Source organism: Pseudonocardia alaniniphila (genome assembly GCF_022524485.1).
GTDB lineage: Bacteria > Actinomycetota > Actinomycetes > Mycobacteriales > Pseudonocardiaceae > Pseudonocardia > Pseudonocardia alaniniphila.
On sequence record NZ_JAKXMK010000003.1, the window covers coordinates 284,995 to 342,665 of the forward strand.

Below are 57,671 nucleotides of genomic sequence, written 5' to 3' on the forward strand. Positions count from 1 at the left end.
CCATGGTCCCCAGCAGCCCGGGGCGGCCGATCCGTCCACGCATGATCTCTCCTGAGATGTAGTCGCCGTCAGGGCTGGTCCGGGACCGTTGCGAGAACCTCGTCGACGACGGCGCCCGGGATCCGGAGGCTCGCGGCGAGCACACCCCCCGACGCGACCACGGCCTGGCGCAGCGGCAGGGCCCAGGTGTGCTCGAACACCAGGATCGCGGCGGAGTCCCCAGGGGGCAGGGATTCGGTCAGCTCCGCGATGTCCTCGTCGGAGACCAGGCCCTCGGCGTGGTCCAGGATCTCCAGCAGCGGTGCGGCGTCGTGTGCTTCACCGAGCTCGGAGAACTCGGCGAAGGAGGCCTTGCCCTTGTCGTCCTTGCGCACCAGCAGGCCGTCGATGACCGTGATGGTGCGTGACTCCACGAGTCTGCGCAGCTCGGGCATCATCCCGCCGGTGAACTTGCTTCCGGGGAACTCGATCACGAGCAGTTCGATGGGGCCCATGCCCGCGAGCCTGCTGCCGACCCGGCCCCGCCACATCCCTCGCCGCGGGTGACTGCGCCTCGTCAGCGGGGGCCGCGTGGCGAGGCAGCACCGCACTCGGGTGATCAGCTCGATGGGTCCGGATGGGGCGATCAAGGCGACCGGAGGTCGGCAGGGATCACGAAGCGGAACAGCCGTGTCGAGCCGCCGTACTGCCGTTCCGGGCGCAACAAGAGGCTCAGCTCGGGCGACGCGGTGCCGCTCAGCACCTTGGTGGCCTGCCAGCGGACCCCCGCCAGCTGCGGGGAGTCGGTGTGCCGGCCCCAGGTGACGTTGCGGACCGCCAGGTAGACGAGCTCGGGGTCCGTGGGCCAGACCCCGGCCCGCTCGGTGAGGACCCGCAGAGAACGCAGATCGACCTCGATCTCCCACCGGTGCGGACCGCCTGCTTCGCGTTCGGCCTTCCGAAGGGCCTGGGACAGCGAGCGACGCTGTCTCCAGGTCAGGCTCTTGTCCCCGGCGACCAGCTGCCGCAGCCCGGCCAGCGCACCGTCGTACTCCGAGCGCAGGTCGACCTCGGAAAGCGTGGGAACCCGCGCTTCCTCGATGGCGGCCGCGTGGAACTCCGCGGCGTAGCGCAGTGCCAGCTCGCGCCACTCCGGCAGCTGCGCGAACCGACTGCTGATCTCGGCGCGGACCTGCTCGTAGGTCCACACCAGCAACACCCGCGCCGGCGGGTTGCGCACCGCCAGCTCGCTCAACTCGGCCTCGGCGCGGGCGGTCAGCCAGCCGGGCCGGGCCCTCCACCGCTCGCCCCGACGATCCGGACCGTCCACGAGCCGCTCGGCCAGCACCGCGAGCACGTGCGCCTGTGCCGGCCGGAAGCCGGCGGCCGGGGCGAGCGCGGCCTTGACGACCTCGTGCAGCAGCCCGACCTCGTCACGCGCGAAGACCTCACGCACCCCGTCACGCTCGGCGTGCCCGGCGTCGGCGGCCGAGCCGAGAATCGTGTCGACCAGCCTGCCGGAAGGCATGTCGGCCAACGAGTACAGCCGCGTCGGTGCGACCTCGCGCCAGCGCTCACCCATCGGCTCTCGGCGCAACAAGCGCAGGGTCGCCTGCACCATCTCGCGCAGCAGTCCGGCCTGCTCCGCAGCCGACGCCGGTGGCCTGGTCCGGTTCAGCCGCTGTTCCAACCGATCGGCCAGCTCCCGGCGGGCGACCATGGTCATCTCGTCGCCGGTCAACAGCGAACCGGTGAACCACGCGTCGATCTCGCTACCGTGTGGCTTGCGCAACCCTGCCGACGGACGCCGAGCCGTGACCGGCCGGACGAACCATTCGCCGGCGATCGGGGCGGCGTCCGCGTCGTGCCGCGGCCCGGTGTGTTCGGGGTGCTCACCGAGGTGGAACTCGACCTCGTGGGTAAGCAGCCGATCCCACCACCGCTGCACACCGTCCGGGTCCACCGCGTACCGCGCCGCGATCTGCGTGGCCGTCGACCGGGTGATCACCACGGCACCGCGCTCGGCCCAGCCGAACGCGACCACATCCGGTGCCGGGAACTCGCCGTCCCGGACCAGAACCGACACTCCTGGCGGAGCCCGAGGCATGGCCGGGGTCAGCTCCTCCAGGGGCGTCATCCGTTCGTCGGACGCCCGCAACGCCTCGACCACCTGCTCGCGCTGGGAGTCGGTCAGTGGGTGACGCGCCACCGCCCCGCCGCCCTGGCCGGCATCAGGAACGCCGGCTGCCCGGAGGAACGCCTCGATCACGACGGCGCCCACCGCGGCCTGGATCGGTGTCCGGATCCGCTTGTGGCGGATTCGAGCGTGGTAGAGGCCGGCCACCCGTTCGACGAGTGCACCCTCGTCGTCCCGTGTGCGGGTGATCAGGGGGCCACCCGAGTTGCCGGGGCCCGCCCACGGCCCGACGAAGAACAGATCGAACTTGCGGGCGGGTCCCATCGGCACGGCAGGCGGCCTGGCCGTCAGACCTGCACCGATCACCAGGTGCTGAGCCTCGGTGCGGAGGTTGTCGACACCACCCGCGGACGAGCGGGCGGGAAGCTGCCGCCTCGGGAAGCCGATCAACGTCACCCGGGGGTCCCTGCCGTCACGGTCGAGATCCGGTGCCGCGAGCCGGCGGGACCCGGCAATGTGGACGATCGCCAGGTCCAGCACGTCGGCCGCCTGCACCAACTCCGCGTCGGTCAGGGCGCCTGCCGCACCGCTGGCCCGCAGCTCGGCGGCGATCGCGTCGGCTGCCGGCCGACGGCCCACGCTGCCGGGTACGGACCGCACTCCGGCGGGTGTGGAGAGCTCGACCCGCAGCTGCTCCGCGTCGGCGACGACATGCCGGTTGGTGAGCACGACTCCGGTGCGGCCGTCGGAGGACCAGAGCACCCCCGAGCCGACGTGCTCGTACCCGTCCGAGGCGTGGATCACGATCCGGACGACCCGCGACAGGATGCCCGGCGCCACCCCGAGTTCCGGCGCCAGCCACGCCGGCCGCCCGTACGCGTCGACTACCGGCCGGAAGGCCGGCACCGGGAAGCCGGCGGGGTCGCGGTACAGGTCGCTCAAGGGCGTCAGGTCCGGCAGCGGCGCGGCGTCCTGGATCACCGACTCCGCCAGGCCGGGCTCCGAAAGGTGCAGCAGCTCGTGGTCGAACAGGGCGCGCCGGGCGTCGAGGTCGAGCACGTCGGCCCGCAGGGCGGCCAGTACCCGGGCGTCGGTGTAGAGCCAGCCGTCACGGGAGGCCCAGACCACCAGACCGCCACGGATACCCACGGCCTGGGTGGCCTCGATCAGCCCGTCCAGCGCGCGCAGGCCGTTCGCGGGGTTCCGCAGGAAGATCTGGCCGGTGAACCCGCTGATCCGCACGAGATCCGGATCTCCTGCCGCGAGCTCCTCGACCACCGGCAGACCGTCGATGCGGTGTTCGATCGTCACGTGGTCGTCGGCGCCGAGGCTGCCGTGCGAGATCAGTGAGGGCCCGCCGGTCATCGTGCGGATCGGGCGGCGCGCTGCGTCGTACTCGGCGGCGAGCGCGGCGGCGTGGGTGTCGTGGCGCTGCCCGGTGTGTTCATCGCCGTCGATGTGGAAGTCCAGCTCGTGGCGCAGCAGCCGAGCCCACCAGTCGCCGAACGCCGGATCGGCCGCGATCAACCGCTCCGCGACGCGCGCAACCCGCGCCGGGACGGCGATCACGCCGTCAGGGGCGTGCTCGGCGTCGCGCCGGCCGAACGCGATCAGCGACCCGCCGTCGCCCAGGTCGTCCTCGACGATCCGCACCAGCGCCACGCCCTCTGGCGGGCCCCGCGCCAGATGCGGGAACTCCTCACCGGACAGCGGACGCCCACCCCGCAGCGCGACCGGCAACCGCGCGATCACCTCACCGCGGGCCCGGCTGTCCATCCCACCGGCCGCCACCGGGCCGCCGCCGCTCTGACGGCCGGGAGCGGCACCGATGCCGTAGAGCGCGAAGGCGTGGTGCAGCGCCTCGACGATCCCCTCGTTCTGGGCGTCGGTGTTGCCGGCGTTGTAGTGACCGCTGTGGGCCGTGACCCGCTCGACGACGACTCGGCCCTGATCCAGTGCCAGCCACGCGGTGAAGGCCAGCTGCACATCGTGCCCGGCAGCCGCCACGGCATGGCTGAACTCCGGGTCCTGCCCGCCGGGGTCGGGCAGGGTGGCCGGGACGATCCATATCCTGCCGCCGAGGTCGACCACGCCCTTGACCTCCGGTTGAACCCGGACGATGGCAGCGGCACCGACGCTGTCGAGCCGCGTGCGGACGACGTCGTACTCACCGGCCAGCCGTACCTCGACCGGATAGTTCTCCGGCCGCAGGTTCGGCCGGGGGGTAGTGATCCCGATCAGTCGACCGGCTGTGTGTCCCGTAGCGGGGCCGCTCAGCGGCACCGCGCCCGCTCGGGCAGCGGCGGCGACAGCGGGGTCGTCCGCCCACGCCGCGGCCAGCACGCGCCACTCCGAATGGTCGGCGAACAGGTCGTTCAGCCGTCGCCGGGTCGCCTCGTCAACCGGCAGCGTCATCCGATCGCCGGACACCGCGCGCCGGGCCAGTGCCGCGATCACACGTGCCTGGGCGGGGCTGAAGCCCCACCAAGGAGCGAAGACCTCCTCGACCAGCGCCGGGAGCACCTGCACCGGGTCCGAGGCGACGATGTGCAGCGCGTCGCCCACCCACTGGTGACCGCCGGGCGCGCCCCGGTGGACGGCCACCGGGGGAGGACGCGGCCAGGCCGGGTCCCAGTCGCCGCGAAGGATCCTCGCCGCGTCGATCAGCCAGACGTCCATCAGCAGCGCCTGGCGGTCGAACCCGTCCGGCAGCTCGGCCAGCACCGCCTCCAGCCGGTCGGCCCACTGTGTCCGTTCGTGCTGCGACAGCTCCGCCGGGGGCGTCGAGGCCTGCACACCGGCCGGCACACCGAGCGACGCGGACGGCGGAGTGGACGTCGTGCCGACCGCAGGCGGCACGTTCGGCATCGCGGCGACGGTGAGGTCGTCGAGGCCGCCGGCGAGGCGGGCGGCGTCGGAGAGGTATGTCACGGCCTCGGTGGCGTCCGTGTACGCGTTGGTGTCGAGCTTGGCGGCAAGGTCACCCGGCGTGGGCAGGTAGCGCCAGAGGCCGTCGGTGGCCAGCACGAGCAGGCCCGCGACGCTGGGCCGGAATGTGGTGACGGTCGGCCCCGGCCGGCGGTCGCCGGCCACCCAGCCGGTCATGGTCCCGCCGCTCGTGACAGGTCCGGGCCGGCTGTCGTCGCTGGTCAGCTGTGCACCGGACAGCGCGGTGGCCTCCGGGAGGTAGTACGCCCGGGAGGTGCCGACGTGGATGATCGTGATCGTGCCGTCCGTGCCGTGGTAGGCGGCCACGTACGCCACGGCTCCGTGTCCCGTCTCGGGTGTGAACGCCTCGACCAGTGCCGCTGCGCCGGCGTCGTGGGCGGCACGCAGCGTCTCCTCAGGGCTGCGGCCTGCACGGTCGGGCCGAACGATCTCGTCGTGGAACGCGATCGCGAACCGGTTGGCGGCGGTCGTCGAGTCGGGGTAGCTGAAGACGCCGTCGACCACCGCTGCGACGCGGTCGCCGTTCGGCAGGGTCACGATCGTGGCCGCGTCCTGGTTGGTGCGGTTGCCCCGGCCGCGGAGGGTGGCCGCGGCCACGCCGATGCCGCCGCGGATCTCGTCCCCGTAGGGGTGCTCGGCGAAGTCGCGATCCGGGATCACCGGCGAGTGGCCCACCGCCGGCGCGGGCTTCTCCCGGAAGAGGTCCGGGTGCTCGGTGCGCAGGCGCTTGGCCGCCTTCCGGGCGCTGTCCATCACCGACCAGCCGCCGGCCGTCCGGAAGAGCCTGGTCTCCCAGGCGTAGTCCTCGTCGATCTCGTAGCGCGCCAGCGACAGCCGTGCCTCGTCCAGCACCCTCTCGCGCGCCGGGCCGGAGTGGAGGCCGTTCAGCCTCTTGCGGAACGCGTCGAGCTCCTTGGTGATCTCGCGCAACCAGTGCTCGGCGGCGGGCGGGAGCGGGTCGGCGCCAGGAGCGAGCGCCCGGTGTGCCTCGGCGGCACGCAGCGTCCGGTCGATCTGGTGCGGGTAGGACCCCACGGCGTCGAGCCGGGCGGCGGCGTCCTTGCGGGCCTCGGCGAGCGCGGTGTGGGTCACGACCTGGGTGCCACGGGCGGCGTGCAGCAACATGATCGCCTCGTTCGGTAGCGATCCGTCCCGCTGGTCGGCGAGCAGCCAGCTCGCACGCAGTACGCGGAAGTACAGGCGGTCGGTGGGGTCCGTCGCCCGCAACAACGCCTGCAGCCGGTGGCGTTGCCTGCCGGGAACCACCGCATGACGCCAGCGCGCCTCGAGCACGTCGCCGATGCGGGTGACGAACCGGACGGGGGCGGCGGGGTGGTCGGCCGGGAGCGGCCAGTCGCGCCGGCCCGCGGAGTGCCGGAGCAGGTAGATCATCCCGGTCAGGCGACGCCGCCAGATGCCGACGTCGTCGATCCATCCGTCGCGCGAGCGGCGGAACGCCAGGTCACCGTTGTGCAGGATCTCGCGCAGTGCGCTGTAGGCGTCCTTCTCGGCCTGTGTGAGCCCAGCCGGCCCGAGCAGTTCCCCGGTGAGCGGGGCGAGCTCGGCGCCCCCCGGCAGTACCAGCGGGTTGGCACGCACCGCGTGGCGCAGCCGGGGGCCGGCGTCCTTCCACAGCGTGGCCAGCGCCGGATCGGCGCGGTATCCACGCGCCGGATCACCCTGCAGCGCGTTCAGCTCGGTCAGCGCGGCCAGAGCTTCGTCCCAGCCGGTACCGCCGTACTGCGCGACGAGCCGGGCAGCGGTGACCGGACCACGGCGGCCGGCGATCATCAGGAGTCGCTCCAGCAGGGTCGCGGGCGCCGCGTTCGGGGCGGTGCTGGCCGTGGCGGTGGCCATCGCGTCCCTCCAGCGCCGCTTGTTCCACTTCCGGTGCGTGGTGCTCAGCTCGACCTCGACACCCACCAAGGCCGCCGAGCGCAGCAGCCGCATGGCGGCGGCCAGCTCGCGCTGTTCGCGCAGCCGCTGCACGGTCGCGCCGGCCTCCCGAGCGGCAAGCGCCCGCTGCTCGGTGTCGGCGGTCTCGGCGGCGCTACGGCTGCGCTGGTCAGCCAGCTGGGCGACTGCTTCCAGCGGCTCCCTTCGGGGCGTGGACAAGCCCTGCAGCTCGAACCTCAGCGCGCGCAGGGCCGCCCGCGCGCGCCGGAGGTTGCGATGCTTCGGCTGCCCGTCGTTCAGGTAGTACTGCTTGATCACCTCCAGCAACGCCCGACGTGGCCCGGCGAGGTACTCCGCCCGCAGCCGGCTCCGCTCCGTGACCGCCTCGGCCAGAAGCTCGGTCCAGATTCGGCTCGCTGCAGGCGGTGTGGCCATGCCTGCCTCCGCCAGGAGCGCCTGGCTGAACATGCGCTGGAACGTGACGATCCGGGCGTCATCGGTACGGCCGTCCCGGCGCAGCTGATCGGCGACCCGGTCGAGCGCGGCGGGATCGGCAGCCAGCACCGGTGCCACCAGCTTGATCGTCTCGACGTGGTGCTCACGCCGCCGTGCGGCCGCACCCCGTTCCACGCCGAGGGCCCGGCGGATCTTCGTGGTCTCGGGCAGCGGCTCCCACTCGTCGAGCGGCAGGTGGATCTCCGCCGAGATCCGCTCCCACACCCGCTCCGCCAGTCGTTCTGCCAGGTCACGGTCCAGTGCCCCGTTCAGACCGAACCGCTCGAGCAGCGCGTCGAGATCCTTGCGGTAGTCGGCGGCCCGCTTGTGGAGCCGGTTGCGCCACGGCCACCACATCGGGCGGCTCGGGGAACGCAGCTCGCGCGAGCCGCGGTAGCCGTAATATCCGGCGCGGTACTCGTCGGGGTCCCGGATGAGCTTCCCGATCGCCCAGACGGTCACCGCCGCCACGGCGAAGCGGGTGAGCAGCGCAGCGAGCGAGTCGTGGGTGTCCACCCACGTCTTGCTCACCCAGGACAGGTTGATCGCGATCGCGGCCAGCCCCGCGAGCACCGGATCCATGGCCTTGCGGAACAGCAACCGGGTGTCCACCGGGGAGAAGTTCTTGTAGTCGAGCCAGCGGTAGAACAAGCGGCGCTGCCGGTCCCCGCTGCCCGTCGACTCGGCGGAGTTCTTCTGCTCCTGCTTCGCCTTGCGCTTCGCCTTCGGCGCCCTGAAGCGCCCGACCCAGTCGTTGACGTACTCCGCGATCACGGTGGGCGCCGCGTAGACGAGGATCGCCACCGCAACCGCGTTGACCAGGTCGGCCAGCGCCCCCGGCGCCACACCGCCCGCCAACCTGCTGACCACGAACGCCACGGCGGCCGACAGGGCACCGGTGACGACCGACTTGATCACCCTGGTACGGCCCAAGTCCTTCTGCTGCGCGATCGCGCCCGCGATCCCCGCCCCGATGGCCATCGCGACCGGGACCAGCCACCACGGCAGGGTGGTCGACGCGAACGCCTTCGTGAGGCCGAGCCCGGCGCTGGCCACGTACGCGAGCACCGCCGAGACGGAGGCCGCGCGCCGCGGGCGTGTCTGCATGCCCGAGCCCTGGTTGGCGTACTGCCGCCGCAGCACGTACCGGTAGACCAGGCCGGCCGAGACCAGCGGCACCAGCAGTGCCTTGATCCCGCTCAGTCCGGGCTGCTGCGAGAACACCGGCCACAGCACCGACCAGGCGTGCTCGACCAGGCCCCACACCGTGGGCCCGGCCATCCCTGCGGCCAACCCGCCGGCCAGCCACACCCCGATGCGCACGCCGTGGGTGCGCATCCCGCGGGTGAACGCCCGCCACGGCGGTCCTCGGGTCTGCCGCGGCGTCCATACCGCTCGGACGGCCGCGATGAGCCCTGCCGCGGCCACGACCAGCCCGATCGGGCCGGTCACGGCGCCGGCCCCGACGACCCCGAGCTGCACGTCGCCCCAGAGGCCCACGCCCGCTCCGATGCCGAGTCCGGCCACTCCGGCCAGTCGCGGCCGGTGCCGCTCGGCCACCGGAACGTCGAGGCCGAGCCCGGTCCGGAGCCGGTTCCGGTATCCGGCCCAGCCCCGGCCCCGCGCGGCACGGTCGAGCCGGCGATCGGCGCGCGCCCGCGTCACCCCGGCGTCGGCCACGATCCACCCGGCTCTGTCCCGAGCGCCGCTCAGCGCTCGCCCCGCCGCCTGGTGGGCGGCCCGGGCGCCCGCGAGGCCCGGGAAGGCCTCGGCGAAGGCAGCCCCGACCGCCGCAACGGCCTGCTCGAAGTGGACGCCCGAGGCAGGCTTCCCCGGCGGCGGGCCGACCTGGGTGGCGTCCAACCCGCGGGCTCGCGCCACCAGCCGCCGCGCGGTCTTCTCCGGCAGGCCGAGCGCCTTTCCGAGGCGCTGGACCAGCTGTGCGTCGGGCTGCCCGGCCGGGTTGACGTCCACCAGCCACCCGATCCAGCCGAGCTGCTCGGTGGTCAGCTTCCGCTCCGCCGCCCGCTGTTCGCGATGCAGCAACCGTGCGGTGCTGCCGGCCACGGCACGCAGCTGCGCCACCGCACGGACCTGCGAGCGCAGCACGCGCGCAGCGCGCCACCGGTCCACCCCTCGCTGCCCGACCCTGCGCGTAGCGCCGAGAACGGCGTCCCCGGCGACACCCATGGCGTGACGGGCGGCTCGCCAACCGGCGACGATCCGGGCGCGGACCGCTCTCGCCGCGTCCCGCAGCGTCGGCGGGTGGGCCTGCAGCTCCGTGACCTGTACGCGATTCAGGCCGGTCGCCCGGCGTACCGGACCGGCCCGGACTCCGGCGTTGCGGGCGGCGACGGCCGCGGCCCTGGTCTGCTCGTCGTACCGGATACGAGCGGTGGCCACCTGCCGGGCCGCCCCGTCCAGCGGAGCGAGCGCCTCGCTCAGCGCGCTGGAGCGCCGCGTCACCGCGTTCCGTGCCGCGTCGAACAGCTGCTCGGGCGACAGGCCCGTGTCGGCCACCGCCTGCTCCAGCGCAGGAGGCAGGGAGACCTGTTCGGCGAGTGCCGGGTCCGCCAGCCTCGCGCGCACCCGCACGGCGCCGGCGCCCAGGGCGTCGGCCAGGCCTTCGACGATCTCGTCGTCGGTGCGGCCCAGGCCACGCAGCCGCTCCGCGAGAACCGGCACCCAGCCCAGCCGCTCGCCGAGCTCCTGCTCGTGCCGGCGGACCACCTCCTGCAGGAGGGCCTCGGCCTGTTCGGCGCGCACCAGCGGTACACGCGCGTCGGCCACCTTCTCGCGCAGCTGCTTGGTGGCCTTGCGCTGACCCGGCCACCAGACCATCCCCGCCGCCAGCACGCCCGGCTCGACGACGCCGTAGCGGACGGCGGCCAGGGAGGCCACCAGCCCCCCGGTCAGGAGCACGACCGTCCACATGCGCCGACCCGGGAAGAACCCGTTCCGCCAGGGCGGGCCCCGCGAGCGCGGCTGCGGTCCGGCCTTGCGCGGCCCGGACGCCCGCGACTCGGCGACACCGTTCGAACCGGCAGGTGGGGCCGACCGCCGCTCAGGTCCACCGGCCAACGGGTTCGGGCCGCCGGTACCGGACCCCGGCCCGCCGCCGGAGGCCGACGGACCCGAACCGGGCCCTCGGTCGTCGCCCACGATCTCGCGGACGCGCTGAGCGCTCAGGCCGCTGATCGCAGCGATGCGGTCGGGGCGCAGCCCGTCTCCGGCCGCTGCGCGAACCGCCGCCTCCAGCGTCGCCAGCCGCTCGGCCTCCCGCTCGACCAGCGCGCGGCCGGCCTGATCGACCCGCCCGGCCGCGTCACGCAGCCGCGCCTCCGCCGTCGCCAGCTCGGCGGCCAGTCGCTCCTGACGCTCCTGGAACGTCCCAGCCGGCTCGCCCAGCCCGGTCGCACCGGACGGCGCGGTGGCGTCCACGGCGAACAGCCGCACCTCCGCCGGGTCGATCCCCGACATCCGGGCGACAGCCTCGTCCCGCGCCGCGGCCGACCACCGATCGGCGAGTGCCGATCCAGGACCGTCGTAGAGCCATCGCACTCCGCTCCGCTGCAGCCGTGCCAGGTCGGTGTCGGCCGAGGCCACTCCCGCCCGCGCCACGCCCAGCCCGGATCGGGCGTCCGCGACCGGGTCGTCCAGCCCCGACATGACCGAGCGCAAGGTGCGAGCGGCCGCCCACCGCCTGCGCGTCGCGGCGATCGTCTCCCGCCGCTCACGCACGACGTCCGTGACCCGACCACGCGCATCGCGCAGCCCACCCGGCACCTGGGCAGCCCATGCCCTGACCCGGCTCGACTCCCACAGGGCCGTCAGCGCGGCGTGCCACCCGCGGACCGCGGCGCCAACCGCCTGCCACCGCTCACGCGCGAAGCCCGTGATCCGGCCAGGCGCGTCACGCAGCCCGGCCGGCACCCGCGCAACCCACGCCCCGACCCGGCTGGAGTGCCAGCGACCCGTCAACGCCGCAGGCCGGCCGCGGATGGTGCTCCAGTGTCTCTGCACCGCCCGCACACCGAAGAACGCGGCGACCGCGCTGAGCACGATCAGCCCACCGATGCGCACCGTCGTCCACGGCAGGCCCGGGCCCGGCGGCGCCCGCGGCGTCCCGACCGTGGTCGGGGTCGCGCTGGGCGTCGGGCTCGTGCTCGGTGTCGGGGTCGCGCTGGGCGCGGGCGTGGGGGTACCGCTCGGCCTGCCGATGTCACCGGGCTTGCTCGCAGCCGATGAGCCGGGGGCGACGAACCGCTCGCCGACGTCGATGTGATCGCGGCCGGCGACAGTGGCGAATCGCGTGCCCTGCGCGTCCGCCAGCGCGTCCGGCCCGATACCCCACCGCGCGGCGATCACCGTGAGGTTCTCGCCCCGCTGCACCGTCCACGTCCCGTTCCAGACTGCGGGAATCCGCAGCCGCTCACCGGGCTCGATGTCGTCGCGGCTGGCAGCGGTCGGGAAGCGTCCGCTGTTCGCCGCGGCCAGCGTGTCCTCGGACACGCCGAGGCCGGCCGCCAGCCGGGACAGCACGTCGCGTCGCTGAACCGTCAGTGCCTGGGGCACGGTCAGCGACGCGACAGGGGTACCGACCGCGGTGGCCGTGTCGGCCGACGCGGCCGCGGCGACACCCGCGACCAGCGGGGCGGCGATGGCCACCACGACCGCTGCGTGCACCGCGACACGGACCAGACGACTCGTCAGGCCGGTGGTGCGCTCAACGGAGACCGAAGCCGTGATGCCTCGGGCCGCGAACAGCACCGCACCCGCCGTCGCACCGGCCATGACAGCCGGCGTCGTGGCACCGGCTCCGGCCAGGGCCGGGACGCCGGTGAGCAGCGCGGCCGACAGCCCCGCTGCCGCCGCGACCATCCGGGCCACCGCAGGCGGGCCCCGGATCCTCAGCGCCTGCGGGACGAGGTGCAGCACCGCCGCGCTGACCGCCGCCGCCCCGAGCCCGGCGGTCATCACCGCCGCCGCGCCGGACGTGCCGAGGATCGCGACGCCTCCGCCGAGCAGGCTGAGCACGGTCGCTCCCGCGCCCCACGCGAACACGGCGCGGTTGCGGTTCGCGGTGTCCTCCCAAGCCGCGTTGCGCGGCGGCTGCGTGGCCCGCCAGGCGGCCTTCATCGTCGTGGGCAACCCGGCCAGCAGCTCGGCTCGCGTGGCGCTGCCCCACGGCAGGCCGTGGCGGGCGGCGAAGCGGGCGAGGACCTTGTCGCCCAGCTCGCCGGCCAGCCCCGCTGTCATCATCGTCATGAGGGCAGCGCGGTCGCCCGCGGCGACGAACCGCTGCAGATCCCCGGCCACCGCGGCGGGCGCCCGGTGCAGGAGCCGGCGGCCCAACCGCTGCGCCCACACCGCATCTCGCACCTGCACGGACGTGTAGCCACGCTCCCGGTAGCGCTCCACCTGCGCGAGCTGCCTGCGCCCACCGCGGCTGCTCTCGGCGATCGTCCGGTGCATGTCACCGTAGCCACGAGCCACGGCCGCGAAGTCCTGCAGGCCAGGCGGCGCGCCGAACGTGGTCAGCCACGACGTCGTGTCACGTTCGGCGACCAGCTCGGCGCGCTGCCGCTCGAGATCCCCCCGCCGCGCCTGCACGGCTGCCCGCTCCTCGCGCATCTGCGCGAGCTCGGCCACCGCCTGCTCGGCCTGGTGCTGCCAACTCACCTCGGGCCGCCTGCCGCGATCGGCCGCGGTCCCCCGACCGGTGGGCAGGCCCGCCTTGGCCCGGATCACGGCGGTCTCGCGCTCGAACGTCCGGATCCTCCGGTCCAGGGACTGCTGCAGCCCGCCGAGATCGGCGATCGCACCGGAGAGCTCGCCGAGCTGCTGCTGATGACGCGCGGCGTCGGCCGCCGCGTACCACGCCTCTGCGCGCTGGGCGGGCGTGTACGTCGCCCACTCGGCCGCGCTGATCTCGCCAGGCCGGCGAGTCTCGGCGACCGAGAGGTTCTGCCCGAACAACCGGATGTGGGCCCTGCCGTCGACATCCTGCAGTCGCCGGTCCCACACCGGGACCGGTCCCGTGCTGACGGTCGGGGCGACGGGCGCGGACGGCAGTGGGACGGCCGGTGACGGCTGCGCGGATCCCGGGTCTCCTGGCGCCGCCGGCCGGTCCGGAGACGACTGCCGGTCGGCCGCCGGGCGCGCACCTACACCGTCGGGTCCGAGCTCCGTCGCGGCTCGGGCACCGGCCGCCACGGGATCCGCGCGCGGCACGTCGAGCACCGTGTCGGCGACCGGCCGGACGCCGGTCGTGCCGTCCGCGGCGGTCGTGGGGCGCGAAGCCCGGTCGAGCACGCCGGCAGTCGGGTTGCCGGTCTCCGTCGTACGCGGCGCCGGGGCTTCGGTCCGAGCGCGTGCCGGTCCGAGAGGCCCGTCGGACGCGGATCTGGCAGCGGTTGCGGCGTCGACCGCGACGTGCGGCGATCTCACCTGCGGCACGTGGGCCGCTGCTCCCTGCGTGTGCGGGATCAGCGAGTAGCCGACCACGGCACTCGTCATGACGACCTTGACGAAGAGCTCCTTCGCCACGGCCTTCACGTTGTGCCAGCGCACCTGTCGCACGCCCGCGGTCGGTGCTTCGGGCAGGCTTTCGCCCATCTCCGCCGGCGCCTTGCGCACCGGCGGGTCCACCCCAGCGCGGCCCGCGGCACCGAGCGGCAGGTCCAGGTCGATCAGCCCCGGCGTGTCGAGCGCGGCGCGCTCCCCCGCCAGCTGGTGTCGTAGCCCGTCCAGCTGTGTCTCGAGCGCCTCGATGCGTGCTCCGGCTGCGGCCGTCGCACTGCGGTCGCCCAACGCGGCCTGGATCTCCGACAGCCGGGCCTCGACCGCCGCCATGCGCTGCGCACGGCTCGCCTCTCGCTGGGGCGAGACCTCGACACGCCGCACGGTGACGCCGGGGGCGACCTCGACCGGCGGTCCGACCTCACGGTGGTGCAGGCCGGGAACGTCGGTCGCGCCCAACCCGCGGGCGTCCGTCGGTTGCCGCAGCCGGTCGAGCTCGGCCTGGAGCCGGACTCGCTCGGCGTTCAGCTGCCGGTTCGTCGCGACGTCCTGTCGGACGGCCTCCCCCTGCTCCGTGCGCGCATCCCGCAGCTGGGACTCCACGTCGGTGACGCGTCGCTGGAGCGCCTCGACGCGCGCGCTGCTCCGCTCGGGGCGCGCCACGATCTCGATCGTGACCCGCGAGCCACCCGGCGTCTCGAGGGTGTACCTGGTCCCCGGAGGGGGCAGGTTCAGCTCGCCCGCGGTGGGGTCGGGCATGGTCTGATGCCCGTCCCGGGTCGGAACGGGTGACGTCTCCTGCGGCTGCAGGCGCGGGCCGCCGCTCGTGCCCGGTTGCGCTGGGAGCGGATCCGGGCCGCCGCCGGAGCCTTGTGGTCGAGCTCCGCCGGCCCGCTCGCCGGTGGGTACCGCCGGCGACACCGGCTGGCTCTGGTTGGTCCCGGGCCCGCGCGGGGGCGGCTCCTGACCAGGCCGCTGGCTCTGGCTCCGCGAGGCTCCTGTGAGGTCGGCGGACCGGTCGGCACCGCCTCGGGAAACAGTGCCGTCGCGGGTCGGCGCAGCGCGGGGCCCGTGGGCGGCGCTCATCTCGCCGGTCTGCGCCGTCCGGGCACCGGCCCGGTAGGTGCCCGCCGGCAGCGTCCCGCTGGCACCCCGGTACGAGGCGGCGACGTCATCGGCCAGCGGGGAGAGGTCGGGCAGCGAGTACAGGTCCTCGTTCGCGCGTCCACGGGAGCTGAGCCCGTCGGTCTGGTGGCGAACCAGCTCGGCCAGCGCGTCAGGCGCCAGTCGCCCGTCCCGCAACGCACCCATGACCTGGGCGTCGACGTAGATGCGGCCGCCGCGGCCGAACATCACACCGTCCGGCGCCCCACCGTTCGCGGTGACGTCGCGGTTGAGGCCCTCGACCACGCACACGCCGCGGCAACCCGCCCGGCTGATCTCCCGGGCCGATACCCCGCTCAGCTCGGCGAGCTGCGCAGGCGTCAGCTCCGCGATCGGCGTGCTGCGTGCGAGGACCTGGTCGGTGGCGGCCCGTTGTGCGAGCGAGACGTCCGCCCCGGACAGGAGGGCCGGCCTGCCGCGACCCATCCCGCCGCGCAGGACCTGCTCCTTGAGGACGACGTCGTGCGCCTTGGCAATCCGGTTCTGCCGGATCCTGTCGGCCATCCCGCGGCCCACGACACGGTCGAGCGAGGTCGGGCGCCCGGCCGCGGTCGGCAGATCGATGCCACGCGCAGCGAGCGACGCGTTCTGACGGGCCACCTCCACGTCCCTCGGGCTTGCGACGCGACCGAACGGCAGGCCGAGGGTGCTGTGGGCACGCATGGTGCTCAGCAAGCCCGGGATGCGCACGGGATGGGCCGCGGTGACGCGCTCCCTGACGGAGCCGATGTGGACAGTGCGACCGAAGATCCCGCCCTGCTGGATCACACTGCCGGCGCGGGCCGAGGTCGAAAGCGCGCTCCCGACGCGTCCGAGCGTGCTCGCCCCGGCCATGTGGTAGATCCCGGCGGCGGGCCGCCCGTTCTCGACGGCCGCCACGCCGCGGGCCCGCAGGGCGGCGGAACCGGCGGCCGCAGCCCGTGCAGCCGGTGCGATCGCGCCCTTCGAGACCCCGCCGACAAGAGCCCGTCCGGCCGCGAAGTTCAGCTTGTAGGGGGCGAATGCGATGTTGCCCGTCGCGTTGGCAACCCGGAACGCCCTACTGGCGGCAAGGTCGAGGGTGGGCGCGGCACGTGCGGCCATGCCGCGCGCGGAGGTCACCGCACCACGCAGCCCGGTGGTCGCGGCCGTGGTGGCGGCGACCGCGCCGCCGGCCTTGGCCCCCATCGAGACGGCCTTGACGACCACACCGGCCCCGAGGGCGGCCAGCGACACGGTGCCGACGTCCTCCAGCGTCGTCGACACCGGGGCGAAGTAGTAGTCGTCCCCGAGCCTGTCCCAGTCACCGCCGTCGTCCAGCCAGCGGTCGTAGAAGTTGACCGCACCCTGGGCGATCCCGCCGGTGAACGGCCGGTGCTCCGCATACCCGCCGAGACCGTCACCCCATTCCTCCACGGTGACCCAGCTCTTCACCTCGGTCCCGACCGAGGTGACCAGCCCGGGCACCGCGTGCACGACGACCGAGCCGCCGTCACGGCCCAGGTTCTTGAAGAACCCTCCGACGGACTTCTTCGCATCCACATCCAGGACGCCGTACTTGCCGCCCAGCTCCTCGACCCACGCCTCGCCGCACGGCGATGCGTTCGAGCACTGCGTGCTCTCCTCCCGGCCCGGCGCCTTGGAGTGCAGGTTGAGGGTGCCGCCGTCCTCGACCTCGCCCCCGGACCGGGCCGTCTTCGGGGAAGCGAACCCGAAGCACAACCCGCTGTCGGAGGAGTGGCAGTCCGAGAGGGTGTCGCGGTTGGAGTCGACGTGCGTGCGGAACTCCCCGGAGCAGGTGCCGTTCGAGTCGGTGCAGAACCCGGACGCCACCGCCTGACCCTGCCGCTCCTGATCGCCACCCGCGGCGAACGCGCTCACGCTCAACGAGCAGGTACCGGCTTTCGTCGTCCCGCAGCTCTTGTCCGACGCGGCGTTGTTCTTGCCGGACTCGTGATCCGCCGATGCCTTCCCCGAGTACGAGCAGCTGACTCCCTCGGCGCCCTCACACGAAGAGATCACGTCGACCTTGTGCTGCTCGGCGTCCACCGTCACGCTCGCCACCGTCGAGCACTCACCGGAGCCGGCCGCACCGTCGGAGCAGGTGGCGCGGACCGTGCCGCTCAGCCCGCCGTCGTCACCCGGGGCCTCTCGCGTCCCGCCTGCCGAGGAGCTGTAGCTGCACGCCGCAGCGCCACCGTCCGCACCGCTGGCCTCGCACCCTGCGCCGGACGCCACCTGCTCCGGGACGGTCGTCGGGCGCGGCTGGAAACATCCACTCGGGCTGGTGCACTTCGGGGGGTACTTCGTGTACTCGGCCTGGTACTTGGCCACCGACACCGCGGAGCAGCTCCCGCCCCCGCCCGGCTGCACGCAGTCGGACTTGCCGGTCCCGGTCACCTTGCCGTCCGGCGACTGCGCCCACGCCTCGGTGTGGGTCTCCGAACGCGAGCACACCCCGCCGTCCGCAACAGAGCAGTCGGTGAACGCCTCGACCCGCCCGGTCTCGGCGTTGTAGGCCACCGACCCGGTCAGCGAGCACGTCCCACCGGCGCCGGCGCAGTCGGCGACGGCGCGGCCGGTGTGCTTCGCGTCCTCGCCCTGCTGCGTCACCTCGCCCGAGACGTGCGCCTCCTGGGTGCACCCCGCACCCTTCGGGTAGCAGCTGGTCTCCACGTTCACCCGCGCCGAGACGAGAACCTGCTTGCCGTCCTTGCCCTGCTCATACTTCGCAGGGACGTACTTGAACACGCCGGAGACCGAGCACACACCCGAGGTCTTCGCACAGTCGGCGCGGCCGTTGCCCGACACCTCGCCGGCCGTCGGACCGTTGGGCGTGGCCTGCCCCGGTCCGGACACCTGACCCGTGAAGTGCGACTCGGACTTCGTGCACGTGCTCGCGCCGCCCCCCGCGCAGTCGGCGTAGGCGTCGATCCGCCCTGTCTCCTGGTTGAACGCACCGCCGACGACCGTGGAGCACCAGCCGGTCGTGCCGGCGCACTGCGACGTCGCGGTGCCGGTGATCTTCCCGTCGGGAGAGGCGATCTTCGCGTCCGCTCGCGAGGTCTGCGTACACGACCCGCCGCCCTCGGTCTCGCAGCCCGTGCCGATCACCAGCGTCGGCGGGACCGGGTTGCCCTTCGCGTCCCTGCTCGCCGGCTCGTACTTCGCCACTCCCGCGATGCCACAGGAGCCGACCCCGCCCGAGCAGCGCACCTGGCCCTTCCCGGTCAGCTCCCCGTTCGGCGACGCCGCATCGATGTCGATGTTCGCGTAGCGGCTGCAGGAGCCGCCCTTGGTCGCGCAGTACGACGTCAGCTCGAGCTTGCCCGTCTTCGGGTCGTAGTGAGCCGTCGAACCGGTGCCACAGAACCCACCCGCCGCGCCCCCGCCGGAACAGTTCCCGCCCGAGTCACCGCTGATCCCCGGTCCCGACGCCGAGGACGCCGACCGCGTCGCATAGTGCGTGGAGCACGCCCCGGTACCCGAACACCCCGCCTGCGCCGTCGCGTGCTCGGCGTCGACCTCCACCGTGGCGTACGAGCCACAGGACCCACCCGAACCACCGCCCGAGCAGTTCGCCCACGCCTCGCCGTGCTGCCCACCCACCGTCTTCGACGCCTCGGCGTGGCTCGAGTAGGACACCGAACAGTTCGCCGCGCCCGAACAGCCCGCCGACGCGTTCGCGTAGCCCTTCCCCGCGCGGGCCTGCGCCCACACCGACAGCCCGCCGCCACCTGGGCCCGAACCGCCGCCCGAACCGCTCGCCGAGGCGTGCGCCCAGCTGCGGTGCGTGCCGTCGTCGTAGGACGCCGAGCCCGACGCACTGGCCGAGTACGAGTAGCGGCAGTTTGCCGCGCCCGAACAGGACGCGCCCGCCGACGCGTACCCCGGGCCTGCCGACGCCTGCGCCGACACCGCCACCCCACCGCCGCCCTGGCCCCCGCCGCCGGACCCCGACGCGCTCGCGTACGCACGGTTGCTTCCGTACGCCGCCGACGCCGACGCCGACGCACTGTAGGAATGACGGCAGTTCGCCGCGCCCGCACACGACGCGCTCGCCGACGCGTACCCCGGGCCCGCCGACGCCTGCGCCGACACCGCCACCCCACCGCCGCCCTGGCCGCCACCGCCCGAGCCGGACGCACTCGCGCTCGCCCGGTTGCCGCCGTACGCGGCCGACGCGGACGCCCGCGCGCCGTAGGAGTGGCTGCAGCTGACGCCGGCGCTGCCGGTGCAGGACGCCGAGGCCTGCGCGCTGCCGGGCCGCACCGACACCGCAGCGCTGGTCGCGACGTACCCGCCCCCGACCGTCCCCGAGCCCGACCCGGACGCACGCGCACGCGCACTCGCGCCGCCCGCGGCGCCGGAGGCAGAGCTGCTCGCCCGGTAGCTGTGGGTGCAGTTCGAGCCCGCGCTGCCCTGGCACGCCGCTGCGGCGATCGCCCCGCCGGCGTCGGTCTGCGCCGAGGCGCTGGTGGCGCACCATCCGCTGCCGGCCCCGCCCGTGCCGCCGCAGCGGGCGGCCGCCGCGGCCCGGTTCCCGGCGGTCCGGCTGCTCGCGCTGCTCGTCGAGGAGTAGCTCTGCCGGCAGGTCGAGCCATCGCCGCCCTGGCACGCGGCGGAGGCCTCCGACCCCTCAGCGGTGGCGCCCACCCCGCCGGCGCCCGTGCACCGACCGCCTGCCCCGGCCGTGCAGTCGGTTCGGGAGGTGGCCTTGGTGGTGCCGCCCGGCGCGGCCGCCTGGGCGCTGCCCTCGGTGTGGGTGCGGCACGCGATGCCGGTGCAGTCGGCGCTGACCTGGGCAGCGCGGTCTGCGGCGTTCCCGCTGGTGCCGGCCTGGCAGACGCCTGCCGCGGCGCAGGTCGCGGTCGACGATCCGCGCACTGCCGGGCCACCGACGGCCGTGGTCGCGCTCGACGCGCGGGTCGCACAGCCGGTCGCGGTGCCGTCGTCGCAGGCCGCGGTGATCGAGGCGGACGTGACGGCGAACCGCTCGCCCGCCTTCGCGCCCGGCGCGGTGGTCGAGGTCTCGGTGGTTGCCAGGATCTGCGCCTGGCACGCGGTGCTGCCGTCGCAGCGGGTCTCGCCGATGGCGGTGCTACGGCTCTGCCGGCCGTTCGGACCGGCGACGGCCGTCGTGGTCCCGGACGCGAAACCGGTGCAGCCGGCCTCCGGGCAGACGATCTGCGAAGCGGCCTGACCGGCACCCGAGACGCCCGGGATCGGCTTCGCCTTGTTGCCCGTGCCGGTGGTCCGGCCGGAGTCGCGCTGAGCGGACGCGGTCGCGTCGCTCGCCACCGCACAGCCGCTCTCGGCGGCAGCGCAGCCCGCGGTCGTCTGCGTACGTCCCGGCGTGCCGTCCGTGCCGCCGGTCGTGACCGCGGCACATCCGATACCGGCGCACTGTGCGCTCGCGCCCGACTGCGACAGGGTCGCCGGCGCATCCGTGACCGGCCGTGCGGCCAGGTCGGCGGCCTCGGTGGCGGCCTGGCGTGCCTGCGTCGCTGCCTGGGCAGCGTCGGTGGCGGCCTTCTTCTGCTCGGCGGTGGCATTCGCTCGGCTCACGACACGCGCGGCGTCGGCGGCTGCCTGTTCCGCCTGCTCGGCCTCGGCGGCCAACTGCTCGGCGGTGGTGTTCTGCTTCTCCGCGACGATGTCGGCCACGACCTGGCCGGACCCCGCGGAGGAGTCGGTCTGGACATGGCAGCCGCTCTGGTCACTCGTGCAGCTGCTGCTGGAGCTGGTGGTGCCGGTCGCCGGAGGACCGCGCGCCCCGCCGGCCCCGTTCAGCGTGTTCGGGCCGTCGATACCCGACGCGGACGTCCGCGCGGTGCCGGTGCAGGTGCTCCCGCTGCCGGCGCAGTCCATGGTGGCCGATGCCATCGTCCAGCTCGACGCGCCCGGCACGGTCGGGCCGCCGGAGTTCGCGCTCGATCCCGGCGCCACCGGTGCCGGCAGCGTCGCCGGTTGGTCCTGCCCGTCCGGCCCGCCCTGCTGCCGGTCATCCTGCTGCTGGTCTGCAGACCGGCTCGACCCGTCGGACGGGCCGATGCTGCCCTCGCTGACCGTGGCGTTCGCGGTGGAGCGGGCATGCACCAGCGGCGCGATGATGTTGGCGTCCGGGCCGGAGGAAGCGCCCGAGTTCGTCACCGCCTGGCAGACGCCACCGGCGACGCCCTCGCAGGTGCCCTCGCTGTGCGAGCCGCGGGGGCCCGGCGACACCGCCGGATCGGTCGCGGTGGCCTTGCTGGTCACCTTCCCGTCGCAGCGGGTCTCACCCTCACAGGTCAGCGCCGCACCGGCGGCCGACGCCGCGGACGGTCCCGGGGTCAGTCTCGAGGTGTTGACGGGCTTCGGGTCGCCGTTCGCGTCCACCTGCGGTTGGTCACCGGCCAGCGCCAGCGCGGCACCGGCCCCGGTCGAGGCAGTCGACACCGACCGCACATCACAGCCGCCGGTGCCGCCGTCGCAGGTCGCGCTACCGGTCGAGACGCGCGGCGCTCCGCCGTTGACGGCACCGTCCCAGGCCTCGGTGCGGGTGTTCACCACACCCGAGCACCCCGCGTCCGCACACTGCAGGCTCGCGCTCGACGACGCAGTGGAGCTCGGGCCACTGGCCGGCTGTCCCGCGACCGGCTTCCCGGTCTCGGGGTCGACCACCACGAAGTCCGGGGCGGAGGACGCGGCCGACGTGGCCTCGCCGGCACAGCCGCCACCCGTCACGGTGCAGTCCGTGGTCGCGCGGGTGCCGCGGGCCTGCGGGGACACCGCCGTGTCGCGGGCGCTCGTCGAGCTCGACGCCGTGCCGCCGCAGGTGCCGTCCGCGCCGTCGCAGCGCACCTGCGCCGACGCGTGGGAGACGCTCACGGGGCCGGACGCCGCGGTCACACCCTCGGCGGCATCGGCCGGGTCGCGGTCGGCGACCGTCGTGTCCGTAGCAGTGGAGCAGTTCCCGCCCGCGCCGTGCACCGTGCAGTTGGTGGTGGCCGTGCTGTCCCGCACGCCGACCACGTCGCCCGAGGCGGCTCCGGTCGTCGTGCTGGTGGCGGCACCGCGGCACTCGGCGACGGCGCAGTCTGCCTGCGCCCCGGCCGTGCTGGACGCCGCCAGCTCCCGCCCGGGCGCGCCGTCCGCGGCGGCATGCACACCGTCGGTGCGTGCGACGGTGTCGGTGACCTCGGAGGCCGACTCGGCACCACAGATGCCGGCCGTGGTCTCGCACGTCGAGGAGCCGCTCGTGGTCCGCACTGCCGGCTTCGCGCCGGCAGCCGCCGCGCCGGTGACCTTGCCGTTGGTCGTCGTGGCGGCCTTGCCCGTGCAAGCCGTGGCATCGCCGCAGTCGACGTTCGCACTCGCCGTGCTGCTCGCGAAGCCGTCGCCGTCGGTCGTGACGCTCGGCGCGTCGCCGTCGAAAGAGGCCGGCCGGACGTCGCCCTGCCGGTCGGTGCTGCTGCCGACCCGTGTGCCGCTGTCGGCACGGCAGTCGCCGCCGGCCGCCTCACAGGTGGCCGCGCCGTTGCTCGCGCGCTCGGCGCCGGCCGTCAGTCCCTTCGCGCTGCCGGTGGTGGCGGCCCGCCCGTTCCCGCTACAGCCGGCGCCATCGCAGTCGACCTCGACGGCCGCAGTGCTCGCACCGCCCGCATCCCGCTTCCCGGCGGTGTCGCCGTGGCCCGAGCCGGACTCCGCCGAGCAGCCCCCGCCCGTCACGGTGCAGTTCGCGGTGCCGGTGGTGGTCGCCTCCGGCGCGGCAGGCTTGGTCGCGGCCGTCGCGGTGCCGGTCTCGGCGCGCTCGGTGTCGGCCCGGTCGGTCGCGCTGGTGGTGGAGGTCGCGCGGCCGGTGCAGCCGGTCGCCCCGTCGGCGCAGCGGGTCTCGGCGCGCGCCTGTGCACCGTCGTCCGACCGGCGGTCGCCGACGTTCACGGAGCTGGACGTCCCGCAGCCCGCGGCAGCCGCCTCGCAGTGCGCGGTGCTGCTCGCCCGGCGAGCGTCCTCGCCCTTCACCGTGTTGCCCTGTGCCGCCGTGTTGTCCTGAGCCTCCACTGTGGAGGCGAGCCGGGCGTCCGCCCGGTCGGTCGCCGCACCGGAACTGGAGGTGTCACACGCCCCGGCGCCGGTCGTGCACCCTGCCTCGGCCCCGCCGGAGTCGGCGTAGGTGTTCGTGTCGCACCGACCCGTGCACGAGGCCGCCGCCGCGGTCTTCTCCCGTTTCACCGTCGCCGGCGCGTCCACATCCTCGTGGGACGGCCCGCTGCTCTCCCCCTGGCAGGCCCCGGCGCCGGTCCGGCAGGCGGTCGCAGACCCCTCCGGCGTCGCGCGGCTGCTCTGCCCACACTCGGACACGTCACCCGTGCAGCGCGCGGAGGCGGTGTTGACAGTGCCGTCCTCGGCACGGCTCGACGTGCTGCTGCCGCAGCCCTGGTCGGCACCGGAGAGGGTGCAGGAGGCCGAGCCCTTGGACTCACCCGACGAGGTCGTCACCCCACAGCCGGACGACACCCCGGCCAACGCGACACACCGATCGGAGTCCTTGGCACCGTCGGCGCTCTTACTCACCGAGCCGCACTCGACGAACGCCCCACTCGATCCGCACCCCGCTGCCGAGCCCTCACCACGCACACGGCTCGGCGCCGAATCCGACACATCGTTATCGGTCGCAGCCATCAACTCGTCGGTGGCCTCGTACACCTCATCGCGCTGCGCCTCGACCTTCGCGACGTTCTGCGCATGCGCCTTCTTCGTCACCGTCCCCGCGGCGACCTTCTTCTCCTCCGCCGCCAACTGCTTCTCGGAAGCAGTCAGCGCACGATGCCCATCAACAACCTCATCAACCAGCTCAACCCGATCCGGCGAAAGCTCCGCGCGATCCGCAGCGACCTGCTTCACCAGATCCTGATGCTTCTTCTCATCCTTCGCGTACGCGGCCTTGGTCACCTCACCCGAAGCAACCTTCTTCTTCTCGGCCGCCAACCGCTCCTTGCTCTGATCCACCTTGATCCGGCCCTCGAGCACCCGCTCGGTCTGCTCCGCCGAATCGTCGTACTCCTGCCGCTCGCCGAGCCGGCCCGCCGAATACCGGTCGTCGGTCTCATCCGAAGGAGGAGCACGCGAACCCACCGCCGACGACACACCCGACCGCAACAACGCCGCCTCGGTGCAACCCCGAGCGCGCCCTGCCGCACACCCCGCGGGCGACGGCTCAGCACCCCGAACCACACCCGCGGCCTTCCCCGCCGCTGCCGTCTTCGCCGCCGCAGCCGTCTTGGCCGCCGCCGTCGTGGCCGCCGCCGCTGTCTTGGCCGCCGCCGCGGTCTTCGCCGCCGCGGTCTTCGCCACAACCGCTGTCTTTCCCGACGCGGCCGTCTTGCCCGCGGCGACCGGCTCACCGGTTGCGGCCGGCTTACCCGTCGCCGCGGTCTTAGCCGCCGCCGTCTTCGCCCCCGCGACCGTCTCAGCCACCGCGGCCGTCTTCGCTGCCGCCGCCGTCTTGGCCATAGCGGCTGTCTTCCCCACCGCCGCGGTCTTCGCCGCGGCCGCGGTCTTCCCCGCAGCCGGCTTACCCGTCGCCGCGGTCTTAGCCGCCGCCGTCTTCGCCCCCGCGACCATCTCAGCCACCGCAGCCGTCTTCGCCGCCGCCCCTGTCTTAGCCGCCGCCGTCTTACCCGCGGTTAGGGTCGCCGCCCCCACGCCCGTCTTCGCCCCCGCCCGCGGCGCCGCAGCACCGGCCGCGACACGATCCGCCGCCGCACTCTTGACGGTCGCCGCCGCGGCACCGGATCGGGTGAGCTCTGCGACTGCTCCCTTCACAGCCTTGGCCGCGGCCGGGCCATCGATCGCCTTACCCGCCGCAGCCCCGACACGCTTCGCCAGACCGTCCAGCTCTTGCCGCGCGGTGGCCGAACCCTTTTCGCCCGGCTTCACAGAGGCCTTTCCACTCTGCGTGGCCGAGGTCGTACCCACCGGCTTCCCGACGGTCGTCGTCTCCACCGCCTTCTTCGGCGTCACCTTCCCCGCCGCCGCGATTGTCGACGCTGTCTGCTTGGGCGCCGCCTTCTTCTCTACGGCGCCCACGTTCTCGACCCGCAGATTCGTCGCCCGGGGAGCATCGCTCGAACCCGAGGCACCATCCCGCCCACCCGGCTTCCGCTCCGACGCGGAGTTCTTCGGGGCCGGCTTCGAATCCGACTTCGACTTCGACGCAGCCTTGGGGGCCGACTTCGACTTGGGAGCCGCCTTCGGCTCAACCTTCTCGCCGCCGGACTTCTTCTCCGACTTCGACTCCACCTTCGGCGCCGACTTCGACTTCGGAGACGCTTTCGACTCCGACGCCGGGGTCACCTTCGCCGTCGGCGCCGGCTTCGTCTTGGGCGCCGGCTTCTCGCCGCCGGAATCCTTCTCCGACTTCGACTCCGCCGTCGGGGCCGGCTTCGAGTCCGACTTCGTCTTGGGCGCCGACTTCGAGTCGGACTTCGGCTCTGCCTTCGTCTTGGGAGCCGGCTTCGAATCGACCTTCCTGGAACTGGACTTCTCGGACGTCGACCCGGACTTCGAGCTCGACGACTTCGCACTCGACGACTTTGAACCGGATTGCTTCTCGGACTTGCTCTCCGACTTCCCCGTCGACTTCCCGGAACCAGAGGAGCCCGAAGAACCAGAACCACTACCACCCGCAGATTTGCTGTTACCTCCCTTCGCCACAACCTGCTGAGCAGCCACCGGAACCACCACCGCCGCGGACGCAGGCGACGCCATCAAGAACGCCGCCCCCACCCACAGCACCACCACCGCACCGGCCAGACCCACCAGCCAACGCAGCACCCACAACAACCGCTCCACCGGCGAGAGCCGCAACCGCACAGGCGCAGGGGCACGCACAGCGAGGCCCACGGCCCCACCATCGCGCACCGACACCACACCCATGACCAACGACTCCTGACGTCACCGACGAGACAGCCACACAGACACCCGCACCAGCGGGCACATGGCCGAGAAAGGGAAGACACACGAAAAACCCGCACCGAGGGGACCGCACGTCGCGCCCGAGGCAGCGACCCGCGAACAACCCCTCACCACCACTCCGACGCTGGGTCCGGCCCGTCGCGAGACGTCAGCAACCGGCAGGAACCCCGTGAAGTGATCGACAAGGACGATGTCGCCTCGAGGTGAACAGCAGGGGGCCGCCCGGCTGCCATCACGGTGACACGATGATGACCATCCGGTGCCGGATCCATCGGCCCGCCCTACCGACCAACCCATCGTCGGCGCCCCAGCCGGCCGGTGCGGCCGGCGAACGCAGCCATCCACGGCGTGCAGCTGCGCGATGGACAGGGAAGCCAGACGAGTACGAGATAACGAGCAGAGGCCGAGGCTTCGCGCTTCAACGGAACCACGGAGGGTTTCCACGGTTTGGCCCCGAGTGCCGGTCGAGCACTTCACACAGCGAGCGCGACGACGAAAGCGGCAAGCACCGCCGGCCGCGCATCACGACCATTCGAACAGCGGCTCGACAGCAGCCGCGAAATGGACCTCGCCGAAGCCGACTCGTCCCGCACCGACGCGAACCAGACACCGGAGCTCGACGGGATGACTCGATGTCGCCCGAGTCCTCGATCATCTCGCCGAGGTCCACGCCGGGGGCAACGCGCGATCATCTCCGAAAGGAAGCCCCGCGAGGGAGAGGTCGCCTGAGGCCCAGCCGTCGAGTCGCTGCTGCGGACCCGCGCGGCCCGGATCCGGACGTGGCCGAGCGTATCCGGTGGCGACTGCAGGCTCCGCTCGGTCGGCGGCCACGGCCGTGATCGGTCGGCGCTTCAGCCAGGACGTCGAACCACTATGACCGCCTGAGGCTGCGGCCGATAGAACGACTCGATCTCCGCCAATTCATCGTCCGTACAGTCCATGACGATTTTGAGCTCCGCATTGCGCTTGACCGGGTCGAACGTGCACAACACGGCCGTCACACCACGGTGACGGGCGGCCCCCCGCCAGATATCAATTCCCGACCCGTCGCCGCCGTCCGTGCCCTCCAGGTAGCCGTAGTCCAGCGGATAGACGTACTCAGGCATCCGCAACTCCCACTCGCGATACCCGAAACTGGCAAGGTCAGCTGTGCCGGGCCAGATAGTCGTCCTCAGCGGCGTAGTCGAAACGACCGCGGAAGGAAGCCGCATCCAGCCCAGGCGGCAGTTGGGCACCACCGTCCATGCGGGACTCCTCGACCAACCAACGCACCGAGTCGGCGACGGTGGTCGCGTAGTCCCCGACCGGCTGATAGCCCAGCGCGTATGCGGCGCCGATGTCCAGGACGATCGGCGGCAGTGTGTGCCAGGGGTGCTCGCCGAGGCCACGTGGCGCGGCCTCGTCGAGCAACACCTCTCTCCATTCGTGGCCGACCACGGCGGCGACCGCGCGGGAGATGGCGAGCCCATCGGGTGCGTCCGGGTCCGCGGCGTTGAGGATCCGTCGCCCGGGGCGCTCGGCCACCACCTGCACGAGCGCCGCGAGGTTCGACGCCGCCGAGGTGTGGTCCCTACCGGTGCCACCTGCTGCCAGCAACACGACGGGTCGCCGGTCCAGGGCGCGCTTGACGAAGTGCCACTCGCGCGGCAGGGGGCTCCCCTGGCCGTGGATCTTCGACGGCCGCAGCACGGTGACCGGCAACCCACTGTCGAGCAGCACATGCTCGGCAGCGACCTTGTTCGCGCCGTATCCCTCGCGGGAGTTGTAGTCCATGGTGCCCGGCGCCATGGTGGGCTGCTGCTCGGTCACGGGCCCGGCGAACCGGGGCGGGATGTCCGAATTGGTGTGACGGCCGGCGTCGTCGACGTACACCGCCTTGGTGGAGATCATCACCGTCGAGGTCGCCTGCCGCGCCAGCGGGAGGAGCAGCTCGGCCTGCGCGGCGGTGTAGCAGATGCAGTCCACGAGCAGGTCCGCTCCGACGCCTGCCGCCGCCGCGAGCGCTTCGGCGTCGTCACGGTTGGCCGCGACGAAACGCGCGCCCGCCGCGGCGACGTCGGAGGGGAGGTGGGCCGGATCGCGACCTGTGACGCTGACCGTCCACCCGTCGGCCAGCAACCGTCGCGCCACCGCCCGACCCACCAGGCCGGTCCCACCGATGATCAGAGCTTCCGGCATCCGATCAACCTATCCGGCCGGGGACGGCCCACTCCGCTCGTTATCCGAACTGGCCGGGCTGGTAGTCGCCCGCGGGCTGCTGGACGATGACGTTCAGCCGATTGAAGGCGTTGATGAGGGCGATGATGGACACCAGAGCGCCGAGCTGTTCCTCGTCGTAGTACTTGGCGGCATTCGCCCATGCCTCGTCGCTGACACCGCCCGCGGCGTCGGCGATGCGGGTGCCCTGCTCCGCCAGTTCGAGGGCAGCGCGCTCGGCTTCGGTGAACACCGTGGCCTCCCGCCAGGCCGCGACCAGGTTGAGGCGCACCGACGTCTCCCCGGCCTGTGCCGCATCCTTCGTGTGCATGTCGGTGCAGAAGCCGCACCCGTTGATCTGGCTGGCACGGATCTTCACCAGTTCCTGTGTGGCGGCCGGCAGCCCCGAGCTCTCGATCGCTTTGCTTGCCGAGGTGACGTGCCTCAGGACCTTTGCTGCGACCGGGTTGCCGAAGAGGTTCAACCGAGCGTCCATGGTGCACTCCTACGCCGTTGTTGCTGGTTACACCCCTATGACAGTGCGGCCCGGCGAGTTGTGACAGGAGCCGCGGTGACGTGCGTCTCCCCCGTGGCGGCTCTCAGAGGCTGCGCAACACCGAGACGATGACGCCCAGCACGACGGACTCGTCACCGTCGATGACGTCGTAAGCCGGGTTGCGCGGCTCGAGGTAGACGTGTCCGTTGCGTCGGCGGTACACCTTCACCGTGGCTTCGCCATCGATCATTGCAGCGACGATCTGGCCCGAATGGGCCTCGGCCTGCTGACGCACCACCACGGTATCGCCGTCGCAGATCGCGGCGTCGATCATCGAGTCACCGCGGACGCGCAGAGCGAAGACATTGCCGCGACCGGCGAGAGCGCGGGGCAGCGTCAGGTAGTCATCGACGTGCTCCTCGGCCACGATGGGAGTGCCCGCCGCGATATCGCCGACCACGGGCACCGGCACGGAATCGTCGCCGGTACTCCGCGCCTCGGGCCCCTGCAGGAAGATGCGCACGTCGATCGGTCGGCACAGCGCCGCGCCACGCCGGAGAAACCCCTTTTCCTCCAGGCTCGCCACGTGCTTCGACACCGACGACGACGAGCGCAGCCCGACGGCATCGCCGATCTCGCGCGTGCTCGGCGGGTACCCGTACCGAACCACCCAGTCCCGGATCGCGACCAGGATCCGCTGCTGACGCGGCGGCAGCCTCGAGGTGTCCAGGTGCTCGAACGCATCAAGATCATCGGAGACGGGCACCTGCGGATGGTAGAGGCGGGCGCTCGAAGCATCGGACACCAGGCGCGACGCGGGCTTCCGGACGGACGGGCCCGCCCGAGCGCGTCGTGCTCAGCCGCGGATCGCCTCGATGGCGCTGAGCACACCGAGGACGATCAGGACGGCTGCCGCCACCCTGGTCACCCAGCGCACCGGCACCACCCGCTGCAGGCGGTTGCCGCCGAATACCGCGAGCGCGGATACCGCCCACAACGCGAGGAGGGCGCCGATCCCGACGGCGAGCGGGTCGTCGTACCGCGCGGCGAGCGTGGCGATGATGATGTGCGACGGATCGCCCAGCTCCGAGAGCAGGGTGACCCCGAAGCTGGTGGCCACCACGCGCCAGCGCGTCCCCGGCGCCTCCCCGAGCATCGCGGCGTCGTCGTCATCGTCGTCCTCGCGGAGCAGGAGCACCGCGCCGACGAAGAAGGTCACGGCGACCGTGGCTTCGAGGATCCGCTCGGGCAGCAGCGCGACGAGACTCCCGGCTGCGACCGCGATCCCCACCTGCACGACAAAGGCCGCGCCGACGCCCAACATCACCAGTCGTGCCGGGTATCGGCTCGCGAGGACGAGCGTCACCAGACCGCTGGTGTCTGCCAGCTCGGCAAGGGCGACGATGCCGAAGGTGATGGCGATCACGAGCACGGGTATTCAGCTACTCCATGCTCGCGGGGACCACAACCGGGCTCGCCGCCGGGGCCCAGCCGGGATCCGGTGGTGACACACCTCCCCCGTGCACGTTCGCCACCGGCTAGCCGTCGTTGTCGGCCGGCGGGGCGACGGGGATGGCCGGGGCCGGTGCGTCGTCGTCCGGTGCGCCCGGAACCGCCGGTGCCTCGATACCCGCCTGCTGCGCGTCGTCGTCGGCACCCGGGGCGTCGTCGACGGGGACCAGCCCGAACACCGAGAAGCTGACAACCCAGTAGGCGATGTACCCCGCCAGCAGCACGACGCCGTGCCAGCGCCGCAGATGACCGGTGAACAGTGCGTAGGCCGCGAACCCGTTGATCGCCACGAGCGCGGGCAGGTGCCAGGTGAAGATGTCCGAGGTGATCACGAGCGCGCCGCCGGCCAGGGCGATGATGCCCACCTTCGCGGTCACCGAGAACACGACGCTGCCGATGACGTTGCCGACACCGATCGCGGGCGCGCCTCGCCGGGCCGGCTCCGCGGTCAGGAAGATGTCCTCCAGGGAGAGCACAAGCGTCGCGATAGTCGCGCCGAAGACAGTGCCGCTGATTGCGAAGTTCTCGAGGATGCCCTCGGTGCCTTCCGTCATGGCCCAGGCGCCGACGACGAGGCCGATCAGTGCGAGGAGCGCCAGCAGAAGCAGAAGCCACCCGGGCCGCTTGTTCGCCTTCGCCTCGCCGACCTGTCCGGTCTCGTAGAGGTCCCCGGCGCCATGGCCCCCGGTACCACCGCCACCCCCGGTCTTCCCGGCGGCGGCGCCGACGAGTTCGCGGCTGGGCGCCGCTTCGATCACTTCCGCGCTCCGGAACGTGGGCACCGCGCGCTGGCGCTCGCGGTAGGCGATGTAGGCGACGAACACCACGAACAGCAGGATCAGAACGATCGCGGTGGCGGTTCCCAGGCCGCCGAGTAGTGCCGGCCAGATCAGGATCAGCGGCGCGATCGCGAACAACGCGATGTAGTCCTTCGGGATCTCCACCCGGCTGGGCGCGACGAGGGCGGCGATCGCGAGTACCAGACCCGTCATCGAGATGACTGTTCCGAAGACGACGCCGAGCGCGACGTCTTCGAGGCCCTCCAAGTTGAGCACCACACCGAAGGCGAGGTCGTCGAACTCGATCCCGGTGAACAGGATGGCGAGCAGGAAGAGCGAGATCGCCAGGCCGCGCGCAGCGCCGACCAGGTAGGTGATCAGCTTCTCGGCGCTATAGATCAACAGCGCCGCGCCGGCGGCGAAGATGAGGATGGACGTCATCCGGTTGCTCCCCCTTGAGCGAACGGACAGGCCGGTCCCCCCGGGCCGGCCTGTAACGGTCAGTTGTCAAGCTCGTCACCGGACGTGAGCAATGGTCCGGTGCTACACCACCGATCGTCGCAAAGCATGATCGGCCGAGCGACCGCCATTCGAGGTGTCGGACCGGCCCGTTCGGCCCCGGTTGTGGACCTGCGTTCGCGGTACACCTGCGTTTCGCACGCCGCTTTGCAGCTCGTTTTACAGGGTCGAGCGCCATCCATCACACGGAGGGCAACGACTACGAATCCGGACCTTCGTTCAGATCGGCATCTCCGGGGGGAGGCCGAGCCGCATGCGCCCGACGTTCTCCCACGTACGGTCGAACTGGAGCATGACGTGGGTGCGGATCATGTTCAGGTCGCGGAAGTAGCGCTCGATCCTTTGGCCCTTCTTCGAGGCGCTCGATCCACTCGTGCGGAAGACCGTCTCGACCGCCTTGGACGCGAGCTCGACGATCTGCTGCTCGATCATGACGAGACGGCGGTCGTCCTCGTCACTCACGAGTTCGCCGGTCTCCATCGAGCACCGCGCCAACTCCGTCCACCTCTGTCCGACCTGGTGAAGCGTCGCCTCCGCGGTGTCGGCGTACGCGATCGCCTCTCCCAGCAGTCGCTGGAACACCGGCAGCTCGGAACGTTTCCGCGACATCGGACCCCACTGGTGCTTCGCCGTGATGTTCTCGACGTAATCGTCGATCGCCGCCTGTGCGACGCCGACGCAGACCGCGGTCAGCTCGGAAATGAGCAGGGACGCGAACGACCCGTAGAAAGCCGGGCTGGAGTGCAGGCCGCGTCCGGGAAACTCGACGATGGGGCGGACGGCAGTCGGCCGCGGCGCCGTGTGGTGCTCGGGGACGAAGAGGTCCTCGACGACGACCCGTCGCGAGCCCGTGCCGCGCATGCCGAGCGTGTCCCAGTTGTCGATGATCCGGAACTGGTCCCGGCGCATCGCGACGGAACGCGTGTCCACGACCGCGCCGCCCGGCTCCGTCACGACGGCCACGTACCCGTTGAAGTGGGTCGCCACGTCGCAGCCGGACGCGTAGTCCCACCAGCCGGTGATCCTGTACCCGCCGTCGACCTTCAGCGCTGAGATCGGGATCGCGGAGCCAGGGCAGCGGACGTCGCCGTCCCCGAACAACTCGATCTGACCCTGCTCCTCCAACAAGCCCATGAGGACGGTGTGCGCGGCCGTGAGTGCGTAGACCCAGCCGCTCGAAGGGCAGCCGCGCGACAGCTCGATCGCGACGCGCAGGAAGGTATCGAGATCGAACTCGTAGCCGCCGAATCGCCGCGGCTGCATCACGCGGTAGAAGCCGGCGTCGAGATAGTCCTGCAGCGTCGCGTCGGGAAGCCGGCCGAGTCGCTCGCACTCGTCCTGGCGTTCGCGCAGCTTCCCGCGCAGCGCCACCGCCCTGTCGATCAGCTCACCCGGCGTGAGGTTGGGCTCCGGTGGATCGATGGAACGACGATCGGCGTCCTGCAGCGTCATCAGCTTCTCCAAGGTCGGTCATCGCAGGCCAAATTCGCAACCGGGTAAGTCCGGCGCCGTTATGAGCGCGTGCCACCGAGGTGCGCGATGCGCCACGATGCACCGCGCCCGTGCCCGCCACGAGCGCCGACCGGCAGCTTCCTTTTCTGTGCGAGTACGAGAGTGGAGCAGATCGCCCGAATCCGTTTCCCTTCCCCACCTACACCGACATACTAGGCCGAGTTGCGCTCAGAGCTGCCCGCGATTTCGGGATGATGGGAATTTGCGATGAGGGCACGTCCTATTGGCCATCATGACCGTTTCGGCGAGGCCGGTGAGGTTATGCACATTCCTCCCCGTCCCCGCTGGGCCGATGCGCGGTCAGCGGAGATGACTTCCTCCACGAAGCACGACCCAGACCCCGTCCCCGCCGGCGACAGGAGACGGGCCTGGTTCGGTTGGTCCAACCTCGGAGCCCGTCCGCGCGACGGAGACCAGCAGGGGTTTCCGTCGGGCACCACTCCGGGCCCTCCACGCCACCCGTCCTGCTGAGATTTGCTTCAGCCTTCTCGGGAGAGGGCATCCCGTACGGCCTCTTCGGTGCGCGCGACGACGGCCGTACCGTCGTCCGCGGTGATGATCGGCCGCTGAATGAGCTTCGGATGCGCGGACAGAGCCTTCACCCACCGCTCCCGCGAACTCGCGTCCCGGGCCCATTCCCTGACCCCGAGCTCCTTCGCGACGGCCTCCTGGGTCCGGGTGATGTCCCACGGCTCGAGCCCCAGCCGGTCGAGCACTTCCCGGATCTCGTCCTCGCTGGGCACGTCCTCCAGATAACGGCGGACGGTGTAATCGGCCCCCTCGGCGTCGAGCACCGTGATGGCACTCCGGCACTTGGAACAGGCCGGATTGATCCAGATCTCCATGCGGCCCACGGTATCCGCGGTATCAGGGCCGTTCGTCGAGGAAGGTCACCACAGCGTCGAGGAACTCGGCAGGCCGTTCGACGTTTGCCATGTGCACCGTGGGCAGGACGGTGTACTGCGCGCCGGGGATGGTGGCGGCGAGTTCTTCCCCGTGGACGGCGGAGGTGACGGTGTCGTGCTCGCCCGCGATGACCAGCGTCGGGGTGCGGATGAGCGAAGCTGTGCGGCGGAGGTCGTAGTCGCGCACCGCAGCCCAGCTGCCTGCCACGCCCTCGCGCTGCGTGGCGAGAAGTGTGCGGCGGAAGCCTTCGACAACCCCGTTGCCGTCTTGCAGCATCCGCTCCGGGAACCAGTTGTGCAGGAACATGTCCGCGGTGGCCTCCATGTCGGGGGCCGCCAGCAGTCCGGCGATCGGCCGGTCCCACTGTTGCGGCGGGCCGAGGTACGCGGCGGTGTTGGAGAGCACGAGTCGGTCGACGCGCTCCGGCACATGGATCCCCAACCACTGCGCGACGATTCCCCCGAGGGACAGGCCCAGCACGTGCACCCGCTGCAGGTCCAGCGCGTCCAGCAGTTCCACCACGTCGCGGCCCAGCCGGTCCAGCGAGTACGGGCCGCTCGGGACGTCGGAAGCGCCGTGGCCGCGCGCGTCGTAGCGCAGCAGCCGGAAGTGTTCGGTGAGAGCCGGCACCTCGCCGTCCCACATGTGGAGGTCGGTACCGATGGAGTTCGAGAGCAGCAGCACCGGCTTGTCCTGCTGACCGTCGAAGCGGTAGGCGATGCGAACGCCATCACCCGTGGTGATGGAGGTGAGGGTCTGAGAGTCCATGTCAGCTCCAGGATCCAGCGACGATGATCTCAGCCTACGAACGTGGTTACAGATTGCTATTACAAAGATCAGAAGCGCTCTGTAGGCTTCTCCGACAATGTCCAGCTTCACGCTCCACGAGCTGCAATGCTTCGAGGCCGTCGTGAGCGATGGCGGCTTCCAGGCCGCCGCCGAGCGGCTGCACCGCTCCCATCCTTCGGTGTTCGCGGCGGTGGCCAAGCTCGAACGCCAGTTGGGCCTGAGCCTGCTGGACCGCTCGGGATATCGGGTGCACCTCACCGAGGCGGGGCAGGCCTTCCATCGCAAGGTGCGCTTCCTTCTGCACGAGGCCACGGAACTGCAGACGTACGCCGCGCAGCTGGCGATGGGCGAGGAGGCCGAGCTGCGCGTGGTGCTCGGGGACCTGTGCCCGTTGCCGCCGGTGCTGGCGCTGCTCAGCCGCTTCTTCGCGGAACACCCGCAGACGCGGCTGCACCTGCAGTTCGAGACGGTGACCGGCCCGTGGGAGCGGCTGCTGGAGGACGAGGCCGACCTCATCGTGCACCGCGTCCCCAAGAGCGACGTGCGGATGGAGTGGATCGATCTCGGCCGCGTCGCGATGGTGCCGGTCGTGGCGCCCGGATTCCTGCCCTTCCCCCCGGCCACCGACATCACTCCGCAACGGATGCAGGCCTTCACCCAGTGCGTGATCCGGGATTCGGCCCGGCACCCGTCCGAACACGGCCATTTCCTGGTCGAGGGCGCACCTCAGTGTTCGGTGCCGGACCACCTCATGAAGAAGGAACTGATCCTGCACGGCATGGCGTGGGGACACTTGCCCCGGTTCATGATCGAGGCGGAGTTACGCGACGGACGCCTGCTGTCCGTCGCCGGACGTCACTTCCCCGGCGTGGTCGAGGAACTCGCGGCGGCGCGCCGTCGCGACAGACCTCACGGGCCGGTCGCCGACCTGCTGTGGGAGTTCCTGGCCCGCCATGCGCCGGTGCTGCAACCGACACTGGGACGTGTGCCCAGGGCGAAGGGAACACGCGCCTAACCCACCTGAAAGCAGCGGGCTCATGGTTCTCGATCCGGATCGCCGATTCCCAGGTCCTCGCGCATGGACTTGCGCAGATCGAACACCTGCCCTTTCGCCTTCTGCAGCATGGTGGTCGCCCGCTCCAGCGACTCGTCGACCTCCGCATGCCCACGTTCGATTCGGCGCACCATCTCGTAAACCTTCCAGAGGATGTGGTTGACTTTCTCTGCCAACGGCAACAGGGCGTCCGGCAACACGAGCTGCGCTTCACCCCATTGCTCCCGCATAGCGTCACGGGCAGCCTCCATGGAGTCATTTGTCCGCTCCGTGTCGACGCCCGTACGGAGGGCGTCGATGTGGAGAAGCAGCGTGGAATGGAATTGCCAATCAGCCATATTCAGTGCGACGTAGCACGCGTGGCGTTTATCCAGAAGAGCCTGCCGTCTACCCCGGTCCTCTTCGGCCCGCCGGGTGCGGTGATCGTGCTCCAGCTCAGCCATCCGAGCACGCGCGTTCACGTGCTGGGTGAGCAGCGCAGAGCTCAGAGTTCCGATGACGCCGAGCGCAGCGATGAGTAATGCAGCGAGCGAACCTCCCACGCATCCTCCCTCGTTGACATCGGACCCGTGCTCCAGCCGCCGACCGGCACAACCGCACTCTCCGAGCCTGTCGTTCGGGGAGGCTAGCGTGTCCACCGGTAATCGAGGGAGGTCGATGCGGTCCTCGCCGATGGATTACGGGGCAGCCGTCACCATTCGTGTTCCTCGATCACGCGGCGGCGTTACTCACCGCCGCCGAGCGATTCGCCCAGCGCATCCTGGCTGATGAACGCGGTCGTGAACTCGATCTCACTCACGTGCCGGCGGCGCCGATTCCGATGCCGATCAGGGTCGCGAGCCCGACTGAACGGTCCTGATCCGTCTTTCCCGCTGTCGCGCGCCGCCATTGTGAAGGCGTTGACGAGGCCGAGGCAGAGGCCGTCACAGATCGGAGACCGCCCGACTGCTGATCATCGGTTCTGCGATCACGCATCGACAACCACGATCAGTGGAGCGGCTCCATCCGAGCGGGCGATGAGGCCGGCCGGTGCCGACGACCAAGGTGTACACGCTCCCTCGACACTGGACTTTCAGGAAGGGTCGATCGTGACTACGGCGACGCCGGACATCGTCTCTCTGAAGTTGGGACGAGTCTTCGACAGCTACAACTCCGACAACGACGAAACCTTGGACTGGGCGGACTTCGAGCGGCTGATCGACCGGTTCTGCACCACCTACAAGATCGACAGCCTCGACTGGCGTGCCCGATCTCTGCGGGCCATGTGCCAGATGTACTGGTCGGAGCTGCTGCGGCACGCGGACGTGCCCGAGGAGGAGCTCACAAAGGACCAATTCGTGGACGCCAGCCGCAGGCTCAGCCAGGACACGAGTCGCTTCAACATGATCGATGGCGTCCCGCACGCTCTGTTCGACTGCATCGACACCGACGAGGACGGCTCGATCTCCGATGGTGAGTTCACAAGAATGCTGAGCGATATCTGGGAGGTGCAGGGGCCCGAGGCAACGGGCGCGTTTGCACAGGTCGACACCGATGGAGACGGAACGATCGAGAGAGACGAGTTTCTTCGAGCGTTCCGTGAGTACGTCGTATCCGACGACGCGGGCGCCGCAGGCAGCCTGTTGTTCGGACGCATCTGACCTGAGCGACACCGACACGTCCGATCGACGCAGACCCACGCCGACGAGCGGGTGAGGTCGTAGACCTGCAACGAGACGGCGACGACGGTCAGCTGCGACCCGATCGCGGCCGGCCACAGCCGCCGTTAGGCCGGGGTCGCACGCGGGCGGGTGTCGGCCAACCCCGCGCAGAGCACCGGCCAGCCGCCGCGCCGCCGACGGCACGGAGCCGTCGGTGCTCGTAGGCACCGTCGCCGCGGGAACGTCGACAGTGGTGGTGTTCACCTTCTCCACGGACATGATCGGCACTCTCCTCGTCAGCGCGTCTCGGGTCGCCCGCGAACCCACCGATGAGTTCCGCGGCCCTGGCGGGTCGTAGCGACGTGCAGACCCACACACTGGAGACTCCCGATGTCGATCTCGTCTACGACGTCGTCGGCCCGTTGCCGACCGCTGACGGTCGGCTGCCGTTGATGATGATCGGTCAGCCGATGGACGCGAGCGGCTTCCGCGCGCTGCGCGGGTTCTTCCCGGACCGCACCGTGATCACCTACGACCCGCGCGGGGGCGGGCGCAGCGTTCGCAAGGACGGACAGGCCGTGCAGACCCCGCAGGACCAGGCCCGTGACGTGCACGCGGTGATCGAGGCGCTCGGGGGCGGGCCGGTCGAGATGTTCGCCAGCAGCGGTGGCGCGGTGGTCGCGCTCGCGCTGGTCGCCGCGTTCCCGGGTGATGTCCGGGTCCTGGTCGCGCACGAGCCGCCGATGAACCCGGTGCTGCCCGACGCCGAGGCGGCGCATCGGGCGCGCGCGCACTACCTGGAGACCTACCAGGCGAAGGGTTTCGGGGCGGGGATGGCCGCGTTCCAGGCGATGTACGCGTGGGAGGGCGAGTTCACCGAGGCGTATTTCGCGCAGCCGGACCCGGATCCGGCCCAGTTCGGGTTGCCGGTCGAGGACGACGGTTCGCGTGATCACCCGTTGTTGGCGGGGCGGGCGGTGGCGATCACCGACTACCACCCCGACGTCGCCGCGCTGTCCACCGGGCCGACCCGTGTGGTGATCGCGGTGGGCGAGGAGACCGGCAACGTGTACACGGCGCGTACTGCTCGTGCGGCGGCGCGGGTGCTGGGCGGGGAAGCGACGGTGTTCCCGAGTCATCATCTCGGGTTCGTCGATGGTGTTGGTCGGCCGGAGGAGTTCGCGGCACGTCTGCGCGAGGTACTCGACGCCGCGTAGCGCGACGCGGACGGGCATCTCGTGCTTATCCCGGGTGACGCTCGACCAGGGTGCGCCGGGACCGGGACGGACGCTCGCCCATGTCGGTTGAGCGTCAGTCGGACGACATGTCTGGCACTGACTGTGATCAGCATGGTTGCGATGCCCACGCAATGTCGGTGACCACGGCTATCGTGCCGCCGTGATTTCCCCTGTCCCTGCACCACCCAGCCCACTGCGGCCTTCCGGGTGCGCGCTTCTCGTACGCACCGACTTCAGCAACGAGCGATCATGGGAAGCCCTCTGCGAAGGCGTCCGAACTCCATCGGAGGACGATTTCCTGGCCACCGTCGACATCGTCGACGACGACGCATACCGGGATCTGACCGCAACCCAGCTGCGCAACCTCTACCCTGACCCGCACCCGGTCGGCCCCTACTTCTTCTTCGTCGCCGACGCCGATGCAGTGGCCTCGGCCGAGCACCCACTCCTCGTCGTGCCGGTGCCCTACCCCGAGCCGGAGTACGCCTACCTCAATGAACCCCCGCGAGCCACGTTCCGGGTAGTGGTCGCCAGGCTGTGGTCGGTGGAGAACAACCTGTCCCTGGCAAACATGGACTGGGCGGAGTTCGCCCACAGCGTGGACGAGGACGGGGTGTTCCGCGGCTTCTAGCGCCTGCGGTGCCAGGACCGAGCGACCTGAGGAGTCGATGTAGGGATGACAGCCGGGCGGCAGATGCCGGCACGGGACGACGTGCTCGGGTACTTCGACACACTGTCGAACTGGGGAAGGTGGGGCGACGACGACGAGCTCGGCACGCTGAACCTCATCACGGACGACGTTCGGCTGGCGGCGGCGCGGGCCGTGCGCCACGGCCGGAGCGTGTCATGCGCATGGGAGATTGCAGTGCCGGGCGAAATGGAGCGGTCGACGACGACGTGCCCGTGCGCTGCCGACATGCCCGGAGCCGAGAACATGCCGGTGCCCGCATTCCACGACGACCGACGCTGGGGCTTCTCGTCCGAGCAGCTCGGCATCACGTTCCACGGCAACACCGTCACCCACGTCGACTCGCCGTGCCACATCTTCTGGGACGGCACGATGTACAACGGGCGATCTCACTCGCTGGTCGACGCCACAACGGGATCGGCGTGGGCTGCCGTCACGGCGGCGGCGAACGGGATCATCACGCGTGGTGTCCTGCTGGACGTCGCGAGGGCTCGGGATGTGCCGTGGTTGGAATCGGGGCAGGGTGTGTTTCCCGACGACCTCGAGGAGGCCGAGCGCCGCCAGGGTGTTCGGGTGCGATCCGGCGATGCGGTCTTCCTGCGGACCGGCCGCGGCCGTGTCCGGCACGAGGCCGGTGTGACCCACGGGTTCACGCAGGCCGGCTGGCACGCGTCCTGCCTGCCGTGGCTGCACGAACGGGGGGTCGCGCTGATCGGCGCCGATACGCCTCAGGACGTTCAGCCATCGGGGTACGAGGGGGTGCTGATGCCGGTTCACGCTGTGGGCCTCGTTGCAATGGGTTTGTGGCTGATCGACAACTGCGACCTGGAGATGTGCGCGACGACGGCCGCGGAGCTCGGCCAGTGGGACTTCCACCTCGCAGTGGCGCCGATCCGCTTCGCCGGTACGTCCGGCAGCCCGGTCAACCCGATCGCGACATTCTGACGCGTCGCGAGCTCCTCAGTCGGCGAGTACGAGAGGCAGCGCGGTGGGAGGTGCACGTGTGGTCGACGAATCCCGCTACCGAGGTGACGACGTCTTGCAAATCGGAATGAAGTGCTCATCGAAAACATCTTCCTCGCCCACCCGCGGAATTCTGCGATTTTGTCAATACCACTCGGGGGCCATCCTCGCGATCCAGGCCCCGCAAGGCCAGTGGTCACGTCAAGACCGTGGCCAAGAACAAGCGACCTCACCGCAGATGATGTCGATCGCCGGCCAGTCGCGGAAGCGCGAACAGTCAGTACCCGGACGGTGCGACTCATGCACTGCTGTCCTCGCTCATCGGTGCCCGAACCGAAGAACCTCGGGCTCTGCGCCGGCGCAAAGTCGATCTCACCAGCAATCCGCATGCCATTCCAGCAGCCCTCGCCGCCCATCGCGGTCTAAGGCCGGGTTCGTGTCGACGGCGACACCAAGACCTTGAGGTCTCGCCACCCACCACGTTGAACACGCTCAAGGCCCACAACGTCCACCGCACCTTTGTCTGTCGTCGATGGTCTGCCGGGGTGCCGCCGCCGAATCGCGGCGGCGGCTCACTCGGCAATCCGGCTGGAAGACTGCGGCTCAGCCGGGAAATTCGGTGACGCCGAGGGCGAAGTCCCAGTTACCCACCCCGTGGCGGGCGAGGCCCATGGTGACCAAGCCCGCCCCCTCCAGCCAGTGCGCCATCTTCAGGTCGCCGACGTCCAGCGGGCGCAGCCCGAGACTCTCGATGAATGCCGCCACGCCCGCTTTGGCCTGCGCATCGTCGCCGGCGAGGAAGACGTTGGGCCGGCCCTTCTCCAGGACATGACGGAAGATGGTGTTGAACGCCTTCACCACGCTGGCGCCGGCCGGGGCTACCTTGGCGGCTTCCTGCGCGATCGAGGTTTCCTCGCTGTGGGTCAGTCCGTCGGCCGTGGCGTTGAAGGGGTTGCTGATGTCGACGATGACCTTGCCCGCGAGGGCGTCTCCGTATTCGGCGATGACCGGAACGACACCGTCGGCCAGCAGGGCTGTGATGACGATGTCACCGGCAGGGACAGCGCCCCACTTGCCCGCCGTCGCGCCGCCGAGAGCCCCGGCCAGGTCATCGGCCTTGGACTGATCGCGTCCCATGACCTCGACAGTGTTGCCGCCCGCCACCGCGAGCGTGCCGATGGCACGGGCCATGTTGCCCGTACCGATGAGGGTGATGTTGCTCATGAGGTGTGCTCGTTCCTGTTCTCGAGGTGTCGGTTGTCTCGTTCGTGCCGGGCCGACCTCAGCCCGTCGGCCGCGATATTCTTGGGCCAGCTGACGCGCCTTTCTCGGTCCCCCACCCGCCTTCCGCCGGTGATTCAGGATGCGCGAACCTGTCGCCATTCACAAAAGAGGACATCAGCTCAGAAAAATGGGGTAAAGGGCATCCCGAGATCGTTATTGTTTCCTTGGAGCGCAGTTCCCAGGGCTGCATGCTGACAGGGGCGCGAGATGGCCTTGCATCTCGACGGCGGTCGGCAGCGGACGCCACCAGATGGTCACTTCGGCGATCTTGCCGTCCGCGTCGAGCAGGAAATAGTCCACCCCGTCAACCGCCGTGTCTTCGATCTGCAGCCGGAAGAATGCGGCGTGATGAGTCTCGCCGCTGAGGACTTCCTTATAGGTGAGGTCCGCCGCCACTGTGGAGACGCACTGGATGGCTTCCGTGACGGCATCGCAGCCGGTGAGCGGCTCATCACTGAGTGGGCTGGTCAGCACCACGTTCTCGGCGAGGACACGAGCGAGAGCGTCTGTGTCGGCGCCGCGGTGCATGAAGTCGACGAAGGACTCGACGGTGGCGCGGTGCTCGGCGAACGTGGTCATGGCTACTCCTCGTCGTGTTGCCCGCGTGGCATTCCTGGTGTGGTTCAGATGGCGGTGGTGCCACCGTCGGTGACCAGTTCCAGGCCGTTGACGTAGCTGGAGTCGTCGGAGGCGAGGAACAGGGCGACGGTGGCGATTTCCTCGGGTCGGCCCATCTGTCCGCGGGGGATGAGGGACTCGAATTCGGCCTTGGTGGCCTCGTCGAACAGTTCTTCCTGTTTGGCGGTGGCGACCTGGCCGGGGGTCAAGACGTTGACCCGGATCTTGCGGTCGCGCAGTTCGTTGAGCCAGACGCGGGCCCAGGCCTGCTGGACGGCTTTGCTACCCGCGTAGAGGCTCCAGCCGGGGAAGGCGCCGAGGGAGGCGTTGGATCCGGTCATGAGGATCGAGCCGTTGTCGTTGATCAGCGGCAGTGCCTTCTGCACGGTGAACAGGGTGCCGCGCGCGTTGAGCCAGAAGGTGCGGTGGAACTGTTCCTCGGTGATCTCGCCGAGCGCGCCGGGTTCGCCCATCCCGGCGCTGGCCCACAGCACGTCGATCGAGCCCCTTTCCCGCTTGACGGTGTCGTACAGGCGGTCCAAGTCGTCCAGTTCAGCCGCGTCACCCTGGACCGCGGTGACATTGCGGCCGATCAGCCTGACGGCGTCATCCAGTGCTTCCTGTCGCCGGGCCTGGATGAAGACGTGCGCCCCTTCCTCGACGAACAGTCGGGCGCCGGCGAGTGCCATGCCGGTGGATCCTCCGGTGATCACCGCTACCTTGCCATGCAGCTTTCCCACAATCACTCCGTTTAATTGAGAGGTGCTCGAACCGGTCCGGTTCGAGCGTTGCGTACACCGACTTGTGTGCTTCTACCCGGTCATTTTCAGCAGCTCTTCCGTCGACGTCGAAGAATGAGCCGAGGAGCGTTCGATTCGCAACGTGCTCCTTCCGCGACCGGGGTCTGCTCTCGAGTCCCGATGTCTAATTCGTGTACCCGAATTGCTCTCCCTGATAGGTACCTTTTCAGGATGCCGCCGGCCCGAGTTGGCGTCCAAGACTTCTTTCCGCGATGGCGATACCCTGGAGGCATCGCCGGACCGGGAGGCTCGATGGATCTGGACCTGCGCAAGTTGCGCTACTTCGTCGCCGTCGCCGACAAGCTGCACTTCGGCCGTGCCGCCGACGAGCTGCACATCGCCCAACCTGTGCTCAGCCGGCAGATCCGCGCGCTGGAAAAGGATCTCGGCACCCCGCTGTTCACCCGGGACAGCCACGGCGTGACGCTGACCGACGCCGGTCGGCAGCTACTGACCGACGCCGGCCCACTGCTGGCCTCCACCCACGCGGTCCGCCGCAGGGTGGCCGTGGCCGCGCACGGCAGCCAGCGGCTCATGGTCGGCTTCCGGGCAGGCGTCGCGGTCACCCCGGCGGTACGCCAGTTCGCCACCCGACACCCCGACGTTGTCGTGGACATGCAGCGAATCGAATGGGACGACCAGGCCCGGATGCTGCTCGACGGCCGCATCGACGTCGGCTACGTACGGCCGCCCATCGACGAGACCGGCCTGCGCGTCGCCCCGCTCTACACCGAACCTCGGGTAGCAGTGCTGCCCGCCGGCCACCGACTGGCAGGCAAGGAACACATCACCGAGGCCGACCTGGCCGGCGAGCCACTGCTGTGGTCTGCCGACAGGGGTCCACAGCCCACCAAGCGCCCGCATCCCGACGCCGGCTACCTGGTGCGCGAGGTCGACGAGACACTCGAGCATGTCGCGGCCGGCCGGGGCATCTCGTTCCTCGCCCGTTCGGCAACCGTGTTCTACACACACCCGGAAGTCGCCTACGTGCCCATCCCGGATCTGGCACCCGACCAGGTGTGCCTCGCAGTGGCGGCGTCACGCACCTCGCCGATGCTCGACGACTTCCTCGCCGCCGCTCACGCGACGGCCGAGATCACCGCAGAATGTGGCAACTACGAGATGTGGCAGCTTGGAGGTGGCGCCGTTCCAAGCCCGGTTGAGCGGCTCGACTGACCACGGCAGCGCCAGCGACTACCTCTGGCCTGCACGCCGGCAACAGCCCAGCGTTCGGCACGAGACACGCTTCGTCGAACCTGACCGCCACCAGCTCCATGCGGTGCTCGACGAAGGCGCGACGGTCATGGACGAGCTGTTCCCGCTGAAGTGACCGAGCTAGATAGACACTCACTTAAGGCCGGTGACCGCCAATCTCGGCCGCGCAGCCACCACCATCCCTTCCCTAGTTGGTCTGGCATTCGCGGTACTCCCCGGCCAGATCTGCGAAGTTGCTCACGTTATCGATGTCGCGCGTGCAGGATGGCCGGCGAGTCCGATGGCAGCATCGACACCGTGACCGCGATGGATCGTCTCCTCGCCGTGGGCTTGAGCCTCGAACAGGCGGAAGACCATCTGCGATCTGGGCGGGTCGAGCGCAACGGCGACTGGTGATGGATCCGTATCGGGCGGCGCACCCGCCAGCGGCTGGGAAATCGCAGGGCTCGGGATCATCGCCGCAATCCTCATCGTCGGGATGGGACGAGGCCGGCGCCGCTGCACCGATTCGTCTGTGGCCCACCCCCTACTCCTCACGGCAACAGCCTCCAGGGGAGACGAAAAGCACTTCTAGTGCTCCTACGTGGGCGGATGGCCGGAGCTAACCTCAGGGCCGTGCAGATTCTTGAGTTCTCCGGTGAGGAGTTGGAACACCTCGCTCGTGAGTTCTACCTTCCGGTGATCGTCAAGACGGATCCCAGCTTCCGCGGACAGGCGGCGATTCAGGGGCTCGGCGATACCTTGACACTCTCCCGGTCGCATTCGGGGCAGATATCGGCGGTCCGAACCGACCGGATGGTAGCGAGAGCCACGGACGACAGCCTGATGCTCTTCAGCCTATACATGGAAGGTCGGGTCCGCGTCCGTCAGCACGACCGCTGCGCCGAGCTCGCGGCCGGTGCCGGAGTGCTCACCGAGGCGCGTAGCCGCTACGAGCGGACCTCGTCGACCGAGACCCAGCGCATGACCTTGCGTTTCTCCCGCGAGTTGCTCCCGCTCCGGACCACCGAGATCACCGAGGCGTGCGCGCGCAGCATGGAACCCGCAGCCCCGGCCATGCAAGTGTTGTCCTGCTACCTCGATCGGCTGTTCGAGGTTGCCGACGAGCTCGCCGCGGGAGAGCGGCTGGATGCTGGGCGCGCCGCGATCGACCTGCTCGCGATGACGCTGCGGGGCGTCGTCAGCTCAGTACCGGGCGGGGACGGATCCGCGGCGGTGTTGCTCGACATGATGCGGACGCACATTCGCAAACACCTGGCCGACCCGCAGCTGCGGGTCGAGGAACTGGCGCGCCGGCACCGTATATCGGTGCGCCAGGCGTACATCCTGTTCGAACGGATCGGGACCACACCCGGTGCGTACCTGCGCGAGCAGCGGCTGCTCGCTGCACGGACGATGCTGTCCAACCCGAGATACGACCGTCTCGCGATATCGAGCATCGCAGCTGCCGTCGGGTTCCGCGACCTCAATACGTTCGAACGGGCGTTTCGGCGGCAGTACGGCACGACGCCAACCGGTTGGCGGCGTGAACGCCTCCACCACTGTGGAACGCGCCTGTGACCGTGTTGCAGGAAATGCATGGTGTCCGAGAGAAATCCCTATGCACGATGAGGGCGCTGGGCTGGTCGACTGTCTGCACAGCCGACGAGGGGGTCAGGCAGACGCGAACCGGGCTGGGGGCTCGGTCACCGACCGCGTCAACGCTTGCCCCCTGGCCCGAGGGGGGTGGGGCCGGGCTGCATACGCCGCCCGGCCCCCGCTCGCCACGATGACGGTCCTTCTCCTGGGCGTAGGACTCGTCGAGGTACGCCAGGAGCACCGGATCATGCTGGCACGGCCGGTGACCCAGATGGTGTGAACGTCGGGTTCGCGCCTGGACTGCAGACGTACTGTGGGTGGGAGACACCGCGCTTCCCCCGCGGCGCCTATCGGGGTGACGTTGACGCGGGGGTGCTCGCATATGACGCAGGCAGGCCAGCCGTACAGCTCAGTCGAAGACGAGCAGGCGCGAGCCATGCGGGCCGCAGCCGACAGAGCCAGTCTGATCCCGGGGATCCCTTGGCCGATCTGGGCGGCGATCGGGCATGTGCTGTTCGCCGTGGCGACGGAGCTGGCTAACGGGCGGCGGCTTCCGATTGAGGTTCGGCGGGCCGCGCTGCACATGGTGCGGGCGATCGACGAGGCCGAGGCGCGGCGGTAGCTCGAGGGCTGGGTGGCGCGTTGGGTCGCGCCCCAGTTGACTCCGCCGAACCTTCAGCGAGGGCGGCCTTTTCTGCTCTGCTGCTCACGCCGCCAGCCGGCCGGTGTCGTCCCGTACTGCCGCCGGAACGCCCGTTCGAACGTGCTGAGGTCGAGGAACCCGACGGTAGCCGCGATGCTCGATATCGTGAGCCGGGCGTACCTCGCGTCGGACAGCATCGTCCGGGCTGCGAGAAGCCGCTGCTCGCGCAGGTACGCACCCGGTGTGGTCCCGATCCGTTCGAACAAGGTGTACGCCTGACGGACCGACACATGGTGCCGCCGCGCCAGTTCCTCGACCCGCAGCTCTGGGTCGGCCAGGTGGTTGCGAACGTGGGTCCGCATCATGTCGAGCAACACGCCCGCGGAGCCGTCCCCGCCCGGTACGCAGGGTGTGACGTCGCGCAGCGCCATCGAGAGCAGATCGATCGCGGCCCGCCCGGCGTCCAGCCGCTGGGGCGCGGTGAGCCCGTCGGCTACCTCGAACAGCCGATCGAGGTAGCTGGAGAGGACCTGCATGGCCGGGGAAGCGGGATCCATGCTGCGTGCACAGCAGTCGGTGATCTCGGCTGTGCGGAGCGGGAGCAGCTCGCGGGAGAAATGCAAGGACAGGCACCGGGCCCCGGTCGACATGACCCGCTCGTACCGGCTCCGCGTCTCGTTGAGCACTCCCGTACCGGGCGCCAGCTCGACGACGCGGTCGTGCTGGCGAATGCGGCCCTGTCCGGCCATGTATACGCAGAAGAGCATCAGGTCGTCCGCCGACGACTTCGCTGCCATTCGGTCGGTCCGGACCACCGACATCTGCCCCTGATGCCGCCACTGAGTCAGAGCCAGGGCCTCGTCCAGCTCCTGGAACGCCACTCGCCCGCGATAGTCGGGACGCGCCCGAGCGATCACCGGCATGAGGAAACCATCGGCGACGTCTTCCAACTCCTCACCGGAGTACTCAAGGATCTGCACGGCTCCGAGGCTAGTCCGGCCATCCGCCTGGATCGGAGCGCTACGGGTACTCCTAGTGCTACCTGGACGGCTGTTGTCGTGACGAGCAGTGGCCGGGCCACTGGCGAACGGCTGGCGGCGCCAGGTGCTGGTCAGACTCGTCCCATCCGCGTCCTGCCAGGCCCGCAGTCTCCGCCAGGCGGTGTGCCCGGAACCGCACCCGAGCTCCGGAGGAAGGTCGCGCCACCGGCAACCGGTACGCAGCACGAACAGGATGCCTTCCAGCGCCGCTCGATCATCGGTCCGCGGACGCCCACCTGGTCCTCAAGGTCGCGGCCGAGCCGGGAGCAGCGGCTGAATCAGCTCCCAGAGCCGATCGTCAACCAGCCGCTGCTGCCTGGGTGTCACAGCCGGAGCGGATCACCGACTCGGCCACCAAGATCACGTACCGATACGCCATTTTTGAGACCAGGTCTTAGTCACTCATACCGCTGTCAGACCTGTCATTTAATCGATGATCACGTGTCTGACCTGGGTGGAGCTGAGGGGATTCGAACCCCTGACCCCTTGACTGCCAGTCAAGTGCGCTACCAGCTGCGCCACAGCCCCTTGCCCGAATGAAGTTACACGACGCCCCTCCGGCCTCGTCACCGGGGGTCGCCGCTGGCGCTGTTGCTGATCTACGGTCAGGCAGTGAAACCCGCCGACATCGGACAACTCGTCTCAGCCGCCGATCCGAAGGTCTCCCCCGACGGGCGGTTGATCGCCTTCGTCGTCACCCGGGTCGACCTGGAGAAGAACCGCTACCGCAGCGCCGTCTGGCTCGCCACGGCCGACGGCTCCGCGCCGCCCTACCCGCTCACCACGGGCGAGCACAGCGACAGACAGCCGAGATGGTCGCCGGACGGCCGCAGGCTCGCGTTCACCAGCCGCCGTTCGGAGGAGGAAGGCGTCCACACGCTGCACGTGGCGCCGATCGGCATCCCGGGCGAGACGCTCACCATCTGCGAGCGCCCGGAGGCCATCGAGGAGCCGGTCTGGTCCCCGGACGGCACACGCATCGCGTTCGCGTCCCGGGAGCGCACCGGCCGCTACACGGACGGCGACGACGAGCGCGGGCGGCCGCCGCGACGAATCGACCGGCTGTTCTCCCGCCTCGACGGCACCGGCTGGATCATCGACCGGCCACGTAGCGTGTTCGTGGTGCCTGCGGACGGGGCGACCGCGCCGCTCCTGGTCGCAGGCGGCCCGTACGAGCACGGCGGGCCCGCGTGGTCGCCGGACGGCACGCGGCTCGCGGTGGCCACCACGCGGGCCAAGGACTGGGACCTCGACGACATCAGCGACATCCACCTGTTCGACGTCGCCGCGCCCGGCGGTGACGGTCGGGTGCTCACCGATCGCAGCCTGTCCCACAGCCTGCCCTCGTTCAGCCCGGACGGCGGCGAGATCGCCACGCTCGCCCAGGACACCCGCATCGTGCCGTCACACTCGCAGGTCCTCGTCACCGACGTGGAGACCGGCAAGCAGCGCGTGCTCAGCGCGCAGCTCGACCGCCAGTGCGCCCCCCACCCCGGGTCCCGCAACCCGCTCTGGCACGACGGGCACCTGCTGTTCTCGATCGAGGACCACGGCTCGGTGCACGTGTACCGCGTGCCCGCCGACGGTTCCGGGGAGCCGCAGTTGCTGGCCGGAGGCACGCGGCAGATCAGCGGGTTCGACCTTGCCGGCGGCACGTTCGCGTTCGTCGCCTCCACCCCCACCGCGCTGCCGGAGCTCTTCGTCCGCACGTCGGACGGGGAGGAGCGGCAGCTCACCTCGCTCGGCGCGGCCTTCCACGCGGCGGTCCCCGTCGCCCCGCCCGAGCACTTCACCGTCCCCTCCCCCGCCGGCGACGGCGACATCGACGCTTGGGTGGTGCGGCCGACGGGTGTACCCGCCGACGCGCGGGTGCCCGTGTTGCTGTCCATCCACGGCGGTCCGATGTCGCAGTACGCGAACACGTGGTTCGACGAGTTCCAGCTGTGGGCCGGGGCCGGGTACGCGGTCGTCTACTGCAACCCGCACGGCTCCACGGGTCACACCGACGCATGGTGCCGATCCATCCGCCCGCCGGAGGCCCCGGAAGCGCCCGGCACGGGCTGGGGCGGCATCGACGCCGACGACGTGCTCGCCGTGCTGGACGCCGCGCTGGAACGTGACCCGTCGCTCGACGCGGGCCGTGTGGGCGTGCTGGGCGGCTCCTACGGCGGCTACCTCACGAGCTGGCTGATCGGGCACACCGACCGCTTCGTCGCCGCGTGCAGCGAGCGCGCCGTCAACAACGTGCAGTCGCTGGAGACGAGCTCCGACGTGGCGGGCTTCTTCCGCTACGAGTTCGGCGCGAGCCACCTCGACGCACCGGAGCTCTACGAGCGGCTGTCGCCGATCAGCTACGTCCGGGACATCACGACGCCGGTGCTCATCCTCCACTCGGAGGACGACCTGCGCTGCCACATCGAGCAGGCCGACCAGCTCTTCGTCGCGCTCCGACTCCTCGGCAAGCCGGTGGAGTACTGGCGCTTCCCACAGGAAGGTCACGAGCTCTCGCGCAGCGGCTCGCCCCGCCACCGCGTGCAGCGGGCGGAGATCATCCTCGACTGGTTCGGCCGGCACCTCGGCGGCGAGCGCCCGCAGATCTCGTGGGACCACCCGTCGCGCGACGCGTAGCAGAGGGGGCGAGCCACACGTTCGTCCATGTGGCTCGCCCCGTCGGTCGGTGGGCGCTCAGTGTCCGGCGGCGATGGCGTCCTTGAGCCAGTTGGTGTTGTTCAGGTCGATCTTGGCGCCCTTGACGGCGACGGTGGGCGTGCCGAACTGGCCGTTGGTCTGCAGCGCGGGATCGGCGGCGGCGGTGTTGGTCTCCGTGGTGACGGCCGCGGAGTTCGTGCCGTTGTTCACGCACGCAGCGAAGTCGCCCGTGGCCCCGAGCTGGGTGCCGAAGTCGATGAGCTGCTGGTTGGTCAGGCCCGAGCTCCCCTCTCGCGGCTGCTCGGCGAACAGCTTCTCCCGGTAGGCCGGGTAGATCCCCGCCGGCACCGCGCACAGGGCCGCGTTGGCCGCGCGGGTGGAGTAGCCGGGCGGGGTGGTCGAGGGGTCGAGGATCGCGATCGTGTGGAACCGCACGGTGATCTGCCCGTTGTTCAGAGCGGTGACGATGTCGTTGCCGTAGCGCTCCTCGAACCGCTCGCACTGCGGGCAGAGGAAGTCCTCGTAGGTGTCGATCGTGACCGGGCCGTTTCCCGCGGTGACGACGGCGCCGGACGCCGTGGCGGTGTAGGTGGGCGTGACAGAGGTCGAACTCCGGTTGTTGAGCAGCACCGTCACGCCGATGATCACGGCGACCACCAGGACGACCGCCACCACGATCAGCGGAGTGCGGTTGCGCTTCGGAGGGACGCTGATGCCGGCAGCGGCGAGGCGGCGGGCGGCCTCCGCCTGCCGGCGCTTCTTGTCGCCACGCTGCGCTCCGCCCATGTCAGGTCGTCCTTCCCGTGTTCTCGAATTGCGAGTCGAGCGACAGCAGCGTCCGCGGTCGCACGACCAACCAGGCTGCCAGCACGATGAAGCCCGCATCCCTCAGTAGTTCCTGAAGGTAGGCCGTCTGGCCGGCTGCCACGGCGCCGCCGCCGCCGAAACAGCCGCAGTCGATCAGCAGTCCGCGTGCCCACGCCTGGGAGACGCCTGCGATGAACACCAGGAGCAGCACGATCGACACCGTGGCCACCGCACGGAGACCGATCCCGGCGAGTACGAGGAGGCCGAGCGCGATCTCGAACCACGGCAGGATCGCCGCGACCACCTCGACGGCGGCGGGAGGCAGCACGTCGTACGCGCGAACAGCGACGTAGGTCTGGTCGGGATCGATGGCCTTGAGCACGCCCGACGTCAGCCAGACGGCGGCCAGCCCGAGCCGCGCGACCGTACCGATGACGTCGAGCAGCCGTCCCCGAGTCACACGATCAGCCTAGCCGCACCGACCCCAAGGGATCGGGCAGCGGCACGCGGACCTGCTTACGGACGGGTGACATCGCCGGCCGGCGCCGGGCGGACAACAAGTGGGGCGAGCTCGACCGAGGACAGCCTCACCATGGTCCAACCTGGACGGTTGACGGAAGTTACGCTGGACAAATGACGCAGCACCCGGGCTCGGCAGAGCTGGCCGAGCACGCGCAGGACCACCACCACGCCGACATCTCCGGTGGCTGGTTGCGGGCCGCCGTGTTCGGCGCGATGGACGGCCTCGTCACGAACATCGCGCTCATCTCCGGTGTCGGCGGCGGCGGCGCCGACCGCCACGTGATCATCCTGACCGGAATGGCCGGACTCGTGGCCGGAGCGTTCTCGATGGCGCTGGGCGAGTTCGCCTCGGTCGGCACGCAGAACGAGGCCGTCGCCAACGAGGTGGCGGTGGAGCGGGAGGAGATCCGCAGGCACCCACTCGCGGAGGAAGCCGAACTCGTCGAGATGTACCAGGAGATGGGGCTCAGCCAGAAGACGGCGGAGGCGATGGCGCGCGAGGTGCACGCCAACCCCGAGCTCGCGGTCAAGGTCCACGTCGCGCAGGAGCTCGGCGTCGACGTCGACGAGCAGCCGTCTCCGTGGACGGCGGCGATCTCGTCGTTCCTCTGCTTCGCCGTCGGCGGGGTCATCCCACTGCTCCCGTTCCTGCTCGGCTCCTCCTCGCTGGGCATCGGGCTGCTCGTCGGGGCGGTGGGGCTGTTCGTCGCGGGCGCGCTGACGTCCCGATTCACCACGCGTGGCTGGCTCTTCAGCGGGCTGCGGCAGCTGGCGTTCGGCGCCATCGCCGCGGGCGCCACGTATCTGGTGGGTATGGCGATCGGCGTGAGCGCGATGTAGCGACGCGGTCCCCGCTCGGAACGGGTCAACCGGAACGTCGGGGGATGGACCGGTCTCGGCCACGCACTCGCCGACGTGATGCTGCTCCTCTTCGGGCTGACCACGCCACGGTGGCTGGGGAAGGGTGAGGAGATGGAGATGCCAACCCCGCCCGGCACCCACGAGCCCACCACCGAGGGGGCGCCCGCATGACGGATCAGCAGGTCGCGCTCGACCGGCCGGAGGTCGTCGCGGAGGTCCGAGCGGCCTTCGACCGGTACGAGAAGGCCCTCGCCGAGGGCGACGTGCCCGTGATGAACGAGCTCTTCTGGAGCGACCCGCGGTGCGTCCGCTTCGGAGTGGCGGACCGGCAGCAGGGCGGGGCAGAGATCGAGGCCTGGCGTCGCGAACACCCGTCGGTGCCGCCGGGCCGGATGCTTCGTGACACCCGTGTGCTGGCCGTCGACGAGCGGACGGCGGTGGTCACCACGCTGATCGGCTATCCCGACCGCGCGATCGAGGGCCGGCAGAGCCAGACGTGGGTGCGCTTCCCCGAGGGATGGCGCGTCGTTCATGCACATGTCTCCGAGCTCCCGCTGGACCGGCCCGGATCGCCGTGAGGCCGGTGTTCTCGCCGCGCGGGCGGCCGCCCGGGGGCTCCCGGTCGTTCCTCGTGGCGACGTCCTCCGGGGGGTGGGAGTCAGTCCTCGCGGGTACGCCCTCGTCATGGCTGAGTTCGAGGCGGAGCGCGCGATGCCCGCCGACGCGCAGACGGTGTTCGGGGTGGTGTCCGACCTGGACCGGCTACCCGAGTGGATGCCCGACCCCGTCGACGTCCGGTCGACAGGCGAGGGTGAGGTCCGCGCGGACGTGTCCCCGCGCGGCGTCCACGAGCAGGGGCTCGTCGACGTGAGCCCGGACCAGCTGCGTGTGGAGTGGGGTCACGCACCCGAGTACGCAGGTTGGCTCCAGGTGGAGCACGCCAACCCCGGTCGTTCGTCAGTGGTGATCCACCTGTCGTTCCTCGGCCACCAGCCCGAGACGCACAAGGGCAAGGCGGCGGCCGAGGTCCGCCAATGGCTCGACGACGCCTTGGAGCGCTTGGAGCGCCTGGTCGTCGCGCAGCGCTGAGGGCGCCACCGACACGACAGAGCCCCGCCGGCCGGATGGCCGACGGGGCTCTGTCAGGGGTGGAGGTGCCGGGAATCGAACCCGGGTCCTCCGTCGCTTCACAAGGGCTTCTCCGTGTGCAGTCCGCGTTGCCTCTACTCGGATCCACCGGTCGTGCGGACCAGCCGGTGTGACGATCCCAGTCGCTGTTTGGTGTCCCTGTCCGCCCCGCGACCGGGCGGACAGGTAAGTCCCCTAGCTGATGCCGGGGTCCGGGTCGGGGAACGCACCCGGTCCGACAGACTCACACTCGCTCAGGCGGCGAGGGCGAAGTCGCGCTGATTGGAATCGGCGCTTATAAGGTTGCGACACGTGGTTAACGAGATCATTGTCGCCTTTCTCGACACGCTTCCCCTTGATCGACGTCCGAAGTCGAAACCGTTCACCCCCTTCGACGCCCACTCTCGGGCGTCCGTACAGAGTAACGCCTGACGCGTCCGGCTTCATCCCGGTTCCGCCGTGACACGCTCGTCAGCGGCCCCGGCCGAGGAGGCGGTCCGCGATCGCTCGCACCGGGCTGCGATCGGCGTCCTTGGCCTGGTCGTGCGCCGGGTCGGGCTGCCCACCGGAGGGCGGGATCGTGCACTGCCCTGCGGGGTCGAGGTCCGCCAACGGTTGATCGTGCTCCCCGCTGCGCCGGCTCGGAAGCGACGTGCCTGTCGGCTCCGCTGTGCCGGGCTCAGCACCAGGCCGATCGGCCTTCTGGGTGCCCGCAGGGACGTCCGCCCGGCCGGGCTCGGTGCCGCCGACGACGCTACGACTCACGGGCGGTGCCGCAGGCTCCGAGGCCTCGCGGCCGGTTCCCTCATGCGCAACGCCGGAGCCCGCGGCCTGCCCCTCGGCGACGTTCATCCGGTCCGTGCGGGAGGCCGGGTCCGCGTTGTGCTGTGAGCGCTCGTCGAGGGTGATGCGGTCGGTCCGGCCGGCGGGATCCGGCGCAGCCTGTGCCCCACCCCCGTTGCCGAGATTGATCCGGTCCGTCCGGACGGCAGGGTCCCCGTCCCGAGTGGAGTCCGCTGCGTCCTCGCCACGGTTGTCGTCAGGGCCGCGCGGCACGTCGGGGTCGATCCGATCGGCCGCGCTCCGCCGCTCCTCGGCCACGTCCCGGTCCTGCTGGGCGCGCGCGGCCTGCTCACGGGCCTGCGCCTCCTCGTGCCGAGCCCGCGCCGCCCGTTCGGAGGCCTCGGCCTCGCGCCGCTCCGCGCTCGCACTGCGGATCTCGGCTTCGTGGCGGTGTTCGGCGGCCTCCAGGCGGTTCTCCTCTTCCTTGCGCCTGCGCACCCGTGCCGCGGCGAAGCCTGCGAAGGCCAGCACCGCGAAGATCAGCACGATGACGACGACAGCCACCCCGATTTCCATGCCGTCTGTTACCCCGTGTCGATGAGCAACAACCGGGCAATCGTCAGAGAGCGAGCAGCCGCCGCGGGGTGTCGTGCAGTACCGATCGCAGGAAGGCGGGCCCGAGCCGAACGTCCTCGGCGGCCCAGCCCGCGACGGCCTGCACCTGCTCCACGTACGCGTACGGGATGTTGGGGAAGTCGGAGCCGAAGACGACCCGGTCGGTGACCTCCGAGAGGCGTGCCGTCCAGTCGGACGGGAGCGGCGCCGTCCGCAGGGTGAACGCGGTGCCGACCATCGTGGTGTCGATGTGCACCCGTTCGTAGCGGTGCACGAGGTCCAGGGCGTCGACGAAATCGGGCATGCCGGCATGGGCCAGCACCACCGGCAGCCGCGGATGCTCGGCCAGTACCTCGCCGAACACGTCCAGCCCGGTGTGCACGCCGGGGCGCGGGCCATTCCCGCAGTGGACGACAGCGGGCACGCCCGCGTCGGCGAGCAGCCCCCATGCGGGCCGCAGCAGTGGGTCGCGCGGGTCGAACGCACCGACCTGGACGTGCACCTTCACCGCCCGCGCACCGGCCTCGACAGCCGCGCCCAGGTAGTCGGCCACGTCCGGCTCCGGGTAGAGCGTGGCGGTGGGCACGGCGTCGGGGGTGGCCGCGGCGAACTCCGTGACCCACTCGGTGAGCCAGCGGGCCATGCCCGGCTTGTGCGGATACACCAGCGGCGCGAACGCGCGTACGCCGAGCTTCTGCAGCGTGGCTACGCGCTCCGCCTCGGGCGTGCGGTAGTGGACCGGCCACTCCATCCCGTAGTGGACCTTCGCCTGGTCGAAGTAGGCCCAGACCTTGCGGAGCACCGACTCGGGGAGGAAGTGGACGTGCACGTCGACGATCCCCGGCAGGCCGAGCTCGGCAAGGAACCGCGGTACGTCGTCGTCGGACACGGGCGGAGCCGGAACACCATCAGCGGCGGGCACCGCCTCCGTCATCGCAGCTCCCGTGCCCGTCCCTTGGCCGCGCGGCCGTAGGCCCGCTGGATCTCGCGGTCGGCGTCACGCTTGGCGAGGTCGGTGCGCTTGTCGTAGGCCTTCTTACCGCGGGCGAGCGCGATCTCGCACTTCACCTTGCCGTCCTTGAAGTACAGCGACAGCGGCACAAGCGTGAGACCGCCCTCGCGGATCTTGCCGATCAACCGCTCGATCTCGCCGCGGTGCAGCAGCAGCTTGCGGGTGCGGCGAGGCTCGTGGTTGGTCCAGCTGCCCTGGGAGTACTCGGGGATGTGCAGCCCGCGCAGCCACACCTCACCGTCATCGACGGTGGCGAATGCGTCGACCAGCGACGCGCGACCGAGACGCAGGCTCTTCACCTCGGTGCCGAGGAGCGCGACGCCAGCCTCGTACGTGTCGATGACCGCGTAGTCGTGCCGTGCCTTCCGGTTCTGCGCGATCATCGAGCGGCCTTTCTCCTTCACCTGTCCAGAGTACGCGGACGGGCCACCCGATTGCCGCATTCCGAGGGATGGCGGCGTGGACGGGGAGGGTGCTGACCAACTCCGCCCGTAGCGAGCGGTGATCCAGGTGCAGCGTCCTTGCGGGACACCCACACCCGGGCGATCGCAAGGCGGAGGAGGGGCCGATACCGCTGTTGTATCGGGCCCGACGACAACGCCGCGAGGGTGCCGCCTGGGCGCCGCGCAGTAGGGCCGAGTTGGTCAGCGCGCTCCCTTACAACCGGACGTACAGGCGCAGCGTGACGTAGCCGGTGACCGCGGCGATCCCGGCGCCGATCATCACGAGGATCGGCGAGACCCAGACGATGTCGGCCACCTCGATCGGCGGCACCACACCGTTGGAGACGATCCCGCTGAGCAGCTCGTCGATGAAGAGGAACTTCCCCACCAGCAGCCCGCCCGCCGCGATGAACGCGCCGACCACACCGGTGACCACGGCCTCGATGAGGAACGGCAGCTGGGTGTACCAGCGCGTTGCGCCGACGAGCCGCATGACCCCCACCTCCGTGCGCCGGGTGAACGCCGACACCTGCACGGTGTTGGAGATGAGCAGCAGCGCCGCGACGGCCTGCACGATCGCCAGCGCGAAGGTGACATCGCGGACGCCGCCGAGGAAGTCGAAGAGCTTCGCGACCACGTCCCGCTGGTCGATCACGTTGCGGACGCCGACCTGGCCCGTCATCGCCTGGCGGACGGCGTCGGCGCCTGCCTCCTGGTCGGCCAGCCGCACACGCAGCGTGGACGGCAGCGACTGGGGGCGCACGAGGTCGGCGAGCGACTGGCCTGCGAACAGCTGCTTGTAGCGCTCGTAGGCCTGCTCCTGGCTCTCGTAGCGCACGGACTCCACGAGCGGTGAGTTCTCGAGGGTCGACTTGAGCCCGGAGCAGATCGGCTGACTGCAGTCCTGGTCGTTGGCCGAGACGTCGGAGGTGAGGGCGACCTGCACCTCGACCCGGTCGCTGTAGAGCTGCTCGGTGCGGTCGATCGTGCGAACGGCCAGGAGCCCCGTGCCCACGAGGCCGAGAGAGATCGCGGTGGTCAGCACCATCGCGATCGTCATCGTGACGTTGCGCCGCAGGCCGGTGATGACCTCGCGGAAGACGAAGTCGGTGCGCACCTCTACCGCCCTACGCCGTAGACGCCGCGCGACTCGTCACGCACGACCTGCCCGAGGTCCAGCTCGACGACCCGCCGACGCATCGAGTCGACGATGGAGTGGTCGTGGGTGGCCATCACGACCGTGGTGCCCGTGCGGTTGATCCGCTCCAGCAGCAGCATGATGTCCTGGCTCGTGTCGGGGT

General features: G+C 70.9%; 39 protein-coding genes, 1 tRNA gene, 1 other RNA gene and 1 pseudogene (2 of these 42 only partly in view). 14 read left to right on the forward strand and 28 right to left on the reverse strand.

Features of this window, described 5'->3' with window-relative positions:
• The 3 genes from MMF94_RS04170 to MMF94_RS04180 form a co-directional block, all read right to left on the reverse strand.
• Nucleotides 1–43 carry the beginning of an SHOCT domain-containing protein gene (locus MMF94_RS04170; RefSeq protein ID WP_241034893.1) on the reverse strand. 287 nt of this gene lie to the left of the window's left edge, so the window shows 43 of its 330 coding nt (coding positions 1–43); the start codon lies at nucleotides 41–43; the stop codon falls past the left edge of the window.
• 25 nt (nucleotides 44–68) lie between these two features.
• Nucleotides 69–494 carry a DUF6325 family protein gene (locus MMF94_RS04175; RefSeq protein WP_241034894.1) on the reverse strand — a complete coding sequence of 142 codons (426 nt, stop codon included), beginning with the start codon at nucleotides 492–494 and terminating at the stop codon, nucleotides 69–71.
• Between the two features lie 131 nt (nucleotides 495–625).
• Nucleotides 626–24,457: a LysM peptidoglycan-binding domain-containing protein gene (locus MMF94_RS04180; RefSeq protein ID WP_241034895.1), complete on the reverse strand. Its 23,832-nt coding sequence runs from the start codon at nucleotides 24,455–24,457 to the stop codon at nucleotides 626–628.
• Here MMF94_RS04180 and MMF94_RS04185 point away from each other — a divergent pair.
• The gene (locus MMF94_RS04185) at nucleotides 24,384–25,829 is read left to right on the forward strand and encodes a hypothetical protein (protein ID WP_241034896.1); all 1,446 of its coding nucleotides are present in this window, start codon (nucleotides 24,384–24,386) and stop codon (nucleotides 25,827–25,829) included. The genes MMF94_RS04180 and MMF94_RS04185 overlap by 74 nt on opposite strands.
• Before the next feature lie 1,102 nt (nucleotides 25,830–26,931).
• Here the strand turns inward: MMF94_RS04185 and MMF94_RS04190 are convergent.
• The 9 genes from MMF94_RS04190 to pcaD all read right to left on the reverse strand — a co-directional run bounded on the left by MMF94_RS04190 (nucleotide 26,932) and on the right by pcaD (nucleotide 34,768).
• Nucleotides 26,932–27,186: a hypothetical protein gene (locus tag MMF94_RS04190; RefSeq protein WP_241034897.1), complete on the reverse strand. Its 255-nt coding sequence runs from the start codon at nucleotides 27,184–27,186 to the stop codon at nucleotides 26,932–26,934.
• Between the two features lie 37 nt (nucleotides 27,187–27,223).
• Nucleotides 27,224–28,258, reverse strand: a complete 1,035-nt coding sequence (locus tag MMF94_RS04195; protein WP_241034898.1) for an NAD-dependent epimerase/dehydratase family protein — start codon at nucleotides 28,256–28,258, stop codon at nucleotides 27,224–27,226.
• Between the two features lie 40 nt (nucleotides 28,259–28,298).
• The gene (locus MMF94_RS04200; RefSeq protein ID WP_241034899.1) at nucleotides 28,299–28,772 is read right to left on the reverse strand and encodes a carboxymuconolactone decarboxylase family protein; all 474 of its coding nucleotides are present in this window, start codon (nucleotides 28,770–28,772) and stop codon (nucleotides 28,299–28,301) included.
• A 103-nt stretch (nucleotides 28,773–28,875) separates the two neighbouring features.
• Nucleotides 28,876–29,538, reverse strand: coding sequence for a transcriptional repressor LexA (gene lexA, locus MMF94_RS04205; RefSeq protein ID WP_241034900.1), 663 nt, complete (start codon nucleotides 29,536–29,538; stop codon nucleotides 28,876–28,878).
• A gap of 90 nt (nucleotides 29,539–29,628) precedes the next feature.
• Nucleotides 29,629–30,204: a TMEM165/GDT1 family protein gene (locus tag MMF94_RS04210; protein ID WP_241034901.1), complete on the reverse strand. Its 576-nt coding sequence runs from the start codon at nucleotides 30,202–30,204 to the stop codon at nucleotides 29,629–29,631.
• Nucleotides 30,205–30,310: 106 nt separating this feature from the next.
• Nucleotides 30,311–31,504 carry a sodium:calcium antiporter gene (locus tag MMF94_RS04215; protein ID WP_241034902.1) on the reverse strand — a complete coding sequence of 398 codons (1,194 nt, stop codon included), beginning with the start codon at nucleotides 31,502–31,504 and terminating at the stop codon, nucleotides 30,311–30,313.
• A gap of 297 nt (nucleotides 31,505–31,801) precedes the next feature.
• Complete coding sequence (locus MMF94_RS04220; RefSeq protein WP_241034903.1) at nucleotides 31,802–33,034, reverse strand: acyl-CoA dehydrogenase family protein; 1,233 nt, start codon at nucleotides 33,032–33,034, stop codon at nucleotides 31,802–31,804.
• A 539-nt stretch (nucleotides 33,035–33,573) separates the two neighbouring features.
• Entirely contained in the window at nucleotides 33,574–33,939 is a 366-nt protein-coding gene (locus tag MMF94_RS04225; RefSeq protein WP_241034904.1) for an ArsC/Spx/MgsR family protein, read from the reverse strand.
• A 22-nt stretch (nucleotides 33,940–33,961) separates the two neighbouring features.
• On the reverse strand, nucleotides 33,962–34,768 hold the full coding sequence (gene pcaD / locus MMF94_RS04230; protein WP_241034905.1) for a 3-oxoadipate enol-lactonase: 807 nt from the start codon (nucleotides 34,766–34,768) through the stop codon (nucleotides 33,962–33,964).
• 97 nt (nucleotides 34,769–34,865) lie between these two features.
• Here pcaD and MMF94_RS04235 point away from each other — a divergent pair, with 97 nt between their 5' ends.
• Nucleotides 34,866–35,804 (forward strand): LysR family transcriptional regulator, encoded by a 939-nt coding sequence (locus MMF94_RS04235; RefSeq protein ID WP_241034906.1) that lies wholly within the window; start codon nucleotides 34,866–34,868, stop codon nucleotides 35,802–35,804.
• A 20-nt stretch (nucleotides 35,805–35,824) separates the two neighbouring features.
• Here the strand turns inward: MMF94_RS04235 and MMF94_RS04240 are convergent, their stop codons facing one another.
• The gene (locus tag MMF94_RS04240; protein WP_241034907.1) at nucleotides 35,825–36,385 is read right to left on the reverse strand and encodes a hypothetical protein; all 561 of its coding nucleotides are present in this window, start codon (nucleotides 36,383–36,385) and stop codon (nucleotides 35,825–35,827) included.
• Nucleotides 36,386–36,859: 474 nt separating this feature from the next.
• Between MMF94_RS04240 and MMF94_RS04245 the strand changes: the two genes are divergently transcribed.
• From MMF94_RS04245 to MMF94_RS04265, 5 genes are all read left to right on the forward strand, one after another.
• Nucleotides 36,860–37,483, forward strand: a complete 624-nt coding sequence (locus MMF94_RS04245) for an EF-hand domain-containing protein (RefSeq protein ID WP_241034908.1) — start codon at nucleotides 36,860–36,862, stop codon at nucleotides 37,481–37,483.
• Nucleotides 37,484–37,697: 214 nt separating this feature from the next.
• Nucleotides 37,698–37,841: a hypothetical protein gene (locus MMF94_RS04250; RefSeq protein ID WP_241034909.1), complete on the forward strand. Its 144-nt coding sequence runs from the start codon at nucleotides 37,698–37,700 to the stop codon at nucleotides 37,839–37,841.
• Between the two features lie 4 nt (nucleotides 37,842–37,845).
• Nucleotides 37,846–38,700, forward strand: coding sequence for an alpha/beta fold hydrolase (locus MMF94_RS04255; protein ID WP_241034910.1), 855 nt, complete (start codon nucleotides 37,846–37,848; stop codon nucleotides 38,698–38,700).
• A gap of 181 nt (nucleotides 38,701–38,881) precedes the next feature.
• A complete protein-coding gene (locus MMF94_RS04260; protein WP_241034911.1) occupies nucleotides 38,882–39,352 on the forward strand; it encodes a DUF6924 domain-containing protein in 471 nt (156 codons plus the stop codon).
• A 45-nt stretch (nucleotides 39,353–39,397) separates the two neighbouring features.
• Complete coding sequence (locus MMF94_RS04265; RefSeq protein WP_241034912.1) at nucleotides 39,398–40,354, forward strand: cyclase family protein; 957 nt, start codon at nucleotides 39,398–39,400, stop codon at nucleotides 40,352–40,354.
• Nucleotides 40,355–40,975: 621 nt separating this feature from the next.
• Here MMF94_RS04265 and MMF94_RS04270 read toward each other — a convergent pair.
• From MMF94_RS04270 to MMF94_RS04280, 3 genes are all read right to left on the reverse strand, one after another.
• The gene (locus MMF94_RS04270) at nucleotides 40,976–41,596 is read right to left on the reverse strand and encodes an NADPH-dependent F420 reductase (RefSeq protein ID WP_241034913.1); all 621 of its coding nucleotides are present in this window, start codon (nucleotides 41,594–41,596) and stop codon (nucleotides 40,976–40,978) included.
• Nucleotides 41,597–41,809: 213 nt separating this feature from the next.
• Nucleotides 41,810–42,235, reverse strand: a complete 426-nt coding sequence (locus MMF94_RS04275) for a nuclear transport factor 2 family protein (protein WP_241034914.1) — start codon at nucleotides 42,233–42,235, stop codon at nucleotides 41,810–41,812.
• Nucleotides 42,236–42,279: 44 nt separating this feature from the next.
• Nucleotides 42,280–43,014 (reverse strand): SDR family NAD(P)-dependent oxidoreductase, encoded by a 735-nt coding sequence (locus MMF94_RS04280; RefSeq protein WP_241034915.1) that lies wholly within the window; start codon nucleotides 43,012–43,014, stop codon nucleotides 42,280–42,282.
• A gap of 312 nt (nucleotides 43,015–43,326) precedes the next feature.
• On the opposite strand from MMF94_RS04280, the gene MMF94_RS04285 reads away from it, so the two are divergent.
• Complete coding sequence (locus MMF94_RS04285) at nucleotides 43,327–44,250, forward strand: LysR family transcriptional regulator (RefSeq protein ID WP_241034916.1); 924 nt, start codon at nucleotides 43,327–43,329, stop codon at nucleotides 44,248–44,250.
• Nucleotides 44,251–44,526: 276 nt separating this feature from the next.
• Here MMF94_RS04285 and MMF94_RS04290 read toward each other — a convergent pair whose 3' ends face one another.
• Nucleotides 44,527–44,760, reverse strand: a complete 234-nt coding sequence (locus MMF94_RS04290; RefSeq protein ID WP_241034917.1) for a hypothetical protein — start codon at nucleotides 44,758–44,760, stop codon at nucleotides 44,527–44,529.
• A 144-nt stretch (nucleotides 44,761–44,904) separates the two neighbouring features.
• On the opposite strand from MMF94_RS04290, the gene MMF94_RS04295 reads away from it, so the two are divergent.
• Nucleotides 44,905–45,849, forward strand: a complete 945-nt coding sequence (locus MMF94_RS04295) for a helix-turn-helix domain-containing protein (RefSeq protein WP_241034918.1) — start codon at nucleotides 44,905–44,907, stop codon at nucleotides 45,847–45,849.
• 400 nt (nucleotides 45,850–46,249) lie between these two features.
• Nucleotides 46,250–46,489, forward strand: a complete 240-nt coding sequence (locus MMF94_RS04300; RefSeq protein WP_241034919.1) for a hypothetical protein — start codon at nucleotides 46,250–46,252, stop codon at nucleotides 46,487–46,489.
• 53 nt (nucleotides 46,490–46,542) lie between these two features.
• On the opposite strand, the gene MMF94_RS04305 is transcribed toward MMF94_RS04300, so the two are convergent.
• The 3 genes and pseudogenes from MMF94_RS04305 to MMF94_RS04315 all read right to left on the reverse strand — a co-directional run bounded on the left by MMF94_RS04305 (nucleotide 46,543) and on the right by MMF94_RS04315 (nucleotide 48,078).
• On the reverse strand, nucleotides 46,543–47,490 hold the full coding sequence (locus tag MMF94_RS04305) for a helix-turn-helix domain-containing protein (protein WP_241035044.1): 948 nt from the start codon (nucleotides 47,488–47,490) through the stop codon (nucleotides 46,543–46,545).
• Between the two features lie 147 nt (nucleotides 47,491–47,637).
• Nucleotides 47,638–47,856: pseudogene (locus tag MMF94_RS04310) on the reverse strand (transposase); the annotation flags it as partial.
• A 149-nt stretch (nucleotides 47,857–48,005) separates the two neighbouring features.
• A tRNA-Ala gene (locus MMF94_RS04315) sits at nucleotides 48,006–48,078 on the reverse strand.
• 84 nt (nucleotides 48,079–48,162) lie between these two features.
• Between MMF94_RS04315 and MMF94_RS04320 the strand changes: the two genes are divergently transcribed.
• Nucleotides 48,163–50,178, forward strand: a complete 2,016-nt coding sequence (locus MMF94_RS04320; protein ID WP_241034920.1) for a S9 family peptidase — start codon at nucleotides 48,163–48,165, stop codon at nucleotides 50,176–50,178.
• 57 nt (nucleotides 50,179–50,235) lie between these two features.
• Here MMF94_RS04320 and MMF94_RS04325 read toward each other — a convergent pair whose 3' ends face one another.
• Both MMF94_RS04325 and MMF94_RS04330 read right to left on the reverse strand, forming a co-directional pair.
• Nucleotides 50,236–50,985 carry a DsbA family protein gene (locus tag MMF94_RS04325; protein ID WP_241034921.1) on the reverse strand — a complete coding sequence of 250 codons (750 nt, stop codon included), beginning with the start codon at nucleotides 50,983–50,985 and terminating at the stop codon, nucleotides 50,236–50,238.
• Between the two features lies 1 nt (nucleotide 50,986).
• Entirely contained in the window at nucleotides 50,987–51,451 is a 465-nt protein-coding gene (locus MMF94_RS04330; RefSeq protein WP_241035045.1) for a MauE/DoxX family redox-associated membrane protein, read from the reverse strand.
• 188 nt (nucleotides 51,452–51,639) lie between these two features.
• Here MMF94_RS04330 and MMF94_RS04335 point away from each other — a divergent pair, with 188 nt between their 5' ends.
• The 3 genes from MMF94_RS04335 (at nucleotide 51,640) to MMF94_RS04345 (ending at nucleotide 53,478) form a co-directional block, all read left to right on the forward strand.
• Entirely contained in the window at nucleotides 51,640–52,368 is a 729-nt protein-coding gene (locus MMF94_RS04335) for a VIT1/CCC1 transporter family protein (RefSeq protein WP_241034922.1), read from the forward strand.
• A gap of 188 nt (nucleotides 52,369–52,556) precedes the next feature.
• Complete coding sequence (locus MMF94_RS04340; RefSeq protein ID WP_241034923.1) at nucleotides 52,557–52,967, forward strand: AtzH-like domain-containing protein; 411 nt, start codon at nucleotides 52,557–52,559, stop codon at nucleotides 52,965–52,967.
• A 106-nt stretch (nucleotides 52,968–53,073) separates the two neighbouring features.
• Nucleotides 53,074–53,478, forward strand: a complete 405-nt coding sequence (locus MMF94_RS04345; RefSeq protein ID WP_241034924.1) for an SRPBCC family protein — start codon at nucleotides 53,074–53,076, stop codon at nucleotides 53,476–53,478.
• Nucleotides 53,479–53,535: 57 nt separating this feature from the next.
• On the opposite strand, the gene ssrA is transcribed toward MMF94_RS04345, so the two are convergent.
• From ssrA to ftsE, 6 genes are all read right to left on the reverse strand, one after another.
• Nucleotides 53,536–53,907, reverse strand: a transfer-messenger RNA (tmRNA) gene (gene ssrA / locus MMF94_RS04350).
• Between the two features lie 81 nt (nucleotides 53,908–53,988).
• Nucleotides 53,989–54,864, reverse strand: a complete 876-nt coding sequence (locus tag MMF94_RS04355) for a hypothetical protein (protein WP_241034925.1) — start codon at nucleotides 54,862–54,864, stop codon at nucleotides 53,989–53,991.
• A gap of 55 nt (nucleotides 54,865–54,919) precedes the next feature.
• On the reverse strand, nucleotides 54,920–55,849 hold the full coding sequence (locus MMF94_RS04360; protein ID WP_241034926.1) for an amidohydrolase family protein: 930 nt from the start codon (nucleotides 55,847–55,849) through the stop codon (nucleotides 54,920–54,922).
• Nucleotides 55,846–56,370 carry an SsrA-binding protein SmpB gene (gene smpB / locus MMF94_RS04365; protein WP_343959582.1) on the reverse strand — a complete coding sequence of 175 codons (525 nt, stop codon included), beginning with the start codon at nucleotides 56,368–56,370 and terminating at the stop codon, nucleotides 55,846–55,848. The genes MMF94_RS04360 and smpB overlap by 4 nt, the downstream gene beginning before the upstream one ends.
• 214 nt (nucleotides 56,371–56,584) lie before the next feature.
• Nucleotides 56,585–57,487 carry a permease-like cell division protein FtsX gene (gene ftsX, locus MMF94_RS04370; protein WP_241034927.1) on the reverse strand — a complete coding sequence of 301 codons (903 nt, stop codon included), beginning with the start codon at nucleotides 57,485–57,487 and terminating at the stop codon, nucleotides 56,585–56,587.
• 2 nt (nucleotides 57,488–57,489) lie between these two features.
• Nucleotides 57,490–57,671: the final stretch of a cell division ATP-binding protein FtsE gene (ftsE, locus tag MMF94_RS04375; RefSeq protein WP_241034928.1), read on the reverse strand. It continues 508 nt past the right edge of the window; only the last 182 of its 690 coding nucleotides appear in the window; the start codon falls outside the window, past its right edge — the gene reads right to left on this strand; it ends in the stop codon at nucleotides 57,490–57,492.

Bases quoted from the DNA above. Each gene is read 5' to 3' on its own strand.
- MMF94_RS04285 (WP_241034916.1), top strand. From the start codon at position 43,327: ATGGATCTGGACCTGCGCAAGTTGCGCTACTTCGTCGCCGTCGCCGAC.
- MMF94_RS04195 (WP_241034898.1), bottom strand. From the start codon at position 28,258: ATGCCGGAAGCTCTGATCATCGGTGGGACCGGCCTGGTGGGTCGGGCG.
- MMF94_RS04220 (WP_241034903.1), bottom strand. From the start codon at position 33,034: ATGACGCTGCAGGACGCCGATCGTCGTTCCATCGATCCACCGGAGCCC.
- pcaD (WP_241034905.1), bottom strand. From the start codon at position 34,768: ATGGACTCTCAGACCCTCACCTCCATCACCACGGGTGATGGCGTTCGC.
- MMF94_RS04340 (WP_241034923.1), top strand. From the start codon at position 52,557: ATGACGGATCAGCAGGTCGCGCTCGACCGGCCGGAGGTCGTCGCGGAG.
- MMF94_RS04360 (WP_241034926.1), bottom strand. From the start codon at position 55,849: ATGACGGAGGCGGTGCCCGCCGCTGATGGTGTTCCGGCTCCGCCCGTG.
- MMF94_RS04270 (WP_241034913.1), bottom strand. From the start codon at position 41,596: ATGAGCAACATCACCCTCATCGGTACGGGCAACATGGCCCGTGCCATC.
- MMF94_RS04190 (WP_241034897.1), bottom strand. From the start codon at position 27,186: ATGCCTGAGTACGTCTATCCGCTGGACTACGGCTACCTGGAGGGCACG.
- MMF94_RS04215 (WP_241034902.1), bottom strand. From the start codon at position 31,504: ATGACGTCCATCCTCATCTTCGCCGCCGGCGCGGCGCTGTTGATCTAT.
- MMF94_RS04335 (WP_241034922.1), top strand. From the start codon at position 51,640: ATGACGCAGCACCCGGGCTCGGCAGAGCTGGCCGAGCACGCGCAGGAC.
- MMF94_RS04225 (WP_241034904.1), bottom strand. From the start codon at position 33,939: ATGGAGATCTGGATCAATCCGGCCTGTTCCAAGTGCCGGAGTGCCATC.
- MMF94_RS04275 (WP_241034914.1), bottom strand. From the start codon at position 42,235: ATGACCACGTTCGCCGAGCACCGCGCCACCGTCGAGTCCTTCGTCGAC.
- smpB (WP_343959582.1), bottom strand. From the start codon at position 56,370: ATGCGGCAATCGGGTGGCCCGTCCGCGTACTCTGGACAGGTGAAGGAG.
- MMF94_RS04235 (WP_241034906.1), top strand. From the start codon at position 34,866: ATGTCCAGCTTCACGCTCCACGAGCTGCAATGCTTCGAGGCCGTCGTG.
- MMF94_RS04325 (WP_241034921.1), bottom strand. From the start codon at position 50,985: ATGGGCGGAGCGCAGCGTGGCGACAAGAAGCGCCGGCAGGCGGAGGCC.
- MMF94_RS04175 (WP_241034894.1), bottom strand. From the start codon at position 494: ATGGGCCCCATCGAACTGCTCGTGATCGAGTTCCCCGGAAGCAAGTTC.
- MMF94_RS04300 (WP_241034919.1), top strand. From the start codon at position 46,250: ATGACGCAGGCAGGCCAGCCGTACAGCTCAGTCGAAGACGAGCAGGCG.
- MMF94_RS04290 (WP_241034917.1), bottom strand. From the start codon at position 44,760: ATGAGGATTGCGGCGATGATCCCGAGCCCTGCGATTTCCCAGCCGCTG.
- MMF94_RS04265 (WP_241034912.1), top strand. From the start codon at position 39,398: ATGACAGCCGGGCGGCAGATGCCGGCACGGGACGACGTGCTCGGGTAC.
- MMF94_RS04245 (WP_241034908.1), top strand. From the start codon at position 36,860: ATGAGGCCGGCCGGTGCCGACGACCAAGGTGTACACGCTCCCTCGACA.
- MMF94_RS04200 (WP_241034899.1), bottom strand. From the start codon at position 28,772: ATGGACGCTCGGTTGAACCTCTTCGGCAACCCGGTCGCAGCAAAGGTC.
- MMF94_RS04345 (WP_241034924.1), top strand. From the start codon at position 53,074: ATGGCTGAGTTCGAGGCGGAGCGCGCGATGCCCGCCGACGCGCAGACG.